The sequence below is a fragment of the Burkholderia sp. BCC1988 genome, from assembly GCF_905339895.1.
In the GTDB taxonomy this organism is placed as follows: Bacteria; Pseudomonadota; Gammaproteobacteria; order Burkholderiales; family Burkholderiaceae; genus Burkholderia.
On record NZ_CAJPHA010000009.1, the window covers coordinates 1 to 56277 of the forward strand.

Sequence of the window (56277 nt, forward strand, 5' to 3'; positions counted from 1 at the left end):
CGCGAAGCGCGGGCTGGCGTCGCTGTGCATCGGCGGCGGGATGGGCGTCGCGCTCGCGGTCGAACGTCCGTAACCGGTCGTTCGTCACTGCCAAACCAATCCGGGCGCCGGCCGATTGCGGCTTCGGCCGGTGCCACGTGAAGTCAGAGGGGCCTCCGGCGGCTCTCGAAACCAAAAAATGGAGTGAGATTTATGTCTCAGCGAATTGCGTACGTAACGGGCGGGATGGGCGGCATCGGCACCAGCATCTGCCAGCGTCTGTCGAAAGACGGCTTCAAGGTGGTCGCGGGTTGCGGCCCGAACTCGCCGCGTCGGGTGAAGTGGCTCGAGGACCAGAAGGCGCTCGGCTACGATTTCATCGCGTCGGAAGGCAACGTCGGCGACTGGGACTCGACCAAGGCGGCGTTCGACAAGGTCAAGGCCGAAGTCGGCGAGATCGACGTGCTGGTCAACAACGCGGGCATCACGCGCGACGTCGTGTTCCGCAAGATGACGCATGAAGACTGGACGGCCGTGATCGACACCAACCTGACGAGCCTGTTCAACGTGACGAAGCAGGTGATCGACGGGATGGTCGAGCGCGGCTGGGGCCGGATCATCAACATCTCGTCGGTGAACGGCCAGAAGGGGCAATTCGGCCAGACGAACTACTCGACCGCGAAGGCCGGCATCCACGGTTTCACGATGTCGCTCGCGCAGGAAGTCGCGACGAAGGGCGTGACGGTCAACACCGTGTCGCCCGGCTACATCGGCACCGACATGGTGAAGGCGATCCGTCCGGACGTGCTCGAGAAGATCGTCGCGACGATTCCGGTGCGGCGTCTCGGTGCGCCGGAGGAAATCGGCTCGATCGTCGCGTGGCTCGCGTCGAACGATTCCGGCTTCTCGACCGGCGCCGACTTCTCGCTGAACGGCGGCCTGCACATGGGCTGAACGTCCGGGCTGCGCAGGCCGGACCGGCCGTGCAGCCTGGCGTTTCCGAAGGCCCCCGCCTCCCGAATCCGGGAGGCGGGGATTTGTCACTTGCGCTACGCTGCACCCAAAGGCGTTACATGACTACTACAAAGAAAACGGCCGAGCGGCTCATCAAGAAGTACCCGAACCGCCGGCTCTACGATACCGAGACGAGCACGTACATCACGCTGACCGACGTCAAGCAACTCGTGCTGGAACAGGAGGACTTCAAGGTCGTCGACGCGAAATCGAACGAAGACCTGACGCGCAGCATCCTGCTGCAGATCATCCTCGAGGAAGAGAGCGGCGGCGTGCCGATGTTCTCGTCGTCGATGTTGTCGCAGATCATCCGTTTCTACGGTCATGCGATGCAGGGCATGATGGGCACGTACCTGGAAAAGAACATCCAGGCGTTTATCGACATCCAGAACAAGCTCGCGGATCAATCGAAGAACCTGTACGAAGGCAACGCGATGAATCCGGAAGTCTGGTCGCAGTTCATGAACATGCAGGCGCCGATGATGCAAGGGATGATGACGAGCTACATCGAGCAGTCGAAGAACATGTTCGTGCAGATGCAGGAGCAGATGCAGAATCAGGCGAAGTCGATGTTCAGCACGTTCCCGTTCAAGCAACCGGGCACGCCGGAGCCGGAGAAGAAGTAACGATGTCGCGGCAGGCCGGCCGCGGCGGCGCGAGCCGTCGGGCGTCGGTGCCGCGACGTGCGGCGGGTGCGATGCGGCCGGTCGCGTGCCCGGGCACGACGATGATTGGCGGCTCGCTGCCGCGAGATGTCGCCGACGGTCGTCCCTGATCGTCGGCACCGAATGCCCGTGCCCCTGGGTGGGGGCGGGCATGACCGTCGTCCGGTCGATCGAATTCCAGGCAAGCAGCGAAATACAAGCGGAGCATGTCGCGCCTGATGGCGCGCGTGCGTGCGCGGGCGCGGGCGGCCGCCGTTGTGTCGGACGGCGCGACGACGCGCCGCCTCAATGCCGGCATGGCGCGCCGGCTTCGCTCAAAGCGCGCGATCGAAATCCTGTTGATCGTCCGCCGGCGGCAGGTCGAGCACGAGCTTCACCGCGCAGTAGTTCGCCTTCAGCGAAAACACGCGGCCGATCACGAGGAACGTTTGCTGCGAGTTCTCGATCTCGACGAAATCGCCAGGCTGCGGCACGTGGGCGCCCTGGTCATAGGAAAAGCTGGTGCTGGTCTGCTCGCCGATGGTTTCGGCGGCGTGCTCGGTGAATTCGATCGTGATGTGGGTGGTCATGCGAACCCCGTCGTGCGTGGAGTGAAGCGGTTGGAGGTTCCGATTCTCGCATAATGGCGGGTCGCGTCCGGGGCGATTGTCGTGCGCCGGCGGTTGCGGATCGTGCTGACCCGCCGGGCAGCGGCTCACCGGAATGCGCACTCGTCGAGGATTTCTCATGAGCGCTGCAGTGAGTCTCCCGTTGGAGATGCGTGGCAGTGCGATGGCAGCGGCTCGGGCGAAGCCGGGCGCGGCGCGGAACGAAGCGAGGCGGCGGTTATTTCTCTGCAATCGTGCCGAAGGCCATGTCCAGCACCCATTGGATGCTGTTCTCGATACGCCAATGCACTCTGCATCGGGAGGCAGGCTACGACAAGTAGTAACGCCGCTCGGTCGTTTTGGTATCGCCGATTTCGCGAGTGGCCTCGACCATCACGATCGAACGCTTCCCGATCAAACCGCTACGACTTGACTGAAGTTTGGCTGAGAAACGCAGCTTGGCGTCGCTTTCAAGCGCCCCGACGGTGTTCCATTGAGAAATGAGCGCCGGGATTTATGCGTGAGCATCATGAGTTGCATCCGCAAAGAGGAAGTCCATGCTCCTCGGGACTTTCACACCGTTTGCTTGAGCACGAACGCCGTACGGGTGTATGAACTCATCCAGATCGATGTCGGCGCGCAGGCTCGATAGCTGGTTACGCGCCGAACGGAATAGCACTTCAGCATCTGGCGCTGTTATGCCAATCGACGCTAAAACAATATGTCATCCTTAACAACCTACCGTTTTCAGGACGTATTTGATTGCGTTGCCCACATCCGCCAGCCTCGCTCACGCCAACTGCATCGGCACTGGCCAGTCGTCCGGCCGGAGCAGGGCATCCGTACCACCGTCGAGCCAGATCACCGAGCCGCACATGAATCGGGACTCCGTTCCGAGCAAGAACGCGATGAGCGAGGCGACTTCTTCAGGTGTTCCCGGGCGGCCAACGGGAATCGGGAAGGCGTCGAGCTGACGTGCGATGTCGGGATCGGTACGACCTTCAGTCGTGAGTGCCGTCTCGATCAATCCCGGTGCAATCGCGTTTAATCGTATTCCGCTTCCGATCCAGTCCTTCCCTGGCGCCAAACGCCTGATAAGTCGGGCAATCGCGGCCTTTGTCGCGGGATAGGTCAATACTGGTCCGAACGTGTCGGCCATCGTGCAGGCGAGCGTTTCATCCCCGGACAGACACGCGGCGGCCAGTGCTTCGGGCCACCCAGGTTGGGCCGTAGACGAGTTGGAACTGATGACGACGACGGATGCATTTTCTGATGCGGCGAGAGCCGGCCTCAGTCCGGACAGCAGAACGGCCGTGCCGAAGTAATTGATTGCGGCGACTTCCGCGCCACGACGATGCGGGAAGCCGCCGACCCCGGCACAGGTCACGAGGCCATCCAGGCGACCGTCCGAAAGCGCGTTGATGCGTTCGATCGCGAACTGCCGATCCGGCTCGGAGCCCAGGTCGCAGACAACATCGGCCTCGTGACGGTCGACGCTGATGACTCGATGCCCTTCACTCGCCAGGCGCGCCTGCGTTGCCGCTCCGATGCCGGAAGCGGTTCCCGTCACTGCAATCGTACCCATCTGCTTACTCCTTCGATGTGTGTCCATCTTTACTCAGGAACGTGCGGTGGAGGTCTGCAACTCCAGCGAACATGACTGGCCGACATCCAGCACGCGCATGGCTCTGCCAGCACCGACCCACAGTGCACAGCAAATGCCGAGATCGACGATCTCGGCATCTTCGAATGCCACGCGCAGACGCATCCAAAAATCATCATCCGCGCTCAGTGCGAGGTGATCCAATGCAAAGCGTTCGGCAAACTCGATGGCCAATCGCTCGCGCTCGCTGTATCCGGGCCAGGTTCGCCATTCGACGACGTGTTCATACAGCGCGTCGTCGACACCATTGGCTTGTCCTTGGGCGTCGCGCGTGTTGCGGCACAACTGACACTCGTTGGCCTCCGCGATCCTCATGCGTGCCGCTTCGCGTACTCGCATCGGTAACCGGCTCTTTCCATACACTGCGTGGCTGAGGGCGTTCAGGCCGGCGGCCAGTTCAGGTTGTAGTTCCATCCAGCTCTGGGGATCGTCAACGACGTCGATACGCGGCATTTCAGACTCCGTCCGGCGAGGTCAGGTCAATGCGGACAGGCTGCCTCAATGACGATCGCAAAGCTTCACTCAAATGGACTACTTCGGCGATATCGCGCTGGAGTGTTCGCAGACGGCGGAAACGGAAGCCACGCTTCCATGGTCGCGGTACTGGCGGCCTGGCTCAGGTAGATTGTTTGTCGATCGCGTCCGAGTTGCACGAAGACGCGAAGCCATTCGATTTCGGTCAGGCAGCGATTCCCCAATTCGAAGCGGGCGAAAGTGGATGTGCGGCCGATCGGCGCCGACTTTCCATCTGCAAGGAGCCCCCAAGATTGGTGCTGTCGACGCGACGGTGATGCCGTCGATGACGAGCTGGGGGGAGCTGCCTCCGCGCCGGTAGCGACGCAGGCCGTGCCGGGGTTGAGCCCAGCTCGGCTCGGCTCGACGGATCCGACCCTCCGCCCGTAGCGCGGACCTGTTCGGCATGTGGCAATCCCGGGCTACGCGAAGGAACACCCCGCGAGGCCCTTGGCGCTGGTACCGGGACGGAGTCCAACGCCCATCCGCCCCAAACTGAAAGGGACGCATCAAGCGCGACATCGGGGGCGGCCGCCCGCCGGCCAGCTCATTCGAGCCGGCGCCAGCACCGCCACCAACCGCCGTTTTTGCCTCGCTGACCCATAAATAGCTGTAAACTCACGCTTTTGCCGCCACGCCCCCACATTCCAGATGTCCCAGTCCCCCAAAGTAGGCTTCGTATCGCTCGGGTGCCCGAAAGCCCTCGTCGACTCCGAACAAATCATCACGCAGCTGCGTGCCGAAGGTTATGAAATCTCCGGCACCTACGACGGCGCCGACCTCGTCGTCGTGAACACCTGCGGCTTCATCGACGAAGCCGTGCAGGAGAGCCTCGACGCGATCGGCGAAGCGCTGACCGAGAACGGCAAGGTGATCGTCACCGGCTGCCTCGGCGCGAAGTCGAGCGCGAGCGGCTCGAACCTGATCGAGGAAGTCCACCCGAAGGTGCTCGCCGTCACCGGCCCGCACGCGGTGGGCGAAGTGATGCAGGCCGTGCATTCGCACCTGCCGAAGCCGCACGACCCGTTCACCGACCTGGTGCCGGCGGCCGGCATCAAGCTCACGCCGCGTCACTACGCATACCTGAAGATTTCCGAAGGCTGCAACCACCGTTGCACGTTCTGCATCATCCCGTCGATGCGCGGCGACCTCGTGTCGCGCCCGGTCGCCGAAGTGATGCTGGAAGCCGAGAACCTCTTCAAGTCCGGCGTGAAGGAACTGCTCGTGATCTCGCAGGACACGAGCGCATACGGCGTCGACGTGAAGTACCGCACCGGCTTCTGGAACGGCAAGCCGATCAAGACGCGCATGACCGACCTGGTCGCCGCGCTCGGCGAACTCGCCGCGCAGTACGGCGCATGGGTGCGCCTGCACTACGTGTATCCGTATCCGAGCGTCGACGAAGTCATTCCGCTGATGGCCGAAGGCCCGTTCAAGGGCCATGTGCTGCCGTATCTCGACGTGCCGTTCCAGCACGCGCATCCGGACGTGCTGAAGCGCATGAAGCGCCCGGCGAACGCCGAGAAGGTGCTCGAGCGCGTGCAGAAGTGGCGCGAGATCTGCCCGGACCTGACGATTCGCAGCACGTTCATCGCCGGCTTCCCCGGCGAGACGGAAGAACAGTTCGAAACGCTGCTCGACTTCATCCGCGAGGCGGAGCTCGATCGCGTCGGCTGCTTTGCGTATTCGCCGGTCGAAGGCGCGACCGCGAACGAACTCGACGGCGCGCTGCCGGACGAGGTGCGCGAAGAGCGCCGTGCGCGCTTCATGGAAGTCGCCGAGGAAGTGTCGGCGCGGCGCATCCAGCGCAAGGTCGGCAAGACCCTCAAGGTGCTGATCGACGAAGTCGGCGAGGAAGGCGGCATCGGCCGCACGGCGGCCGATGCGCCGGAGATCGACGGCGTCGTCTACGTCGAGCCGGCGACCAAGGCGTCGAAGCGCTACAAGGTCGGCGATTTCGTGTCGGTGAAGATCACGGGCGCGGACGGCCACGACCTGTGGGGCGAGGTTTAAGCGATGACCGCCGCACTGCCGCAGATCCTCGCGCTCGGCGAGGCGATGATCGAATTCAACCAGTCGCAGCCGGGCCGGCCGGAGTTCCTGCAAGGCTTCGGCGGCGACACGTCGAACTTCTGCATCGCCGCGGCGCGCCAGGGCGCGTCGACGGGCTTCGTGTCGGCGATCGGCGACGATCCGTTCGGCCGCCTGCTGACCGAGATGTGGGCGGCGGAGCACGTCGATACGACGTACGTACGGATCGACCGCACGGCGCCGACCGGCGTGTATTTCGTCACGCACGGTGCTGACGGCCACCAGTTCGACTATCTGCGCGCGGGTTCCGCGGCGAGCCGCTACGCGGTGGCCGATCTGCCGCTCGATGCGCTGGCCGCGGCGCGGGCCGTGCACCTGTCGGGCATCAGCCTCGCGATCGGCACGGCCGCGTGCGACGCCGCGTTCGCGGCGATCGACCACGCGCGCAGCAACGGCGCGCAGGTCAGCTTCGACACGAACCTGCGCCTGAAGCTGTGGCCGCTGCCACGCGCCCGCGCGGTGATGCGCGAAGCGCTGCGCCAGACGGACATCTGCCTGCCGAGCTGGGACGACGTCACGGCGCTCACCGGTGCGAACGACCGCGACGCGATCGTCGATGCGATGCTCGAGCACGGGCCGCGGGTCGTCGCGCTGAAACTCGGCAAGGAAGGCGCGTATGTCGCGACGCCGAACGAACGGCGCGTGGTGCCGGGCTTCGCGGTCGCGGCCGTCGACGCGACGGGCGCGGGCGACTGCTTCGGCGGTGCGTTCGTTGCGCGGATCGTCGCAGGCGACGATCCATTCGCGGCCGCGCGTTATGCGAACGCGGCGGCGGCACTGTCGACGACTGGCTACGGCGCGGTCGCGCCGATTCCGCGCCGCGACGCGGTGGAACGCCTGATGCAGGGCTGACGCGGCTCTCGCACGCCGGCTACCTGTTCACTCGAACGCCCGGATGACGGGCGACGTGAACGGCTGGCGAGCGGTGTGCGTACCGCGCTCGGCGCCTGCGCATCGGCGGTCGCCACGTGCGCGTGGCGATCGATGTGCAGCGGCGACGCGCAGCATGTCGCCGCGATTTTCGAGCGAATCTGAAGCAAGGAGCAACACAAGGTGGGTCGATATTCGCAATGGCAACGGGCGCTGGTGATTGCCGGCGCGCTGGCGGCGGGCCTCACGATGCCGGGCGTGGTCGCGGCACAGGCTGCCGCGTCGGGCGCGCAGCAGGATGAAGCGGCACCCGCACGGCCGCTGCGGCCGAATCCGGAATTCGCCCGCCTGCCGCGTTACGAAGGCACGCTCGGCGATCGGCCGATCGTCGTGCATCTCGGCCCGAAGACGGACGAGGAAGGCGTGCACGGCGAATACCAGTTCGCGGACACGGGCGAGGTGGTGCTGCTCGCCGGCGATCGCGACGGCGACACGCTCGAGATCGAGGAATCGAACGACGGCACGAACATCACGGGCGTGTGGATCGGCCGCTTCGACGCGACGGGCGAGCTGAAGGCCGACCGGATGAACTCGGACGAATCGGATCCGCAACCCGTCGTGCTGCGCCTGGCGCCGGGCAAGCGCGCGGCGCTGCAGGTACGCGACGGCCGCGTGCAGGAAATCGAGACGGTCGGGAACGTGGTCAATCTGCGCACCGACGACTGAGCGCGCGCTGGCTCGGCGCATGCGGCGCGCATTGTACCGGGCCAACCGCGCCGATTTTGGCTAACCTAGCCACCTATTCATTCCGCAACCGAACGGCCTTTCTCCGGGCCTCCTGCCATGACTGCATCCACTCCGAAGCGCGCACTCCAGACCCGCATCGTTCAACCCGACGACAACATCCCGGATGGCTTCCGTTCGTTCGTGCCGCCGGTCGAGCGTGCATCGACGGTCGTGTTCCCCGATCTCGCGACGATGCGCGCGCTGGTCTGGCACGACGACAACCAGTGGCGCTACGGGCTGCATGCGACCCCGACGTCGCTCGCGCTCGCGCAGCGGCTCGCCGAGATCGAAGGCGGCTCGCATGCGCTGCTGCAGCCGTCGGGTCTGGCGGCGATCATGAACGTCTATTTCGGGATTGTGAAGGCGGGCGACGACGTGTTGATCCCGCACAACGTCTACGGGCCGAACGCCGATCTCGGCACCTGGCTCGCGAAGGATTTCGGCATCACCGCGCGCTTCTACGATCCGCTCGTCGGCGCCGGCATCGCCGACCTGATCCAGCCGAACACGCGGCTGATCTGGATCGAGGCGCCGGGCTCGGTGACGATGGAAGTGCCCGACGTGCGTGCGATCACGGCGGTCGCGCAGGCGCGCGGCATCGTCACCGCGATCGACAACACGTATTCGGCCGGGCTCGCGTTCAAGCCGTTCGAGCATGGCGTCGACATCTCGGTGCAGGCGCTGACCAAGTATCAATCGGGCGGCAGCGACGTGCTGATGGGCGCGACGATCACCGCGAGCGCGGCGCTGCAGGCGCAACTGAAGCTCGCCCGGATGCGCTGCGGGATCGGCGTGTCGGTCGACGACTGCTCGCTCGTGCTGCGCAGCCTGCCGAGCATGCAGGTGCGCTTCGATGCGCACAGCAAGAGCGCGCTCGCGCTCGCGCAATGGCTGAAGGCGCGTCCGGAGATCGCGGCCGTGCTGCATCCGCAACTGCCGGACTGTCCGGGGCACGCATCGTTCATGCGCGACTTCACCGGCGCGGGCGGGCTGTTCTCGGTGGTGTTCGACGAGCGCTACAGTGCCGAGCAGATCGATCGTTTCGTCGAGGCGCTCGAGCTGTTCGCGATCGGCTGGAGCTGGGGCGGCGCGTGCAGCCTCGCGATGCCTTACGACGTGGCGTCGATGCGCCCGGACTGGCCGCATCGCGGCACGCTGGTACGCTTCTACGTCGGTCTCGAAGACGAAGCCGACCTGCGCGCGGATATCGAGCGCGCGATGCAATCCACGCTCGGCTGAGCACCGAACCCCGAGCGGAACAACAGAACGCCCGCGCGATGCAACATCGCGCGGGCGTTTTTCATGGGCGGCTTGCGCGGATCGGAAATCAGAACAGCCGCAGCAGCCCGTCGAGGCCGACGTGGTCGAATGCGACGGTGGCCGCATCGCGCACGACGGGCTTCGCGTGGAACGCGACCGACAGCCCGGCTTCCGCCATCATCTTCAGGTCGTTCGAGCCGTCGCCCATCGCGATCGCGCGGCTCGGCTCGATGCCGAGCGATGCGCAGGTGTCGCGCAGCAGGCGCGCCTTGACGTCGGCGTTGACGATCTCGCCGAGCACCTTGCCGGTCAGCTTGCCGTCGACGATCTCGAGCGTGTTCGCGTGCGCGAAGTCGAGGCCGAGGCGCGCCTTCAGGCGCTCGGTGAAGAACGTGAAGCCGCCCGACACGAGCAGCGTCTTCAGGCCCGCGGCCTTCACGCCGGCGAGCATCGTCTCCGCGCCGGGCGACAGCTGCAGCCGTTCCTCGTACACGCGCTCGAGCGCCTGCGCGTCGAGCCCCGCGAGCAGCGCGACGCGGCGCGTGAGGCTTTCGTTGAAATCGCGGATCTCGCCGCGCATCGCCGCCTCGGTGATCTCGGCGACCTGCGTCTTCAGCCCGCAGAAATCGGCGATCTCGTCGATGCATTCGATCGTGATCAGCGTCGAGTCCATGTCCATCACGACGAGCCCGAAATCGCTCAGCGCGCGGCCGGCTTCGACGAAGCCGAAGTCGAGCGCATGCGTGCCGCAGTACGCGTCGATGTCGAGACGCTGCGCGGGGTTGGCGTTTTCGATGCGCAGCGCGTGATCGTCGGTCTGCACGATGCGGGTGCCGCGCGACAGCGCGAGCAGCGGTTTGTGATGCGCGTCCGACAACGGCGCGAGACTCTGGATGACGAGGTTGTGGGTCATGACGGAATGTTTGGAAGCGAATGAAACGCGTGCGCGGCCGGCATGCGGCCGCCTGCGAACGCGGGCCCCGTCCGGCGTCGGGCCGTTGCGTCGCGAACGCGCCATTGTAGCCGGTTGGTATCCGATCGCGACCGGATCGACGCCGGGAGCCGGCGCGGGCGCCGTGCCGGGCGCCGCACGCACGGCGATTCGGCGGACGGTGCGGGTTATTCGGGTGATTCGTGCGATTGCCGGTCGCGATCCCAGTAAGGCGGATCGCCGAAGTGTTCGGCCAGGAACGCGATGAACGCGAGCGTCTTCAGAGGCACGTGCGCGCGGCTCGGATAGACGGCCCAGATCGCGACGTCGTTCGCGAACGGGTAGTCGTCGAGCACGGTGACGAGCGCGCCGCTCGCGAGCAGCGGGCCGACGTCCCAGGTCGACTTGATCGCGATGCCGAAGCCGTCGACGAGCGCTTCGCGGATCGCCTCGCCGTTGCTCGCGACGAGCCGGCCGCCGACCCGCACGGTGAGCGGGCCTTGTGGCGTGACGAACGACCAGTCGCGCTGGTCGCCGAGGATCACGCATTCGTGCTGCGCGAGGTCGGCCGGATGGCGCGGCGTGCCGTGTTCGGCGAGATACGCGGGCGAGCAGCACAGCACGCGCCGGTTCGCGGCGAGCCTGCGTGCGACCAGCGTCGAATCCTTCAGCGCGCCGAGGCGGATCGCGACGTCGTAGCCGTCGTCGACGAGGTCGACGATCTCGTCGGACAGCCGCAGGTCGAGCGACACGGACGGGTAGCGGCGCAGGAACGCGGGAATCACGGGCGCGACGTGCTGGCGGCCGAACGACGACGACATCGACACTTTCAGCCGCCCGTACGGCTCGCTGCGGCCGTGGCCGACCGAGGCGCGCGCGGCGTCGGCGGCCGACAACAGCGCCTCGGCGCGGGCCATGAAGACTTCGCCGTCCTGCGTCAGGCTGATGCGCCGCGTGGTGCGATGCAGCAACCGCGCGCCGAGCTGGCGCTCCAGCTGCGCGATGCGCGCGCTCGCGACCGCGGCCGATACGCCGAACTCGCGCCCGGCCGCGCTCACGTTCGCGAGCAGCGCGGCGCGCACGAACAGGCCGACGTCGAGCAGGTCGAGCGGCTTGTCGGGGGCTGGAATCGGATCGGACGTCATTATTCTGAAATTCCTGAAAATGTTTCAGGAAATATAGCGGTTTTCTCGAAGGATCGGGGCGCCTACGATGGCATGCATGGGGCTGCGCCGCGGCCCGCCCGATTTCCCTGAAGGAGTTTCGTGATGAAAGCTGTTGGACTGACCCGTTACCTGCCGATCGACGATCCGCAGGCGCTCGTCGACGTGGAACTGCCGCAACCGGTGCCGGGCCCGCGCGACCTGCTCGTGAAGGTCGAGGCGATCTCCGTGAACCCGGTCGACACCAAGGTGCGCGCGCCGAAACCGCAGGTCGAGGAGACGCCGCGCGTGCTCGGCTGGGATGCGGCCGGCACGGTCGTCGCGGTCGGTGCCGAGGTCACGCTGTTCCGGCCGGGCGACGAGGTGTTCTACGCGGGCAGCATCACGCGGCCCGGCGCGAACAGCGAATTCCACGCGGTCGACGAGCGGATCGCCGCGCTCAAGCCGCGCTCGCTCGATTTCGCGGCATCGGCCGCGTTGCCGCTCACCGCGCTGACCGCCTGGGAGGCGCTGTTCGACCGGCTGCGCGTGTCGCCGCAGGGCGCCGACGCGGGCAAGTCGGTGCTGATCATCGGCGGCGCGGGCGGGGTGGGTTCGATCGCGATCCAGCTCGCGAAGACGCTCGCCGGGCTGCGCGTGATCGCGACCGCGTCGCGGCCGGCGTCGGCCGAATGGGTGCGCTCGCTCGGCGCGGACGACGTGGTCGATCATTTCGGCGACCTGCCCGCGCAACTGCGTGAAATCGGCCACCCGAGCGTCGACTACGTGCTGATCTTCAACGACACGGACCGTCATTTCCCTGCCGCGGCGGAAGTAATTCGCCCGCAGGGCGGCATTTGCACGATCGTCGAGAACGAGAAGCCGATTCCGGTCGAGCAACTGAAGGCGAAGAGCGCCGCGTTTCACTGGGAATTCATGTTCACGCGTGCGATGTTCGAGACGCCGGACATGATCGAGCAGCACAAGATCCTGAGCGAGGTGGCGCGGCTCGTCGACGGCGGCACGCTGCGCACGACGCTCGGCGAACAGCTCGGCACGATCAACGCCGCCAACGTGCGGCGCGCGCATCAGCTGCTCGAAGCCGGGCGCGCGATCGGCAAGCTGGTGCTGAGCGGCTTCTGAGTGCCGCAGACGCGTCGCTTCGCGCCAGGCGCCGATGGGCATCCCCCAAGTGGACTTCCTTCGGGGCGGAAAACCTGGGTCTGCCCGGCGTGTTCCCGAGCGCCGGCGTCGCGCGTTCGGGATGCCGCGTCGCGAACGCAAGCGGGGTAACACCCGATGCGTTTGCGGCGCATTGCATGCCGCTTGGCGGTAGACTGGCAACGCATCATGCATCGAAAACCGCGCGGCACGCGCGTGCCGCCGCATTACAAGGAGGTCAGCATGAGCCAACGCAGCTTGTCAGTCGCCGCATCGTGGTCTGCCGTGTTCGCGGCGGCGTGCGTCAGCGCGAGCGTATTCGCGGCGCCGCCGGTCAAGGGCAGCCTGAAGGGTGGCGGGACAGGGCAGCTCGAATACACCGTCAAGGTCGATTCGAAGACCTTCGGCAATACGCAGGAGACCCGCAAGATCCGCTCGGGCGAAACGGACGACTTCAACTGGAAGTCGGTGCCGCCGGGCGGCGCGGTCGCGATGCCGGACGGTTGCCCGAACGCCGACAACCTGCCGCGCGACGCGAACGGCGCGATGGTGCGCCAGACCCAGGTGCGGCTCGCGCCGTCGGTCGACGCGAAGGGGATCGCGAACGTGCAGATGAGCTTCCAGGCCGCCGCGCCGAAAGGCACGCGCAACGTGAGCGCGGGCGGCAAGTCGCTGCAGTGCCCGGATGTCGTGTCGGTGAGCCAGGTCAAGTGGGTGTCGATCTCGACCAATGGCGGCTCGAAGTCCGTCTCGATGAGCGACGGCACGAAGGTGACGGTGTCGATCAAGCGCTGAGCGGTGCGCGCGGGCCGGCGAGACGTCCGGTGCGTGCGCAACCAACCGCGATGCGTATCCGGTGATCCGGGCAGGGCCGCGCGTGACGGTTTCGTGGCGCGCGGCTTCGCGTATTTCCGTTGTTTGAGGTTTGATGTGCGTCGTGTCCGGCGCGCACCGACAGCGCGGCCATTCGCCCCGCGGCGCGCGTGACGTGATGCGGATGTCGCGCTATCCTCCCGGGCTTCTCCCTCTCCCCGTACGACATCCCGATGAAACATTGCATGCGCGCGCTGCTGTCGGCCGCTGCGTTCGTCGCCACCCATGCGCAGGCGGCCGACGATTGCAGCTTCGCGAAGAAAGTCGAGCTGCCGTCGCGACAGCAGGTCGCCGTCGTGTCGAGCGGCGCACTCGAACCGTGCTCGACCGGCAGCTATGCGGTGCGCGTGTATTCGACTGCGCATGCCGCGCCCGGCTTCGATACGGACGACTACGTAACCGGCGTGCTGCATGCGCGTGACGGCACCGTCGCCGACGCCTTCACGGCCGACCTCGGTGCGCGTGCGCCGCAGGCGCTCATCGTCACGACGCGCTCGGCCGGCAGCGGCGGTTATGTCGGCGCGCAGGCCTATGTGACGACACCGCGCGCGGTGCGGCTCGTCGCGTCGGTCGACGGGCTGACGCCCGATGCCGATGTCACGGCCGCGTTGCGCCAGGCCCTCGGCAGACGCCGTAGCGCCCGCTGACCGCACGCCGAGCAAACGCCGCGTGGGGCGTGGCGCCGCGCGTCAATGCGCGCGTTCCTCGAGCCGCGATGCGAGAAAGCGGTGATCGGCGGAGAACAGCCGGCGATACGTCATCAGCACCGCGCCGACCGTGCCGAGCGCGGACGCCGCGGCGATCAGGAACATGATCACGATCTGGTAGCGCACGGCCTGCAGCGGCGACTGGCCGGCCAGCACCTGGCCGGTCATCATCCCCGGCAGGCTCACGACGCCGACGACGGCCATCTGGTTGAGCGTCGGCAGCATGCCCGCACGCACGGCCTGGCGCGCGGCGTCCTGCGCGGCTTCCCAGCGCGTCGCGCCGAGCGCGAGCGCGGTCTCGACGCGGTCGCGCCGTGCCGTCAGTTCCTCCATCATCCGTTCGACGCCGAGCGACACGCCCGTGAGCGTATTGCCGAGGATCATCCCGAGGATCGGGATCGCATACTGCGGCGTGTACCACGGATGAATGCGGATCACGACGAACAGCCCGATCGCCGCGACGAACCAACTGCTGAACCAGATGGACGCGATGCTGTCGACGCGCTGTCCGCGATACGTGCGCTTGCCGCGGCCGGCGCCCGCGAAGCCCGCGATCAGCGTCATCAACGCGGTCAGCGGCAGCACGACGGTCCAGTGCGGATGGCCGAACACCCAGCCGAGCACGTAGCCGATCGCGAGCAGCTGCACGACGGTGCGCACGGCGGCGAGCGCGAGCTTGCGCCCGAGGCCGAGCGACAGCGCCGCGGAGATCGCGCCGTTGACCGCGACGAGCGCGGCGGCGATGCCGACGTCGACGAGACTCAGATCCTGCAGTGCCGGGCTCATCGTGCCGCCTCCGTCGTGCTCGCGGCGTGCAGCACGCCGGCCTGCATCACGAGCCGCATCGTGCTGATCCGTGCGGCCTGCGCCGGATCGTGCGAGATCCACATATAGGCGCGCGCATCGGCCGCCGCGTCGAACCAGGCGCCGACGAGCGCTTCGATCGCGCGCGTGGAGTCGGGGTCGAGCGCGGACGTCGGCTCGTCGAGCAGCAGCACGTCGGGGTCGAGTTGCAGCACGCGCAGCAGCGCGGCGATCTGCGCTTCGCCGCCCGACAGTTCGCTCGCGCGCTTGTCGAGAAAATCGGCGCCGCGACCGGCGCGGGCCGCGAGCGCTTCGGCGCGCGCACGGTCGAACGTCGCGTCGCGATAGATCGCGAGCGAGTACGGATAGCGCAATTGCGCCTCGACGGTGCCGTCCATCTGCGCGGGTCGCTGGCGCACGTAGGCGACGCTGCGCCGGTAGCGCGGAATTGCATTGCGCCTGATCCGCTTGCCGCGCCACAGGATCTGACCGCCGTCGAGTGGATCGAGCAGCGCGAGCGCGCGCAGCAGCACGCTCTTGCCGGAACCCGATGGTCCGGTGATAGCAATTCGCGATCCCGCGGCGAGGCTGAAGTCGGTCGGCGCCAGCAAAGTCTTGCCGCTGCTGGCGTCGCGGCGCGTGATGTGCTGCGCATCGATGAGACCGGTCGGCGCTGTCATGTCGAAAATGAAAAAAAGCGTTAATGGCGCCGAGGCGTCGTCGGAGCGTGCGTCATAATACAGATTGAAAAGCCGCCAGTGTCGTGCTTCGTTCATTCACGCACGTGGCCCGACATGGCGTGCACACTCTGCATAACAACAACGGAATCGCCATGACGCTAGCCCGAGCCATCGGCAAATCGGCTGCATGGATCGTCTGCATCGTCGCACTGATCATCGCGGCCGCCGGCATTTTTATCGTCACGTTCGACTGGAACCGCGCGAAACCGTGGGTCAACGAACATGTGAGTACCGCGCTTGGCCGTTCGTTTGCGATCAACGGCGATCTCAAGGTCGGCTGGCGTCGCCCCGACGGCGAGACCGGCTGGCGCGCATGGGTACCCTGGCCGAGCTTCTCGGCCACGCAACTCGAGATCGGCAATCCGGACTGGGCGAAGGGGCCCAGGTTCGTCACGGTCGATGCCGCGCATTTCGATCTCGCCATCCTGCCGCTCCTCGCGCACGAAATCGTCATTCCGTCGATCGATGTCGTCAATCCCGCAGTCGACCTCGAGCGGCTCGCCGACGGCCGCAATACGTGGACCTTCCAGTTCAAGCAATCCGCGCAGCCGTCGCCGTGGAAGGTGCGGCTCGACAGTTTCGGGTTCGCGAAGGGCATCGTCACGTATCGCGATGCGATCACGAAGGCCGATCTCACGGTCGCGATCGATACGCTCGGCCAGCCGATTCCGCTCGGCGACGTGCTGAAGGAACAGGAACAGAGGTCGCGTGCGGCATCGGCCCAGCGCGTCGGCAAGCACGGCGCCGCGCAATTGAGCGCGAAGGCGAATGCAGAAGCCGCATCGGGTGCGTCGGCGCCGCAGGCGGCGAGCGGGGCGTCTGCCGTTGCGGCGTCGGGAGTGTCCGGCGCCGCTCCGGCTACTTCGGTTTCCTCTGCATCGACGGCCGCGCCGGCATCCGGCGCGAGCGGTGCGTCAGGTGCATCCGGTGCGTCGGCGGCCGCCGCGCCCGCGAAGCCGTCCGGCCCGACCTATGCGTTCGGGCTCAAGGTCGACGGCCGCTACAAGAACGTGCCGATCAGCGGCACCGGCAAGGTGGGCGGCGTGCTGGCGATCGAGAAGTCGACGCAGCCGTTCCCGCTGCAGGCCGACGTGAAGGCCGGCGACACGCGGCTCGCGATCGTCGGCACGCTGACCGACCCGATGCATCTCGCGGCGCTCGACCTGCGGTTATGGCTGCAGGGCACGTCGATGTCGCACCTCTACCAGATTACCGGCATCACGCTGCCCGACACGCCGCCGTATGCGACCGAAGGGCGGCTGATCGGCAACATCAAGCAGGGCGCCAGCACGTTCCGCTACGAGGACTTCAACGGCCGCGTGGGCGGCAGCGATCTGCGCGGCACGCTCACCTGGGCGCAGCGCGAGCCGCGGCCGAAGCTGTCGGGCGAGCTCGAGTCGAAACTGCTGCAGTTCTCCGACCTCGCGCCGGTGATCGGCGCCGACACGGCCGCGAGCAAGGCGAAGCGCGGCGACACGACGCGCCAGCCGCCGGACCGCGTGCTGCCGGTTTCGAGGTTCCGCACCGAGCGCTGGAGCGCGATCGACGCGGACGTGAAGTTCACCGGCCGCAAGCTGATCAAGAGCCCGCAGCTGCCGATTACCGACCTGTACACGCACGTTCTGCTGCAGGACGGCGTGCTGACGCTCGAGCCGCTGAAGTTCGGCGTCGCGGGCGGCACGCTCGCGACCACCGCGCACCTGGACGGCAGCCGCACGCCGCTCAAGGGCCGCTTCACGCTGTCCGCGCGTCACCTGAGGCTCAAGCAGCTGTTCCCGACGCAGAAGGTGATGCAGACCGCGCTCGGCGAGATCAACGGCGACGCGTCGCTGTCGGCGACCGGCAACTCGCCGGCCGCGCTCGCGGGTACCTCGACCGGCGAAGTGAAGGCGCTCATCACGGATGGCCGCATCAGCCTGCTGCTGATGGAGGCGGCGGGGCTGAACGTCGCGAACGTCGTCTACGAGAAGCTGTTCGGCACCCGCGACGTGAACATCAACTGCGCGGCGATCGACTTCGTCGCGACCGACGGGATGCTCGACCCGAGGGTTTTCGCGCTCGATACGGACGATGCGCTGATCAACGTCGACGGCCCGGTCAACTTGCGCGACGAATCGATCGACCTCAAGATCCACCCGCACACGAAGGGTTTCCGGGTCTTCTCGCTGCGCTCGCCGCTGTATGCGAAGGGCACGTTCAAGAACCCGAAGGTCGGCGTCGACGCGGGCGCGCTCGCGCTGCGCGCCGGCGCGATGGTCGGGCTCGGCCTGATCAACCCGTTCGCGGCGCTGATTCCGCTGATCGCGCCGAGCAACAACCGCGACGTGCCGTGCGCGGAGCTGTTCGGGCAAATGAAGGAGAAGGCGGCGCAGAAGCGCGCGGCGAAGGAAGGCAAGTAGGGGCCCCGAAGGGAGGGCCGGCGCCGCGCGCGGCGGCCCGGCTGGCGGGGCCGGAACAGTGCGGTCGGCAGTTTCTCCGACACCTGCTAAAATACACGGTTTTCCGTCGATTTCTCTCTTACGGGACCTGCCGTGCTTTCTACTGCCAACATCACGATGCAATTCGGGCCGAAGCCCTTGTTCGAGAATATCTCGGTCAAATTCGGCGAGGGCAACCGCTATGGTCTGATCGGCGCGAACGGCTGCGGCAAGTCGACCTTCATGAAGATCCTGGGCGGCGACCTCGAGCCGAGCGCCGGCAACGTCGCGCTGGAGCCGAACGTGCGCCTGGGCAAGCTGCGCCAGGACCAGTTCGCGTACGAAGACGTGCGCGTGCTCGACGTCGTGATGATGGGCCACACCGAAATGTGGGCCGCGATGACCGAGCGCGACGCGATCTACGCGAACCCGGAAGCCACCGACGACGACTACATGCACGCGGCCGAGCTCGAAGGCAAGTTCGCCGAATACGGCGGCTACGACGCCGAGGCGCGCGCGGGCGCGCTGCTGCTCGGCATCGGCATCGAGGAGAAGTTCCACAACGGCACGATGGCCGACGTCGCGCCGGGCTGGAAGCTGCGCGTGCTGCTCGCGCAGGCGCTGTTCTCGAAGCCGGACGTGCTGCTGCTCGACGAACCGACCAACAACCTGGACATCAACTCGATCCGTTGGCTCGAGCACACGCTCAACGAGTACAACTCGACGATGATCATCATCTCGCACGATCGTCACTTCCTGAACTCGGTGTGCACGCACATGGCCGACATGGACTACGGCACGCTGAAGGTCTGGCCGGGCAACTACGACGACTACATGCTCGCATCGGCACAGGCGCGCGAGCGCCAGGCCGCGGCGAACGCGCGCGCGAAGGAACGCGTGGCCGAGCTGCAGGACTTCGTGCGCCGCTTCTCGGCGAACAAGTCGAAGGCCCGCCAGGCAACGAGCCGCGCGAAGCAGATCGACAAGATCAAGATCGAGGAATTCAAGCCGTCGTCGCGTCAGAACCCGTTCATCCGCTTCGAGTTCGAGAAGAAGCTGCACAACGTCGCGGTGGTCGCCGAAGACATCACGAAGAAGTACGAGCGCACGATCTTCCAGAACTTCAACCTGTCGGTGCAGCCGGGCGAGCGCATCGCGATCATCGGCGAGAACGGCGCGGGCAAGACGACGCTGCTGCGTTCGCTGCTCGGCGCGCTGCAGCTCGATCACGGCACGGTGAAGTGGTCGGAGAACGCGAACGTCGGCTACATGCCGCAGGATACGTACGAGGAGTTCCCGAACGACATCACGCTGATGGACTGGATCGACCAGTACCGCAAGGACGGCGACGACGAAACGATGGTGCGCGGCACGCTGGGCCGCCTGCTGTTCTCGTCGGACGACATCAAGAAGTCGGTGAAGGTGCTGTCGGGCGGCGAGAAGGGCCGCATGATCTGGGGCAAGCTGATGCTCGGCCGCCACAACGTGCTGCTGATGGACGAGCCGACCAACCACATGGACATGGAGTCGATCGAGTCGCTGCAGATCGCGCTCGAGCAGTTCGAAGGCACGCTGATCTTCGTGTCGCACGACCGCGAATTCGTGAGCGGGCTGGCGAACCGGATCATCGAAGTGCGCACGGACGGCACGCTGTTCGACTTCGGCGGGAATTACGAGGAGTTCCTGACGAGTCAGGGGCAGGAGTAATTGCCCGGGCGGCCATGCCCGACCTGATGTACCGGAAGCCCGCCAGGCGCAAGCCTGGCGGGTTTTTTCGTATCCGGGCAGATGTTCGCCGTTACCGGATCGGCACGACGGCCATTGAAGGGAAAATGTCAGGTCGGGTGCAGCACCTTCGATGACGATTCGTCGCGGCGGCGCCGTTTCCGGCCGGCAGCCGCGGCGACCGCAACCGGCGCATCACCTCGCGCGCCGCCCGCCACCCGCCGCCCGCCGCGTCAATCCGCGAGCCGCTTGTCGGCAAGCGCCTTGCAGCAGTCTTCGTACACCCATTGCACGAGTTTCGCCCGGTAATCGAGATCGTCGGTATCGACGATTTCCTCGACCGCGTCGCGCGCCCACGACGCGTCGACGAAGTCGGCGTGCCGCTTGGCGATGTCCTGCGCCAGCGCGGCCAGCTTCGCGATCGCGAGCCAGTCGGCCTGCCGGTGATGGCGGTCGAGCCAGCGGTGCGCGGCCTGCACCTGGAACGATGCGTCCGGCCAGGTTTCGTTCAGGTAAAACGCGCCGAGATTGCCGCAGGTGAGCCAGCACAGCAGCTCCAGGCGATCTTGCGAGCCGAGGATATGGGATGCGTCGGTCATGGCAGCGCTCACGAAGGCATCGATTCCGGGTGGCGCGGCCTGCAGCGGCCGGCGCCGATACTAAAAACATAGCACGATGCGGGCCACGTCGTGCGGCCTCGTGGCATGCCGGCGTGGCGCGGATGCCGCAGCCGCGGGCGTCCGGTATCCGGCACCCGCTCGCCGGCGCCCGTGCGGACCGTTCGGCGGCGCTCGCGGTCTGGTCCGGCGTCATCGCCGGGCGGCGCCACACTCGTTAGAATGGCCGTTTTCCGGGAGACAGGAAGCGATGAAAATCTACAACCAGTTCTACATCGACGGTGCATGGCGCAAGCCGGCCGGAACGGGCACGATCGACGTGATCGACTCGGGCACCGAAGCCGTGATCGGCCGGATTCCGGAGGGCACGGCCTCGGACGCGCAGGACGCGATCCGCGCGGCGCGCGCGGCGTTCGACGCGTGGGCCGCGACGCCGGCCGCGACGCGCGCGGGCTACCTGCGCAAGATCGTCGAGCGTCTGCAGGCGCGCAGCGAGGAACTCGCGCAGTCGATCACCGGCGAAGTCGGGATGCCGATCAAGCTGTCGCGTGCGATTCAGGTCGGCGGCCCGATCTACAACTGGAAGGCATACGCGAAGCTCGCCGAATCGTTCGAATTCGAGGCGACGGTCGGCAACTCGCTGGTGGTGCGCGAGCCGGTCGGCGTCGTCGCGGCGATCACGCCGTGGAACTACCCGCTCAACCAGGTCACGCTGAAGGTCGCGCCGGCGCTCGCGGCCGGCTGCACGGTCGTCCTGAAGCCATCCGAAGTCGCGCCGCTCAACGCGTTCATGCTCGCGGAGGCGATTCACGAAGCGGGCCTGCCGCCGGGCGTGTTCAACCTCGTATGCGGTTACGGCCCGGTCGTCGGCGAGGTGCTGGCGACCGATCCGGACGTCGACATGGTGTCGTTCACGGGTTCGACGCGCGCCGGCAAGCGCGTGGCCGAACTCGCGGCCGCGGGCGTGAAGCGCGTCGCGCTCGAACTGGGCGGCAAGTCGGCGTCGGTGATTCTCGACGATGCCGATTTCGCGACGGCGGTGAAGGGCACGGTCAACGCGTGCTACCTGAACGCGGGCCAGACCTGTTCGGCGCACACGCGGATGCTGGTGCCGGAAGCGCGCTACGACGAGGCGCGCGCGCTCGCGAAGGCGGCGGCCGAAGCGTATGTCGCGGGCGACCCGCGCCAGGAAACGACGCGCCTCGGCGCACTCGCATCGGCCGCGCAGCAGCAGCGCGTGCAGGCCTACATCCAGCGCGGGATCGACGACGGCGCGGAACTCGTGACGGGCGGCACGGGCCTGCCGGAAGGGCTCGCGAAGGGCTTCTTCGTGAAGCCGACGGTGTTCGGCCGCGTCGATCCGAAATCGACGATCGCGCAGGAAGAAATCTTCGGGCCGGTGCTGTCGATCATCACGTATCGCGACGAAGACGAAGCCGTGCGCATCGCGAACGATTCGCCTTATGGGCTCGGCGGCGCGGTGTGGGCGGGCAGCGACGAACGCGCGATGCGCGTCGCGCGCCGCATCCGCACGGGGCAGGTCGACATCAACGGCGGCATGTGGAACAGCGCCGCGCCGTTCGGCGGCTACAAGCAGTCGGGGCACGGCCGCGAGAACGGCGTGTACGGGCTCGAAGAGTATCTCGAATACAAGTCGATGCAGCTCAAGCCGGCGAATCCGGCCTGAGCGTCTCACCGCGCCTGACCCGAAACGGCACGCTCGCGTGCCGTTTTTTTATTGACGGCCGTCAAGATGCGCGTCGGTGGATCGTCGATCATCGCGTTTCCGATTTCCGATGTTTCGACGAGGTTCAGATGACCGCACGCACTTCCTTCCCGCCGCTCACGATTCGCGGCCGCGCGTTGCTGCCCGTGGTGCAGGGCGGCATGGGCGTCGGCATCTCCGCGCACCGCCTCGCGGGCAGCGTCGCGCGCGAAGGCGCGCTCGGCACGATCGCGAGCATCGACCTGCGTCACCACCACGCGGACCTGCTCGCGCGCTGTCGTGCGAATCCCGACCGCGCGACGCTCGAGGCCGCGAACCTCGACGCGCTCGCGCGCGAGATTCGCCTCGCGAAGACCTACGGCGAAGGCCGCGGGATGATCGCGGTCAACGTGATGAAGGCGGTGCGCGCGCATGCGGACTACGTGCGCGTCGCGTGCGACGAAGGCGCGGACGCGATCGTGATGGGCGCGGGCCTGCCGCTCGATCTGCCCGATCTCACGCAGGGACGCGACATCGCGCTGATCCCGATCCTGTCGGACAGCCGCGGGATCGCGCTGGTGCTGAAGAAGTGGATGAAGAAGGGGCGCTTGCCGGATGCGATCGTGATCGAGCATCCCGCACATGCGGGCGGCCACCTCGGGGTCACGCAGATCGACGACATGCACGATGCGCGCTTCGATTTCGCGCGCGTGCTCGACGAGGCCGCGCAGGTGATGGCGTCGCTCGGCCTCGCGCGCGACACGATCCCGCTGATCGTCGCGGGCGGGATCAACAGTCACGACACGGTGCGTGCGGCGCTCGCGGCCGGCGCGAACGGCGTGCAGGTCGGAACGCCGTTCGCGGTGACGGAGGAAGGTGACGCGCATCCGAACTTCAAGCGCGTACTGGCCGACGCACTGCCCGACGACATCGTCGAATTCGTCAGCGTGACGGGGCTGCCGGCGCGCGCGGTGAAGACACCGTGGCTCGATCGTTACCTGCGCAACGAAACGCGCATTCGCGACAAGCTCGGCGCGTTCAGGCAGCGCTGCCCGACCGCGCTCGAGTGCCTGAGCGTCTGCGGGCTGCGCGACGGCATCGAAAAGTTCGGCCATTTCTGCATCGACACGCGTCTCGCGGCCGCGTTGCGGGGCGACGTCGCGAACGGCCTGTTCTTCCGCGGCCGCGAAGCGCTGCCGTTCGGCAACGCGATCCGCAGCGTGCGCGATCTGCTCGACCTGCTGCTGACGGGCCGTGCCGCGGCGACTGCGACAAACCGTCCGAGGTTTACGCTGGCTTGACGGATATCAAAACGACGAAAAGACCCTACGAGGAAAATGGAATGCATTCTTCAGGGGTCTTTACCATGCATAAAACGATTCGAACATGTGTCACCGCTGCCGCTGTCGCGACGAGTCTGGTCACGATGCCCACGCTGTCGCACGCGGCGTCGCCGGGCGACGGGATCAACCAGGGTGACGTACTGGTCCGCCTGCGCGCGATCAGCATCCAGCCGAACGAGCGCGCGAGCGACACGCTCGGCGCGATCAATACCGGCGTGAACAACGCGATCGTGCCGGAGCTCGACTTCACCTACATGATCCGCGACTACCTCGGCGTGGAGCTGATCCTCGGCACGTCGCGGCACCAGATGACGTCGAGCCTCGGCAATCTCGGCGGCGTGGGCGTGCTGCCGCCGACGCTGCTGCTGCAGTACCACTTCAACCATGCCGGCAAGGTGCGTCCGTACGTCGGCGCGGGCCTGAACTACACGTACTTCTACAACAACGGGCTCAACGTCGGCGGGGAAGGCGTGTCGATCAACAAGAGCAGCTTCGGTCCGGCGCTGCAGTTCGGCGTCGACGTGCAGTTGACGAAGAAGGTGTTCATGAACGTCGACGTGAAGAAGATCTGGATGAGCACCGATGCGACGCTCGGCGACAAGGGCATCGGCACGCTGCACATCGATCCGCTGATCGTCGGCGTGGGCGTCGGGATGAAGTTCTAACGGTTCGCGGACAAGAACAGAGTTGGGGTTGGCGGCATGGCAGTCGGCATGCCGCTCTTTTTTTGTGCGGCCGGTTTACAGCTTGTCGTACTGGAAGCGCATCGCGGTGCCTTCGCGCGTAATGCGTTCCCACACCGCCCGCTTCTCGTCGTCGCTCAGGAACACCCAGTTCGACACTTCGCCGGCCGTGCGGCCGCAGCCCTTGCAGACTTCGTCGAAGAGGGTCGAGCACACGCCGATGCAGGGGCTGTCGGGCAGGTCGTGGAGATTGGAGGCCATCGGGAGGGTTCGCGCAGTGAAATCGTCAGGGCGTCATTTTAATGCATCGGAACGGGGCGGCCGGCGGACGCCGCTAGCGTGCCGTACGGTCGCGTTGCCGTGACGGTGCGGCCGGTCGGCCGAACGGTTGGACGATGGCCGGATCGCCGTCGGCGACGGCTGGCCCGCCGTGCCGGACAGGGCCGGGCACGGCGCGCGGCGCGTGGCGCACCGTGTCGCGATTTCCCCGGTGAAACGGCCGCATGCACCGCGCGTCGCGCGGGCCGCTTGTACTGCATGCGGCACGCGGTTTCGCCACCGCTTTCTTTTCCCGATGGACAGACGCCGATTACCCGATAGAATTCCCCCGGAACGCCCCGCTGCGCGGGCCGCCCGAGCGGCCGGCGGCGGGAATCTGTTCCGTTTGCGCGACACGGGCATGATTTTTTTGTGACGGAGCGCGAATGGTGGTAGCGTTCGGGGTTTTCGAGGGGCGGCGTGCCGGAACGCGCCGCCATGACGAGGCAGACGGCAGCCGGACAAGCGGTCCGGCCGGAGGGAGAACGGGATGAAAGCAAACGTAGTGGGCCGGTTCGCAGCGCTCGCGCTGTGCGTGGGTGCATCGGCGGCGGCGGCGAAGGATACGCAGCTCAATGTCTATAACTGGTCGGACTACATTGCGAAGGACACGATCCCGAACTTCGAGAAGCAGGCGGGCATCAAGGTCCGCTACGACAATTACGACAGCGACGACACGCTGCAGGCGAAGCTGCTGACGGGCAGCTCGGGCTACGACATCGTCGTGCCGACCAGCAACTACGCGGGCAAGCAGATCGCCGCCGGCATCTTCACGCCGCTCGACAAGTCGAAGCTGCCGAACCTCAAGTACCTCGATCCGCAACTGATGGCGCTCGTCGCCGGCGCGGACCCGGGCAACAAGTACTCGGTGCCCTGGGCGTACGGCACGACCGGTCTCGCATACAACCTGACGAAGGCGCAGCAGGCGCTCGGCAAGGTCCCGCTCGACAACTGGGACATCCTGTTCAAGCCGGAAAACATCTCGAAGCTGAAGACCTGCGGCGTGTCGGTGCTCGACGCGCCGGACCAGATGTTCGCGGCGGCGCTGCACTACATCGGCAAGGATCCGATGAGCACGAACCCGGCCGACTACAAGGCCGCGATGGAGGTGCTGAAGAAGATCCGCCCGTACATCACGCAGTTCAACTCGTCGGGCTACATCAACGATCTGGTCGGCGGCGACATCTGCTTCGCGTTCGGCTGGTCGGGCGACGTCGTGATCGCGAAGCATCGCGCGATCGAGGCGAAGAAGCCGTACAAGGTCGAGTACTACATTCCGAAGGGCGGCGCGCCGGTGTGGTTCGACGTGATGGCGATCCCGAAGGACGCGAAGAACAAGGACGCCGCGCTGCAGTGGATCAACTACATCGAGGATCCGAAGGTGCACGCGGCGATCACGAACGCCGTGTACTACCCGAGCGCGAACGCCGAGTCGCGCAAGTACGTGCGGCCCGACGTCGCGAGCGATCCGGCCGTCTATCCGCCGGCCGACGTCGTGAAGACGCTGTTCCTGCTCAAGCCGCTGCCGCCTGAAATCCAGCGTCTGCAGACGCGTCTGTGGACCGAGCTGAAATCGGGCCGCTGAAGCGAGCCGGAGTCAGCCAGCAGTCATGAAGCCCCTGGTGTCCCCGGGGGCTTTGTTCGTCAAACGCAGGAGAGAAGCAGCACATCATGAATAGCCAGTCGGGTGCGCCGGTCGCGGGCGCACCGTCCTTCGTTCCTTCGTCCGGCGCCGATACGCGCGCCGAGAATTTTGTCCAGATCGTCGACGTCGTCAAGAAATTCGGCGACACCGAAGTGGTTCGCAACGTGAACCTGACGGTGCGCCAGGGCGAGCTGTTCGCGCTGCTCGGCAGCTCGGGTTCCGGAAAGTCGACGCTGCTGCGCATGCTGGCGGGCCTCGAGACGGTCACGTCGGGCAAGATCCTGATCGACGGCGAGGACCTCGCACAGATGCCGCCGTACAAGCGGCCCGTGAACATGATGTTCCAGTCGTATGCGCTGTTCCCGCACATGTCGGTCGAATCGAACGTCGCCTACGGCCTGAAGCAGGAAGGCACGCCGAAGGCGGAGCTGAAGGAGCGCGTCGCCGCGGCGCTCGAGCTCGTGCAGATGAGCAAGTACGCGAAGCGCAAGCCGCACCAGCTGTCGGGCGGCCAGCAGCAGCGCGTCGCGCTCGCGCGTTCGCTCGTCAAGCGCCCGAAGGTGCTGCTGCTCGACGAGCCGATGTCGGCGCTCGACAAGCAGATCCGCCAGCGCACGCAGATCGAGCTCGTCAACATCCTGAACAAGGTCGGCGTCACCTGCATCATGGTCACGCACGACCAGGAAGAGGCGATGACGATGGCGAACCGGCTCGCCGTGATGAGCGAAGGGCAGATCGTGCAGATCGGCTCGCCGAACGAAGTCTACGAATATCCGAACAGCCGCTTCTCGGCCGAGTTCATCGGCTCGACCAACCTGTTCGAAGGCGTCACCGTCGAGGACGAGCCCGATTACGTGTACATCGAATCGCCGGAGCTGCCGAGCCGGCTGTACGTGAGCCACGGGATCACGGGCCCGCTCGGGATGCCGGTCACGGTGTCGGTACGCCCCGAGCGGATCGCGCTCACCCGCAAGCCGCCCGAAGGCGCGTTCAACTGGGCGCACGGGAAGATCACCAACGTCGCGTACATGGGCGGCTATTCGCTGTATCACGTGAAGCTCGACGCGGGCAAGACGGTGATCGCGAACGTGTCGAGCCTCGCGATCTCCGAGCTCGACACGCCGGCGCTCGGCGACGAGATCTACGTGCGCTGGAGCGCGACCGCCGGCGTGGTGCTGACGTCATGAGCACGCTCAAGTCCCTGCTCGCATGGCCGGTGCGGCGCTTCAACCTGACCGGCGGCTCGGCGGTCGTCGCGGGGCCGTACACGTGGCTCGTGCTGTTCTTCCTGGTGCCGTTCGTGCTGGTCGTGAAGATCAGCTTCGCGGAGCTGCAGCTCGGCATCCCGCCGTATACGGAACTCGCGTCCTATGCGGACGGCGTGGTGCACATCGCGCTGAACCTGTCGCACTACGCGTTCCTGCTCACCGACAGCCTGTATTTCGCGACCTACGTGAATTCGGTGGTGGTCGCGGCGATCACGACGCTGCTGTGCCTGCTGATCGGTTATCCGATGGCGTACTACATCGCGCGTTCGAACCCGGCGACCCGCAACCTGCTGATGATGGGCGTGATGCTGCCGTTCTGGACGTCGTTCCTGATCCGCGTGTACGCGTGGATCGGGATCCTGAAGAACAACGGGCTCCTGAACAACTTCCTGATGTGGATCGGCCTGACCCATACGCCGATCGAGCTGTACCGCACGAACTACGCGGTGTACATCGGGATGGTGTATTCGTACCTGCCGTTCCTCGTGATGCCGCTGTACGCGCATCTCGTGAAGATGGACCTGCGCCTGCTCGAAGCCGCGTACGATCTCGGCGCGAAGCCGTGGAAGGCGTTCGTGCAGATCACGCTGCCGCTGTCGAAGAACGGGATCATCGCGGGCTGCCTGCTGGTGTTCATTCCGGCGGTCGGCGAGTACGTGATTCCGGAACTGCTCGGCGGCGCGAACACGCTGATGATCGGCCGCGTGATGTGGAATGAGTTCTTCAACAACGCAGACTGGCCGATGGCGTCGGCCGTGACCTGCGCGATGGTGCTGCTGCTGCTCGTGCCGATGGCGATGTTCCAGCACTTCCAGGCGAAGGAGCAGGAGGGCCGCCGTCGATGAAGCCGAATCGTTACCTGCAGTTCGCGGCGCTGTTCGCCGGCTTCGCGTTCCTGTACATCCCGATCATCAGTCTGATCGTCTATTCGTTCAACGAGTCGAAGCTCGTCACCGTGTGGTCGGGCTTCTCGTTCCGCTGGTACTCGGCGCTCGCGGAGGACGACGAGCTGCTGACGGCCGCGTGGCTGTCGCTGAAGATCGGCGTGCTGACCGCGTTCGCGTCGGTGTTCATCGGCACGTGGGCCGGCTTCGTGCTCGCGCGGATGGGGCGCTTTCGCGGCTTTGCGCTGTTCAGCGGAATGATCAACGCGCCGCTGGTGATCCCCGAGGTGATCCAGGGGATCTCGCTACTGCTGCTGTTCATCGAGCTCGCGAAGTGGATCGGCTGGCCCGCCGAGCGCGGCGTGTTCACGATCTGGCTGGGCCACGTGATGCTGTGCATCTCGTACGTCGCGATCATCGTGCAGTCGCGCGTGCGCGAGTTGAACCCGTCGCTCGAGGAAGCGGCGCTCGATCTCGGCGCGACGCCGCTGAAGGTGTTCTTCACGATCACGCTGCCGCTGATCTCGCAGGCGCTGATCGCGGGCTGGCTGCTGTCGTTCACGCTGTCGATCGACGACCTCGTGCTGTCGGCGTTCCTGTCGGGCCCCGGCTCGACGACGCTGCCGCTCGTCGTGTTCTCGCGCGTGCGCCTCGGCCTGAACCCGGAGATGAATGCGCTCGCGACGCTGTTCATCGTCGCGGTGACGGCGGGTGTCGTGATCGCGAACTTCGTGATGCTGCGCCAGGAACGCAAGCGGATGGCCGCGTTCGCCGCCTGACGCGCTCGCGCACAGGTTGCCGACGCAACGAACGACGCCCGGTGCCGACGACGAGTCGGCCCGGGCGTTTTGTTTGGCATGCGAGCCGCGTGCGGCTTATGCGCCGAACGCCGCCTTCGCGAGCAACCCGATCGCGACGCACACGAGCACCGCAGCGAAGCCGGCCTGCACGTGCCGCGCGGACAGGTGCCGGGACGCGCTGCGGCCGATCGCCATCCCGATTGCCGTCGCGACCGTGAACCACAGCATCATGTCGAGCGGCGCGCGCGTGCCCGACACGAGCGTCGCGAACACGCCGCCGGTGCCGACCAGTGCGATCACCATCAGCGACGTCGCGACCACGCCGTGCATCGACACGTTCGTGAACTTGCGCAGCATCGGCACGATCACGAAACCGCCGCCGACACCGAGCAAGCCCGTCATCAGCCCCGTCACCGCGCCGGTCGACGCGAGCGCGAGCCCGACCGGCCACGACCAGACGAGCCGGCCCGTGTCGGGATTCACGCGGCCGACGCACAGCGGCGACGCGTCCGCGTCGCCGGGCGCATGACGCAGCGCCTGCCGCAGCAGGCGGCCCGCGACGACCAGCATCGTCAGCGCGAACAGCGCCAGCAGCACGCGTTGCGGCAGCACGTGCGCGAGCTTCACGCCGAGCGTCGTGAGCGGCACGCCGGCGACGGCCATCAGCAACGCCGCGCGATAGCGCACGAGCCCGCGGCGAAACCCTTCGAGCGCGCCGAGCGCGGCGCTGCCCGCGACCGCGACGAGCGCGACGGGCGTGGCCTGCTGCATCGGCCAGCCCATCCCGACGACGAGCGCGGGCACCGCGAGAATGCCGCCGCCCGCGCCGGTGAGGCCGAGCACGGCGCCGACGAGACTGCCGAGTACGAGGGAAATCAGCATGGTGTCATCGGATTCCGGTCAACGTGCGATCGCGGGCTTCGCGAGCCATTCGCGGCCCTTGAGCATCGCCTTCCAGTAGAGCGGCGGCAGCACGCGCTCCTTGAGCAGCCACGCGAGCCGCGACGGGCGCCGGCCGTCGATCAGCCACGCGGGGAAGGTCGGGGCGACCTTGCCGCCGTACAGGAATTCCGCGAGCACGATCTTGCCGCGCTCGACGGTGAGCGGGCACGAGCCGTAGCCGTCGTACGCGGCGTCGCCGCGCGCGCGGCCCAGCGACGCGAGCACGTTGTGCGCGACCACGGGCGCCTGCTTGCGGGCCGCGGCGGCGGTTTTCGCATTGGTCGTGTTGGTGACGTCGCCGAGCGCGAAGATGTCCGCGAACTGCTTGTGCCGCAGCGTCGCCGGATCGACGTCGATCCAGCCGGCCGCGTCGGCGAGCGGGCTCGCGCGCACGAAATCGGGCGCCTTCTGCGGCGGCACGACGTGGATCATGTCGAACGGGCGCTCGACGGTTTCCGTGCCGCCGTCGGGCAGCGCGCGCCGGAACGTCGCGCGCCGCGCCGGCCCGTCGATCGCGACGAGGTTGTGGCCGAACGACAGCGCGATGTCGTAGCGTTTCACGTACTCCATCAGCGCGGGCACGTAATCGGCGACCCCGAACAGCGCGCCGCCCGCGTTCAGGAACTCGACGTTCGCGGCACCGAGGCGGCCCGCGCGCCGCCAGTGATCGCACGACAGGTACATCGCCTTTTGCGGGGCGCCCGCGCACTTGATCGGCATCGGCGGCTGCGTGAACAGCGCATTGCCGCCGCGGAACGCCTGCACCAGTTCCCACGTGTACGGCGCGAGATCGTAGCGATAGTTCGACGTGACGCCGTTGCGGCCGAGCGTTTGAGCGAGGCCGTCGATCGCGTGCCAGTCGAGCTTGAGGCCCGGGCACACGACCAGCTTGAGGTAGCCGATGCGCCGGCAGCCGTCGAGCACCACCGTGTGCGTGTCGGGCTCGAAGCCGGCGACGGCGGCCCGGATCCATTTCACGCCGCGCGGCAGCAGGTCGACGATCGGGCGCGCGGTCGTGTCGGGCCGGAATACCCCCGCGCCGACCATCGTCCAGCCCGGCTGGTAGTAGTGCGTATCGGCCGGGTCGATCACCGCGATATCGAGCGATGCGTCGCGTGCCAGCAGGCTCGACGCGACCGCGACGCCGGCCGCACCCGCGCCGACGATCACGATGTCGTGCCGCGCGTCGACGGCCGGCGCGGCCTGGCGGCCGTCTTGCGCGAGATCTCGCATGAGACGCGGTGCGAGCGCGCCGAGGTCGTAGCCGGCCGTGGCGGCGATCGCGACGATGTCGCCGGCAGGACGCCGGCCTGCCTGCGACAGCGCCCACAGCGTCGCCGAACGCGTGCCGCTGCGGCAGTACGCGAGTACCGGGCCGGCGAGCGACGCGACGAGCGTGCCGAACTGCGCGGCCTGGTCGTCGGTGACCTTGCCGGTGTCGACGGGCAGGTAGTGCACGGCGATGCCGAGCGGCGCGGCGGCGGCGCGGATCTCGGCGACGGTCGGCTGGTCGGCGCCTTCCCCGTCCGGGCGGTTGCAGACGATCGTGCGGATGCTGGCCGCGTGCAGGGCGGGCAGGTCGGTCGCGGCGATCTGGGGCGAGACCGACAGCAGGTCGGTCAGCGGGCGGATGGTCATGTCGGGGTTCTCCGGTCGGGGCGGCGGCTCAGATCGCGTCGAGCGGGATCTTCAGGTAGCGCACGCCATTGTTTTCGGGCTCGGGCAGGTGGCCGGCCCGCATGTTGACCTGCACCGACGGCAGCATCAGCACGGGCATGTCGAGCGTCGCGTCGCGCGCGGTGCGCATGGCGACGAAATCGTCCTCGGTCACGCCGTCCTTCACGTGCACGTTCGCGCGACGCTGTTCGGCCACCGTCGTCACGAACTGCACGTCGCGGCCGCCCGGCTGGTAGTCGTGGCACAGATACAGGCGCGTGTCGGGCGGCAGGGCGAGCACGCGCGCGATCGAACGGTACAGCGTGCGCGCGTCGCCGCCCGGGAAGTCGCAGCGGGCGGTGCCGTAGTCGGGCATGAACAGCGTGTCGCCGACGAACGCCGCGCGCTGCGTCGCGTCGTCGACGCAGTAGGTCAGGCACGCCGGCGTATGGCCCGGCGTGTGCAGCGCGCGGATCGTCAGCGCGCCGAGCGCGAGCGTGTCGCCGTCGTCGAGCAGGCGGTCGAACTGGCGGCCGTCCTGCGCGAAGCCGGGACCGGCGTTGAACAGCGTGCCGAATACGTGCTGCACGCGGCGCACGTGCGAGCCGATCGCGATCTGTCCGCCGACATGCGCCTTCAGGTACGGCGCGGCCGACAGATGGTCGGCATGCACGTGCGTTTCCAGCAGCCAGTGGACGGTCGCGCCGAGTGCGGCGACGCGCGCGATCAGCCGGTCGGCGCTGGCAGTGTGCGTGCGGCCGGATTTCGGGTCGTAGTCGAGCACGCTGTCGATCAGCGCGCATGCGCGGCTTTCGGTGTCGAGCAGCAGATAGCTGACGGTGTGGGTCGCCTGGTCGAAAAAGCCTTCGACCGACAGCTGGGGGGCATGGCTCACGGGATGTCCTCGATCGGGTTCTGCGTCTGCAATCGGACATCCCATGTTCAAGAAGCATGCCAATTCGCGCCGCGCTGCCGGATGATGTGGCAGGTGATTGATTCGGCTCGGATTCTTGGCGTGGCCGCGGTGTGTCGCAGGCACCGGCGACGGGGTGCCGTCGACGTCGACTGCCATATCTGGCAGTGTCGTGGCAGAATTGGCAGTCCGCCTGGCAGTCCATCCCCTCATCCGTTTCCGAGCCTCCCGATGAATCCGCACGACACCATTCCGATCGTTCCCGCGCCGTCGCGCGAGGTCATGCCCGACGTGCGCGCGCTCGTCGCGTATCTGGAACAGGATCCGCAACCGATGATCGTCGTCGATCCCGACTACCGCATCCTCGCCGCGAACGATGCGTACCGGCGCCAGTTCGGCGTGGCGGGCGTCGAGCACGTCGGCCGGCACTGCTTCCAGGTTTCGCATCATTACGACGTGCCGTGCGACCAGGCGGGCGAGCATTGCCCGATGAAGCAGGCGCGCGAGTCGCGCAGCCTGAACCGCGTGCTGCACATACACCATACGCCGCGCGGCCCCGAGCACGTCGACGTGGAGTTGCGGCCGATCTTCGATGCGCGCGGCGACGTGATCGCCTACGTCGAGCGGCTGACGACGGTGCGCAGCGCGTCGGCGCAGCCGAGTGCGGAAGGGCTCGTCGGCGGCGCCGACGCATTCAATGCGGCGCTCGGCGCGCTGCAGCGCGTCGCGCCGTCGATGTTGCCCGTGCTGCTGCTCGGCGAATCGGGTACCGGCAAGGAACTGTTCGCGCGGGCGCTGCACGAGGCGAGCGAGCGTGCGATGGGGCCGTTCGTGGTGGTCGACTGTTCGGGCATCGCCGAGACGTTGTTCGAGAGCGAACTGTTCGGCTACGAGAAGGGCGCGTTTACCGGTGCGAACCAGCGCAAGCCGGGCCTCGTCGAGACCGCACAGGGCGGCACGCTGTTTCTCGACGAGATCGGCGACGTGCCGCTGCCGATGCAGGTGAAGCTGCTGCGACTGATCGAGTCGGGGACGTTCCGGCGCGTCGGCGGCGTCGAGGCGCTGCGCGCGGATTTCCGGCTCGTCGCGGCGACCCACAAGCCGCTGCGCGAGATGATCGACGACGGCCGGTTCCGCCAGGACCTGTACTACCGGATCAACGCGTTCCCGATTCCGCTGCCCGCGCTGCGCGAGCGGCGTGGCGACGTCGCGCTGCTGGCCGAATCGATCCTGCGGCGCATCGCGAATGCGCGCGCCGGCGCGGGCGACGCGAGCGCGCGGCCGTTCGCGGCCCGGCCGTTCGTGCTGACCGAGCGTGCGCGCGCGTGCCTCGACGCGTATGCATGGCCGGGCAACATCCGCGAGCTGCGCAACGTGCTCGAGCGCGCGTGCCTGTTCGCGGACGACGGCACGATTCGCGTCGAGCATCTGCCGGCTGAGCTGGTCGCGGCGTCGGCGACGCCACCGGCGCGTGCGGCGGACGCGCGCGGCGTGTCGGACGCGGAGCTCGTGCGGCTTGCGGGCACGTTCGATGGCACGCGCAAGCAACTGGCCGAGCACGTCGGACTGAGCGAGCGCACGCTGTACCGGCGGATGAAGGCGCTCGGGCTCGGGGTGCGCGGCCGGTAAGCGGGCGCGTCGTGCTCGCTGCCGTCGACCGGTCGCATCAAACGGCAAGCTGATGGACGGCGGCGCGGCGCCGGTGCCGAATGCGGACCCGAACGCCCGGCCCGTGTTCCCTCGCGACATGACGAAGCGCGGGCGCGCGATCGGCCTGCACGACGATCGCCGATTGCCCGGCCGGTCGGGCGAGTTGGCAGTCGGCTGTCATGATTGACGATAAAAAATGACTGTTCTGCACAAAATAATTATCGTTTTACGATAAACATCTGGCTTACAATCGATGCGTGTTCACACCCTATGGAGGAGGTCGCATGCATTCCGATCGCATTGCCCGTATCAGTCAGCGCATGGCTACCGTCACGCTGTGGTTCATCGTCGGCATGCTGGTGCTCAACGCCGCGTGCTGGGCGTTCCCGTCGTTGAGCGCGGCCACCGGGCCCGGCCTCGTATTCGGCCTCACCGATTCGGTGGTCACGAACCTGGGCGTCGATGTCGGCGCGTTCCCGTGGTGGCAGAAGGCCGTCGGCATCCTGCTGTCGAGCGTCCCGCTCGTTGCGCTCGCGGGCGGCCTGCGCCACTTGCGCGAGCTGTTCCGGACCTACGCGCGGCGCGACTATTTCTCGGCGCAGGCGGCCGGCCATCTCGGCAAGACGGGGCGCGCGATCGGTCTGTGGGTGCTGTTGAGCCTGCTGTGCGAACCGCTGCTGAGCGTGTGGGCGACGTTTCGCGAACCGGTCGGCCATCGCGTCGTCAGCATCGGCTTCAGCCTGCCGTACGTCGTCGCGCTGTTCACTGCGGCCTGTATCGCGGTGATCGCGCACATCCTGCGGCAGGCGAGCGCGCTCGATGCCGAACACCGGCAGTTCGTCTGAGGCGTGCGATGTCGATCGTGGTCAAACTCGATGTGATGCTCGCGACCCGCAAGGTCCGCTCGAAGGATCTCGCGGCGGCCGTCGGGATCACCGAACCGAACCTGTCGCTGCTCAAGCAAGGCAAGGTCAAGGGCATCCGCTTCGCGACGCTGGAGGCGATCTGCCGGTATCTCGACTGTCAGCCGGGCGACCTGCTCGCGTTCAGCGATGACGGCGGCGGCGAGCCGGATTGACGTGCCGCAACGGCCGGTCGTCGATGCGGCGCGGCGGCATCGGCCGGGCATCGTGGCAGTTGCAGGCGTGATCGCCGTGTTGCTGCATGCGATCGGTTGGTATGCGCTGCAGCGGATGCCGGCGGCGCGCGGGCCGGTTGCGGCCCGGGTCGATGCGTCGTCGGGCCGGATTGCATTGAGCGTCCGGTTGATTCCCGTGACGCCCGAACCCGCGCCCGCAACCGAGGTCGACCGGCGCACCGGTCCGACAGCAGCCATGCGAGAGACGCGCGAACCGAAAAGCCGTTCCGGCGCAGCGGCGACGCCACGCCGGGCGACACGTTCGCTTGCGGCCGCGCCCGCGCAGGCAACGACCGGAGGCGCGCCGGATTCGGCTGAAAGCAGCCCGGTGCGTGAGCCGACCCCCGAGGTCGACTGGGGGCGTGATCTGGCGACGATCGGCACGCGTCGAGCGACGGGGCGCAGCCCAGCGGCGGCCACGGTCGGTGCGCTGGGCGCATCGTCCGGCCTCCCGGCCGCGCGTCGCCATTTGGTCGACGAGACGCTGGCAAGCGGGGTGTCGGACGCACGGCGCGCCGACTGCCGGCGCGCTTACTCGAGTGCCGGTTTGCTCGCACTCCCGATGCTCGCGCTGGATGCGGTTCGCGATACGGGCTGCAAGTGGTGAGGAAGCACGCGGCTCGGCGCTGCCGGTGAGACGTGATCGCGCGGCGCGTTCGACGCGCGACGGGAGACGAGCCGGCTCGCCTGACGACGTGTCCGGGCGGCGCGCAACGGCCACGCACCACCCGGGCTGCCGGGGCGTTGGACCCTCAACGCGCCGGCGCAAGCTGCGCCATCGCCTCGCGCATGAAGCCGAGCAGCGTGTCGTCGACCCATGCGTCCTTCGTCAGCGCCGGCTCGGTCATCATCGCGTTGCGGAATTTCGCGTGCGTGGCCGGGTCGTCGCCCGCGTAGCTGCGGAACAGGTCGAGCCAGCGTTGCGCGAGCGCGCGGCCTTCCGGCGAATCGGGCTGCGCGCCCGCATCGATCGCGTCGCGCACGTCGCCCATCAGTTGCGGCCATTCCATCGAGCGTTCACCGAAGTGCGCCCGCATGAAGCGGATCTCGTCCGGCGCGAGATACTTCTCGAAGATCCGCATCTTCGTTTCCGCGGACGCGCGCAGCACATAGTCGCGCAGCACGGTCGAGATGCCGAGTTTCGACTGCATCGACGGTTCGCGCTCGTGCATCAGGTTGAGCTTCGCCAGCAGCCGCGGATCGTTGTTCGTGTCGCGCACGAGCAGCGCCATCCAGCGGCCGGCTAGCGCGCGTGCGCGCTCGTCCTCGGGCGGCACGCCCGCGTCGTGCAGCGCACGCACGTCGGCGACGAGCGCCGTCCATTCCGCGTCGCCGGCCTGGCTCTTGCGATACATCGGCAGGCGCGCGAGTTCATCCTCGGAAAAGTATTTGTCGTACACGGTCATCAACTCCAGTGTGGTGAGCCAATCGGCCAGCTCCGGCTCCGTGCCCGCGGCGAGCTGCGCGTGCAGGTGCACGAGCCGCTCGCGCAGCTGCGCGGTCTGCGCGAGCTGGTGGTCGAGCGACGCGATCTGCCTCGCGACGAGCGCGACGAGCGGGGTGCCGGGCCGGTTCAGGTAGTCGCCGATTTCGGCGAGCGACAGTCCGAAGCGACGCAGGGCCTGGATCTGGTGGAGCCGGGCGATGTCGTCGCGGTCGTACAGCCGGTAGCCGTTGTCGGCACGCGCCGAAGGCGTCAGGAGGCCGATCGCGTGATAGTGATGAAGCGTGCGGACGGTCAGGCCGCTGCGTTTCGCCAGTTCTCCCACTTTCAGCCGCATGATGTCCTCCGTTCGGTGCGCACACTGGAGTCTCGAACGTTACGCTACGTGAGGGTCAAGCGGAAGATCGCGGATCGGCGCGCGGGGGTGATCCCGCGCGCCCGATGCAAACGGCGCGCTCTTGCGGTTATTGCGGTGACGGCGGCGCGTCGGGCGTGACCGCGCGCGCGTGGGCGGTGGGGGCGATTCGAGCCGCGTTGCCGATGTCGCCGGCCGGGTCGGCCTTTCCGGCCTTTTCGGCCTTTTCGGCTTTTTCAGCCTTGCCGGCTTTGCCGGTCGGGTCGACCGGCGGCGTGCCCATCGCCTGATAGAGCCGCGCGGTATCCGCGAAGCGTGCGCCGGTCGCGCGGATCTCGTCGAGCCGCGCGTTGCGGTACTGCAGCTCGCTTGCTCGCGCGGCCGACGGCGGCAGCGCGCCGAGCCGAACGCGGGCGGCCGCGTCGTCGTACGCGCCGCGCGCGGACAGCGCGGCCCGCGACGACGCATCGAGCGCCTGAGCGTCGTGCTCGAGCGCGGCGAGCGAATCCGCGACGTTCTGGAAGGCAGCGAGCACGGTCTGCTTGTACTGGTCGACCGCGGCCTCGTAGGTCGCCTTCGCCGCACGGCGCTGCGCGAGCAGCGCGCCGCCGTGGAACAGCGGCTGGCTCAGCGACGCACCGACGTTCCAGATCGAACCGGCGCCCGACAGCATCGCCGGCCAGCTGAAACCGCCTTTGCCCATCGCGGCCGACAGCGACAGCTGCGGGAACAGCTGCGCGGTCGCGAGGCCGACTTCGGCGGCGGCCGCCTTCAGCCCCGCGTCGGCGGCCTGGATGTCGGGGCGGCTTTGCAGCAGATCCGACGGCACGACCACCGGCACTTGCGCGGGCAGGTGCAGGTCGGCGAGCGTGAGATCGGCGGGCGGCCGGTCGGGCGTGCGGCCGATCAGCACGGCCAGCGCATGGCGCGCCGAGTCGCGCTGCTGGCGCAGCGCGGGCAGGCTCGCGGCGAAGGTGTCCGCGCTTTGCTGCGCGTTCAGCGCGTCGCTGCGCGACGCCGAGCCGAGCGCGTAGCGGCGTTGCGCGTCGTGCGCCTGGTCGTTCGCGAGCGCGACGAGCCGTTCGGTCGTGGCGATCTGCGCGTCGAGCACCGACACCGTGATCGACGCGGTGACGATGTTCGCGGCGAGTGCCCGGCGTGCCGATTCGAGCTGGAACGCGCTGACGTCGACGCGTTTCGCAAGCGCCCGGTTCGCGAAGCGCGATACGCCGAACAGGTCGACCGTATAGCTCGCCTGCAGTTGCCCGACGAACGTGTCGTACAGCAACGTCGGCGCGCCGAGCGCGGGGATCGGCACGCCGAGCGCACGCTGGCGCGTGGCCTGGCCGCCGGCGTCGATCGACGGCAGCATCGAGCTGCCGATCTGCCCGCGCAACTGCTCGCGCGCGGCATCCAGCGAGTGCGCGGCGGCGCTGAGCGTCGGGCTGTTGCGCAGCCCTTCGTCGACGAGTGCGTTCAGCGCATCCGAGCGGTACTGCGTCCACCAGTCGGGCACGGGCTGCGCGCCGACGTCGAACTGCTGCGCGACGCCTTGCGCGGCGACGGTCTGCGGCACTTGCGGCGCGGCGCCGTAATGCGCGGGCGACGGCATCGCGGGCGGCTCGCCGCTCGGCGCGAACCATGCGCAGCCGGCGAGCGGGCCGGCGAGGCTCGCGGCCGCGAGCATCCGCGCGGCGTTCGTTTTCAGGTTCATCGACAGTTCCATGGTCAGGCTCCCGACGGCGCGGCAGGCGTGCCGCCGTCGTGCGGCGGGGCGTCGCGCGGGTCGCGTTCGTCGCGCTTCACGCGGAACCACGCGGCGTACAGCGCGGGCAGGTAGAACAGCGTCAGCACGGTCGCGCTCGTGATGCCGCCCATCAGCGCGGTCGCCATCGGCCCGAAGAAGTTCGAGCGCAACAGCGGGATCAGCGCGAGCACGGCGGCCGCGGCCGTCAGCGTGATCGGGCGGAAGCGCCGCACGGTCGCGCCGACGATCGCGTCGAAGCGTCCGTGGCCGGCCGCGATGTCCTGCTCGATCTGGTCGACGAGAATCACCGAGTTGCGCATGATGATCCCGAACATCGCGATCACGCCGAGCATCGCGACGAAGCCGAACGGCTGGCCGAACAGCAGCAGGGTGCCGACCACGCCGATCAGGCCGAGCGGGGCGGTCAGCACGACCATCAGCACGCGGGAGAAACTCTGCAGCTGGATCATCAGCAGCGTGAACACGGCGATCGCCATCAGCGGCATCTGCGCGTTGATCGACGTTTGCGCCTTCGCACTTTCCTCGACCGACCCGCCGATGTTGATCTGGTAGCCGACCGGCAGTTGCGCGCGCAACGCATTCAGCTTGCCGTCGATCGCATGCGTGACGTCGATGCCCTGTGCGCCGGCGCGGACGTCGGACTGCACGGTGATGGTCGGCTGGCGGTCGCGTTCCCACACGACGCCGTATTCGAGCGTCGGCGTGAAGCGGCCGAGCGAACCGAGCGGCACGGGGCCGTTCGGCGTCGGCATCGCGAGGCCCGCGAGCTGCGCGGGATCGACGCGATCGGCGCGCGGCGCACGCAGGTCGACCGCGATCAGCTTGTCGCGTTCGCGGTATTGCGTGACGGTCGTGCCGGACAGCGTCATCGCGAGGAAGCTCGACACGTCCTGCGACGTGACGTTCAGCTCGCGCGCCTTCTTCTGGTCGAGCTCGAAGCGCACCGAACGTTCGGCCGGCTCGTCCCAGTCGAACTGCACGTTCACCGTGCGCGCGTCGCCGCGCATCGTCGCCGCGACCTTCTCGGCGATCGCGCGCACCGTCGCGATGTCGTCGCCGCTCACGCGGAATTGCACGGGGTAACCGACGGGCGGCCCGTTCTCGAGCCGCGACAGGCGCCAGCGCACGGCCGGGAAGCGGTCGCGCAGCGTGGTCTCGAGCCAGGCGGCGAGCTTCTCGCGATCCTCGACGGATTTCGCGGTGACGACGAACTGCGCGAAGTTCGGCAACTGCAACTGCTGGTCGAGCGGCAGGTAGAAGCGCGGCGCGCCGCTGCCGACGAAGTTCACCGAATGGTCGATCTCGGGCCGCTTGTCGAGCACCTTCTCGAGGCGTTCGGTTTCGCGCAGCGTCGCCGCGAACGACGCGCCTTCGGGCAGCCGCAGGTCGATCAGCAGCTCGGGGCGATCGGAGCTCGGGAAGAACTGCTGCGGCACGAGCGAGAAGCCCGCCAGCGCGACCACGAACAGGGCGCCGGTGATCAGCAGCACGACGAAGCGCCGCTCGATGCACCAGTCGATCCAGCCGCGCAAGCGCGTGTAGAAGCGCGTGTCGTAGATGTCGTGCTCGTGATCGTCCGGCAGGTGCGCTTCGTGCGCGTGCTTCTTGCGTTCGGGCAGCAGGTGGAAGCCTAGCAGCGGGATCAGCACGACGGCCGCGAACCACGACGCGATCAGCGCGATCGCCGACACCTCGAAGATCGAGCGCGTGTACTCGCCGGTACTCGATTTCGCGAGCGCGATCGGCAGGAAGCCCGACACGGTGACGAGCGTGCCCGTCAGCATCGGGAACGCGGTGCTCGTGTACGCGAACGCGGCGGCGCGCGCGCGGCTGTAGCCCTGCTCGAGCTTCACGGCCATCATCTCGACCGCGATGATCGCGTCGTCGACGAGCAGCCCGAGCGCGAGCACGAGCGTGCCGAGCGACACCTTGTGCAGCCCGATGTCGAACAGGTACATGAACAGGGCCGTGACGGCGAGCACGACCGGAATCGAGATCACGACGACCATCCCGGTGCGCAGGCCGAGCGACACGAGGCTCACGACCAGCACGATCGCGACCGCTTCGGCGACGGCTTCGAGGAAGTCGTCGACCGAATGCGCGACCGCATGCGGCATGCTCGACACCAGCGTCAGCTTGAGGCCGGCCGGCAGCCGCGCCTGCAGATCCTTCGATTCGGCGTCGAGCGCCTTGCCGAGCCGGATCACGTCGCCGCCCGGCTGCATCGTCACGCCGATGCCGAGCACGGCGTGACCGTTCGCACGCATCTGCGTGACGGCCGGATCGTCGTAGCCGCGCTTCACGGTGGCGAGATCGCCGAGCCGGAACGTGCGGCCGTTGATGCGGATCAGCGTGTCGGCGATCGTGGCGACGTTGTCGAACTGGCCGCTCGGCCGCACGAATACGCGGTCGTCGGCGGTCGTCAGCACGCCGGCCGACGAGATGTCGTTCTGCGCGTTGATCGCCTGCCCGAGTTGCTGAGGGGAGATGCCGAGGCGCGTGAGCTGCGCATTGTTCACTTCGATGAAGATGCGCTGGTCGGGATCGCCGAAATAGTCGACCTTGCCGACGCCGGGCACGCGCAGCAGCACGGTGCGCAACTGGTCCGCATAGTCGTGGAGCTGCGCGGGCGTGAAGCCGTCGCCTTCGAGCGTCCAGATGTTGGTGTAGACGTCGCCGAACTCGTCGTTGAAGAACGGGCCCTGCACGCCGGGCGGCAGCGTATGGCCGATGTCGCCGACCTTCTTGCGGATCTGGTACCAGGTCTCGGGCACGTCCTGCACGGGCGCCGAGTCCTTCATCGTGAAGAAAATCAGCGATTCGCCGGGCCGCGAATAGCTGCGCAGGAAGTCGATGGCCGGCGTTTCCTGCAGCTTGCGGCCGATCCGGTCGGTCACCTGTTCCTGCACCTGCCGCGCGCTCGCGCCGGGCCAGAACGTGCGGATCACCATCACGCGGAACGTGAACGGCGGGTCTTCGGATTGCGCGAGCCGCGTGTACGCGAGGATGCCCGCGAGCGTCGCGAGCGCGATCAGGTAGACGACCAGCGCCTGGTGGCGCAGCGCCCATGCCGACAGGTTGAAGCGGCCTTCTTCGCGGGGGCTGCTCATGACGCGAAGTCCTCCGCGTGCAGCGGGGCGACCGGCCGCACCTTCTCGCCCGCGCTGACCGTATGCACGCCTTGCAGCACGACGCGCTCGCCCGGCTGCAGCCCGCTCGACACGGTGACGGTGCGTTCGTTGAAGCGCGCGACGTCGACGCGGCGCAGCTCGAGCGTGTCGTCCTTCGCGCGCACGACCCACAGCGCGGGATGCGGGCCGTCGTGGAACAGCGCGGTCGCGGGCAGTGTGATGCTCGGCGCGTTGCCGGCAACCGGCGCGCCGTCGAACGCGACGTTCGCGGTCATCCCGAGACGCACGGCCGGATCGGGTGCGGCGAGCGTGAGCTTCACACGCCAGGTGCGGCTTTGCGGATCGGCGGCCGGCGCGATTTCGCGCACCTTCGCGGCGAACTGGCGGCCCGGCAGCGACGGCAGCGTGACGCTCGCCGCGTGACCGGGCGCGAGCGATGCGAGCGCGGCCTCGGGCACGTCGCTGACGACGTCGACGTCGCCCGACCACGCGAGCTGGTAGACGGCCTGGCCGGCCGATACGTTCTGGCCGGTGTCGGCCTGCTCGGCGGTGATGGTGCCGGCGTGATCGGCGACGAGCGTCGCATAGCGGAGCTGGTTCTTCGCGAGCGCGAGCTGCTGCTGCGCCTGATCGCGCTGCGCGAGCGCGGACGTGTAGCTGTTCTCGGTCTGCTCCAGCTGCGCCGTTGCGATCAGGTTCTCGCGCGCCTGCGCGCGATCGCGATCGCGCTGCTGCTTCGCGAACGCGAGGCTGTGCGACGCGGCATCGAATTGCGCCTGCGCGCTCGCGGCGTTCTTCTCGACGTCGGACGGATCGAGCAGCGCGACGACCTGGCCGGCCTTGACGGTATCGCCGAGCCGCACCTTGCGCTCGATGATCTTGCCCGCGATGCGGAACGACAGCGGCGTCGCGTAACGTGGCTGGATCTCGCCGGGCAGCGTGGCGGCGGCCGCGGCGCCGTCGGCGCGCGCGGGCAGCGCGACGACCGGGCGCGGCGCGGGCGGCGCGGCTTCCTTCGGATGACAGGCGGCGAGGACGAGCGCGGTGCCGACCAGCAGCACGGCGCGGGAACCGGAGCGATTCACGAAACCCCCAGATGAGGTGAGAGCGGAACGAGGCCGGCAAGCGCGGTGGGCGCTTGCCCCGAGTGGCGCCAGTCGGGCGCACACGAACACAGCCGAACGAGGTCGTTCGGAAACTGCGGTGGATTCTAATACACACCTGTATCTGAGTGCAAAGATGAATCTGAAAGGAAGTTGGTGCTAGACTGCGCGCCATGAAACCTCAGCGCTTAACTCGCGAGCAGAGCAGGGACCAGACGCGCGAACGTCTGCTGGCTGCCGCGCACCGGATTTTTATGAAGAAAGGCTTTGTCGCGGCGAGCGTCGAGGACATCGCCGCGGCGGCCGGCTACACGCGCGGCGCGTTCTACTCGAACTTCCGCAGCAAGTCGGAACTGCTGCTCGAATTGCTCGAGCGCGACCACGATTCGGTGCGGGCCGATTTCGAGGCGATCTTCGAGATAGGCGGGGCGCGCGAGCAGATGGAGTCGATGGCGCTCGCGTACTACCGGACGCTGTTTCGCGACGACGAATATTCGCTGCTGTGGGGCGAGGCGAAGCTGCAGGCGGCGCGCGACGCGAAGTTCCGCGTGCGCTTCAACCAGTTCCTGCACGGCAAGCGGCTGCAGATGGCCGAATTCATCCAGCGCTTCGCCGAGCGCGCGGGCACGCCGCTGCTGCTGCCGGCCGACACGCTCGCGTTCGGATTGATGTGCCTGTGCGACGGCGTGCAGTCGTACTACACGGCCGACCCGCAGCACGTGTCGGCCGACGTGGCCGAATCGGTGCTCGCGGGGTTCTTCGCACGGGTCGTGCTGGGGCGCGCGCCGGACTGAACGGCCGGGCGCCGATGCGGGCGGCCAGACGGTTGGCCGGCCGGCGTGGCGATCAATAAGACCGCGACGCCACATCGGGCGTCGCGCACCGGCGCCGTCACCGCTCGCCGGTCATCCGCCGGTATGCGTCGAGCAGCGACGTCTTGTAGACGACCCCCGCGAGCGTCGGCTCGGCTTCGCTTTCGATCACCGGCAGCCGTTCGCCCTGGAACGCCATGAAGCGTTCGAGCGCGGTCGCGAGCGGCATGTCGGGCGTGAGCAGCGGAAACGGCGTATGCGTGTAGTGCGCGGCCGTCTTGTCGGTCGTGTCGCGCTTGTCGAGCAGGTCGGACGTGATGTCCTTCAGCGCGACCGCGCCGCGGAAGCGCCCGGCGTCGTCGGTCACGTACAGATACTTCACCGGATATTCGAGAAACACGCGCGTCATGTCGGCGACGCTCGCGGTGAGCGGCACGATCGTCTGCGCGGGCTGGATCAGCTCGCGCATCTGGGTGGTGCGCAGCCGCAGCCGTTCCTGTGCGTCCTGGTGATGGTGCAGCGTGATCTCGTACATCGACGTCGTGCCGGTCGCGCGCGCGACGAAATACGCGAACACGCACGACACCAGCAGCGGCAGCACGACCTGGTAGCTCAGCGTCATCTCGAAGATCATCAGGATCGCCATCAGCGGCGCCTGCGTGGCGCCGGCCAGGAACGCGCCCATCCCGACCATCGCATACGCGAAGTACGCGGACGTGTGGCCGGGCCACAGCGCGTGCATCGCGAGCCCGAACAGCGAACCGAACACGGCGCCGACGAACAGCGTCGGCGTAAACACGCCGCCGACCGCGCCGGAGCCTGCGGTCGCGGCGGTCGCGATCACCTTGAACACCAGCACCGCGACCAGCGCCTGCCAGGTCCACGGCGCATGCAGGATGTGGTTCACGACGCTGTAGCCGTTGCCCCACACGTCCGGAATCCACACCGAGATCACGCCGACCACGAGGCCGCCGAGCGCGAGCCGCACCGGCAGCGGCACGGGCAGCCGCTTGAACTGGTTCTTGGACGCATCGAGCAGGTGCAGGAACTGCGGCGCGAGCACGCCGCACAGCGCGCCGAGCACGACGAACAGCAGCACTTCGGCGCCCGTCACGGCCGGGAACACCGGCATCTCGTACGGCGGCCGGTAGCCGGCGAATTCCCGCATCACGATGTTCGCGACGACGGACGCGACGACCATCGGCCCGAAGCTCTCCATCGCGATCGTGCCGAGCACGATTTCGGAGACGAAGAACGCGCCGGCGATCGGCGCGTTGTACGCGGACGTGATCCCAGCCGCGGCGCCGCACGCGACGAGCAGGCGCAGGCGCGGCGGGTCGAAGTGCACGAAGCGGCCGACCAGCGACGCGGCGAGCGCCGCGAGCTGCACCATCGGGCCTTCGCGGCCGATCGAGCCGCCGCTGCCGATCGTCAGCAGCGACGACACGCTGCGCCACAGGCTCTGCCGCACCGGCACGACGCCGTCGCCGAGCGCGACGGCTTCCATGTAGTCGATGTTGCCGGATTTTCGGTCGCCGCGCGTCGCGAGCAACAGCACGCAGCCGGCGAGGAAGCCGCCCGCGGCCGGCATCCAGAAGCGCACGTACCAAGGCAGGCTTTTCGCCATCTCCACGAAGCTGCCGCTGTGCCCCGAGATCAGGCGCTGCATCAGGTCGATGCCTTCGCGGAACGCCATGGTGGCGAAGGCGCCGCCGACGCCGACGACGGCCGACCAGATCAGCATCGTATGGGCGTCCGACAGGCGGAACAGCGTCTGGGCGCGAGTGCGCAGCTTCAGCAGGAACGAGAGCACGGCTGAAAGAGGGTGATGAAGAGGACGAAGGAAAACGACGCGAAGCATAGCACTGCGCCGCGCCCGCGGGACCTTCCCGTCGGGCGCGGCGCGTGTCGCGGCGTGGCTGCGCGGCTCAGCCAAGCCAGTGCTGTACCGCCCAGGTGATCGCGTAGCCGCCGGCGATCAGCCACACGTACAGGATCAGGCCGGTGGTCAGCGCGCGCGGGCCGGCCTCGCGGATCTGCGACACGCGGGTCTCGATGCCGAGCGCGGTCATCGCCATCGTCAGCGCGAAGGTGTCGAGCAGGTTCAGCGTGTGCGTGACGTCGGCGGGCAGCACGTTCAGCGAATTGACGATCACGAAGCCGAGGAAACCGAGCGCGAACCACGGCACCGCCACCTTGCGCTTGCCTTGCGCGCCTTGAGCGGTCGCATCGGCCGAGCGCGCGGAGCGGGCGAGCCACCAGCCGAGCGTGAGCAGCACCGGCACCAGAAGCATCACGCGGGTCATCTTCACGATGGTCGCGACGCGCGTGACCTCCGGACTGATGTCGCTCGCCGCGCCGACCACCTGCGCGACCTCGTGGATCGTGCCGCCGAAGAACAGGCCGAGGCCGGTCGGGTCGAGGTTAAGCAGGCCGGCGTGATACGCGAACGGATACAGGAACATCGACAGCGTGCCGAACAGCACCACGCTGCCCACGGCCATCGCGCTCTGGTGCGGCTTCGACTGCAGCGTCGACTCGAACGCGAGCACGGCGGCCGCACCGCAGATCGCGCTGCCGGCGGCGGTCAGGAGCGCCGCGTCGCGATCGAGCTTCATCACCTTCATGCCGACCCAGGTGCCGATCGCAAGCGTGCTGACGACGATCAGCACCGACACCGTCAGGCCCGGCAGGCCGACCTGCGCGATTTCCTGCAGGCTCACGCGCAGGCCGAAGAACGCGACCGCGATGCGCAGCAGCTTGCGCGCGGAAAAGTTGACGCCGGCCGCCCAGCTCGCGGGCATGCCGTCGCGCAGCGCGTTGCCGTACAGCGCACCGGCGACGATGCCGACGATCAGCGGCGACAGGCCGAGCCCGGCGACTGCCGGCAGCTGCGACAGGCTGGTGACGGCGGCGGCGAACAGCGCGACGAACAGCACGCCGTTCAACTGGCCGCGCAGCGACGGCGCGGCGTGGGCGAGGTGGGGAGTCGGAGCAGTGGACATGGGGCACCGTGATCAAGCAGGTTGCGATGGTCTAATCCTAATTTGGTTATATCGATATGAAAAATTGTGATTTGTGACGTAAACTATCCGGGAAGCCGATAATTCATCCTCATGACCCCGGATCAACTGATAACGTTCGCGGCCGTCGCCGAACACCTGAACATCAGCCGCGCTGCCGTGGCGCTGCATCTGTCGCAGCCGGCCGTGTCGGGCCAGCTGCGCCTGCTGCAGGACGAGTTCGGCGAGCCGCTGTACCAGCGTGACGGCCGCGGCATCCGCCTGACGCCGGTCGGCGAGCAGCTCGCGCAGTACGCGAAGGCCCAGCGCGACACGTTCGCGCAGGCGCGCGCGTTTCGCGACGCGGTGCGCGGGCTCGACGCCGGCACGCTGCGGATCGGCGCGAGCACGACGCCGGCCAGCTACCTGCTGCCTTACCTGATCGCGGCGTTCCAGCCGCGCGTGCCGCGGGTGGCGATCCACACGATGAGCGGCAATACGGCCGACGTGGTCGCCGCGCTGGCATCGCTCGACATTGCAATGATCGAAGGGCCGCCCGGCGAGGCGCTGCCGCCCGGCACCGCCGTGCACGCATGGCACGAGGACGAGATCGTCGCGGTCGTGCCGGCCGGGCATGCGCTCGCCGCGCCCGAGTACGCAGCCGGCGTCACGCTCGAGGCACTCGCCGCGCATCCGCTCGTGCTGCGCGAGGAGGGCTCCGGCGTGCGGCAACTCGTGGAACGCGCGTTCGCGCACGGCGGCGCGCCGATGCGTGTCGCGTTCGAGATCGCCGGTGTCGAGGCCGTGAAGGAGGCCGTGCGCGCGGGGATGGGCGTCGGCTTCGTGTCCGCGATGTCGCTGCGTCACGAGGGGGCGGCGCTCGTGCCGCGCTCGCTCGCCCCCGCGCCGCTCACGCGTCATTTCTCGATCCTGGTGCCGCACGGCGCGGCGCCGTCGCGCGTGGCCGCCCAGTTCCTCGAAACGAGCCTCGCGCACGACGCCGGGTAGGCGCCCGAAGCCGGTCCTGGAGCGCCGGATGCCCGTGCGCCCGCGCACGCTCGTGCGGCGGCCGTCCTTAGGGATTTCCTCTATGGCGTGCGTCCGGGGCGAAGCGCACCATCCGTCTCAAGCAAATGGAACCGGTTCCATTTCGGAGAAAAAAGGGCAGACATGGCAGACATCGTGATCGTGGCGAGCGCATTCGGGATGGACCGCGTGCGTCAGGAGGGCCACCGTGCATTCATCGCGACCGCGGCGGCATCCGGTGCGACCGGCTTCGAGGTGCGGCGCGAACTGTTCGCATCGGACGACGACGCGACGCCCGGCGCGCTGGCCGAGCTCGGCACGGCGCTCGCTGCGCACGGGCTGTGGTCGGTCTATTCGACGCCGGCCACGCTGTACACGGAAACCGGCGCGCTCGACGTCGACGCGCTGCGCGACACGCTCGTCGAAGCCGACGCGCTCGGCGCGCGCTTCGTCAAGTTCCAGCTCGGCGGCTTCGCCGGCGACGCGCACGCGGCCGAGATCGTCGCGCTGTCGCGCGGCGCGCGTGCCCGCGTGGTGGTCGAGAACGGCCAGTTGCCGGTGGGCGGCGCGCTCGTGCAATTCAGCGGGCTGTTCGCGGCGCTGGCCGAGGCGGGCGCGCCCGACGCGCTCGGCATGACGTTCGACATCGGCAACTGGCAATGGCCGGGCGAAGCGCCGCTCGCGTGCGCGCACGCACTCGCGCCGCATGTGGAATACATTCATTGCAAGGCAGTCGCTGGCGAGGGCGCGCGCCGTTTCGCGGTGGCGCCGGCGCCGGGCGACACGCTCGTGACTGGCGTGCTCGCGGCCCTGCCGCAAGCGGCGCCGCGCGGCATCGAATTCCCGTTCGATGCGGCCGACCTGGCGGGCGATGCCGGCCGGCGCGTCGCGTGGCTCGCCGCCGCGTGACGCTCGAAGGATACGGAGGAATGCACTCATGAAGGCAGCACTCGATGTCGTGACCTACGGCGAGGCGATGGCGATGTTCGTCGCCGCCGAGCCCGGCCACCTCGCGCACGCCGCGCAATTCACGAAACGGATCGCGGGCGCGGACCTGAACGTCGCGATCGGCCTGTCGCGGCTCGGCTTCCGGGTCGGCTGGATGAGCCGGGTGGGCCGCGATTCGTTCGGCGGCTACGTGCTCGACACGCTCGCGCGCGAAGGCATCGACGCGTCGTGCGTGATCGTCGATCCGCGCTATCCGACCGGCTTCCAGCTGAAGTCGCGCAACGACGACGGCAGCGACCCGACCGTCGAATATTTCCGCAAGGGCTCGGCCGCGAGCCACCTGTCGTGCGACGACTACGTGGCCGACTACGTGCTCGGCGCACGGCACCTGCATTTGACGGGCGTCGCACCCGCGATCTCCGCGACGTCGTGCGAGCTTGCGTTCCGGTTGGCGCGCGAGATGCGTGCGGCCGGCAAGACGATCTCGTTCGATCCGAACCTGCGCCCGACGCTGTGGCCGTCCGCCGACGTGATGGCGAAGACGCTGAACGCGCTCGCGTCGCTCGCCGACTGGGTGCTGCCGGGCTTGGCCGAAGGGCAGCAGCTCACCGGGCACGACACGCCGGCCGACATCGCGGGCTTCTACCTGGCACAGGGCGCGCGCGGCGTGGTGATCAAGCTGGGCGCCGACGGCGCGTACTTCCGCACGGCCGACGGCCGCGAGGGCACGGTGGCGGGCGAGCGTGTCGCGAACGTGGTCGACACGGTCGGCGCCGGCGACGGCTTCGCGGTCGGCGTGGTCAGCGCGCTGCTGGAAGGCCGCTCCGTCGAGCAGGCGGTCGCGCGCGGCAATCGCATCGGGGCGCTCGCGATCCAGGTGATCGGCGATTCGGAAGGCTTGCCGACCCGCGCGGCGCTCGATCGGCTCGAAAACGTCAGCAATCGCGCCGATCGCCTAGAGGAAACCGTCACCGCGCAATGAGAGGCCGGACACGGCACAATCCGCGGACCCAATTCGTGCTTCGTGCACGGTTTTGCATGAGGCCGGAGCAGGCGCCATCGCGCCGACGCCGGTCGATTCCCGAAAGGACGGGAGCGGAGCCGGGCGCTTGACCCGCCCACTCCGATCACCCAAGGAGACACTCTGATGGCAGCCAATCTCGCAGCACGACGCTGGTGGACGATCATGCCGATCGTGTTCATCACCTACAGCCTTGCTTACCTCGACCGCGCGAACTACGGGTTCGCTGCAGCCGCCGGCATCAACCAGGACCTCGGGATCAGCAAGGGCCTGTCGTCGCTGATCGGCGCGCTGTTCTTCCTCGGCTACTTCTTCTTCCAGATTCCGGGCGCGATCTATGCGGAGCGCCGCAGCGTCAAGAAGCTCGTGTTCGCCAGCCTCGTGCTGTGGGGCGCGTGCGCGGCGCTCACGGGGGTGGTCACCAACATTCCGTCGCTGATGGCGATCCGCTTCGTGCTCGGCGTGGTCGAGGCGGCGGTGATGCCGGCGATGCTGATCTACATCAGCAACTGGTTCACGAAGAACGAGCGCTCGCGCGCGAACACGTTCCTGATCCTCGGCAACCCGGTCACGGTGCTGTGGATGTCGATCGTGTCGGGCTATCTCGTGCACGAATTCGGCTGGCGCCACATGTTCATCGCCGAAGGCGTGCCTGCCATCATCTGGGCCGTATGCTGGTGGTTCCTCGTGCAGGACAAGCCGGCCGATTCGCCGTGGCTCACCGCGCAGGAAAAGCGCGACCTCGACGCCGCGCTCGCGGCCGAACAGGCGGCGATCAAGCCCGTGCGCAACTACGGCGAGGCGTTCCGCTCGCCGGCCGTGATCAAGCTGTGCGCGCAGTATTTCTGCTGGAGCATCGGCGTGTACGGCTTCGTGCTGTGGCTGCCGTCGATCGTCAAGAACGGCTCCGAGCTCGGGATGGTCGCGACCGGCTGGCTGTCGGCGCTGCCGTACCTCGCGGCGACGATCGCGATGCTGGTCGCGTCGTGGGCGTCCGACAAGGTCGGCTCGCGCCGCGGCTTCGTGTGGCCGTTCCTGCTGGTCGGCGCGGCCGCGTTCGCCGCGTCGTATGCGCTCGGCTCGTCGCATTTCTGGATCTCGTATGCGCTGCTGGTCGTCGCGGGCGCAGCGATGTACGCGCCGTACGGCCCGTTCTTCGCGATCGTGCCGGAACTGCTGCCGAGGAACGTCGCCGGCGGCGCGATGGCGCTGATCAACAGCATGGGCGCGCTCGGCTCGTTCGTCGGCTCGTATTTCGTCGGCTACCTGAACGGGGCGACCGGGTCGCCCGTCGCATCGTATGCGTTCATGAGCGTCGCGCTCGTCGCCGCGGTGATCCTCACGCTGTCCGTCAAACCCCAGGCGCGCGATGCGCACCCGCTCGCGACGCCGCTGCAAGGAAAATGAAAACGATGAAGCCTCGTATCGTCGCGTACAAGCCGCTGCCCGATGACGTGCTCGCGTACCTGCGCGAGCATGCGGAGCTCGTGCAGGCCGACGGCGCCGACGCGCTCGCCGATGCGCTCGGCGACGCGGACGGCGCGATCGGCGCGAGCCTGAAGGTCACGCCGCAGATGCTCGATCGCGCGCCGCGGCTGAAGGCCTGGTCGACGATCTCGGTCGGCTACGACAACTTCGACGTCGCGGATCTCACGCGGCGCGGGATCGTGCTCGCGCATACGCCCGACGTGCTGACCGAATCGACCGCCGATACCGTGTTCTCGTTGATCCTCGCGTCCGCGCGGCGGGTGGTCGAACTGGCGGAGTGGGTGAAGGCCGGTCACTGGCAGCGCAGCATCGGCCCCGATCTGTACGGCACCGACGTGCAGGGCAAGACGCTCGGCATCGTCGGGCTCGGGCGGATCGGCGGCGCGGTCGCGCGCCGCGCGGCGCTCGGCTTCCGGATGCAGGTGCTGTACACGAACCGTGCCGCGCACGCCGAAGCCGAGACGCAGTACGGCGCCCGCCGCGTGACGCTCGACGAGCTGCTCGCGCAGTCGGACTTCGTGTGCCTGCAGGTGCCGCTGTCGCCGCAAACGCATCACCTGATCGGCGCGGCCGAATTCGCGAAGATGAACCGCGGCGCGATCCTGATCAACGCGTCGCGCGGGCCGGTGGTCGACGAGGCCGCGCTGATCGACGCGCTGCGGGCCGGCACGATCCGCGGCGCGGGGCTCGACGTCTTCGAGAAGGAGCCGCTGGCGGCGGACTCGCCGCTGCTGCGGATGAGCAATGTCGTCGCGCTGCCGCATATCGGCTCGGCGACCCACGAGACGCGCCATGCGATGGCGCGCTGCGCCGCGGAAAACCTGGTCGGAGCGCTGGCCGGCACGCTGCGCACGAATCTCGTCAATCCGGACGCGCTCGCGCGCGTCTGAGCGCCGGCGGCCGGCCGGCGGGCCGCCGCTGCCGTTAGAGTCGATGGTCTTGGTGCGGGAGGGCAGGCTGCGTTATGATCGCCCGCTCGTCGCGCATCGACGACCCGGCCACGCGGCCGGCGGCGTCCGGCGACGGGCATCCGTGCCAGCCCGGTGCGGCCGATCGCCGTGCGTGTCGGGCGAGCGGAGCGGGCGCGAACGCGCCGGCTTCGCTTGACCGCGAAGCAGGGGAGCGGCGGCGTGCGCCGGGGGGCGTTCGTATCCAACAACAAAGGTCCGTCCGCACACGAAGCGGCGCGGATCGTACGTCGCGAGGCACGACTTGAGCGATTCGCAACCTTCCACGCAGCGTCCGGCGACGATCAGCGACGTCGCACGCGAAGCCGGCACGGGCAAGACCAGCGTTTCGCGCTATCTGAACGGCGAGACGCACGTGCTGTCCGCCGATCTGCGCCAGCGGATCGAGACGGCGATCGCGCGCCTGAACTACCGGCCGAACCAGATGGCGCGCGGGCTGAAGCGCGGCCGCAACCGGCTGCTCGGCATGCTCGCGGCCGACCTGACCAATCCCTATACCGTCGAAGTGCTGCTGGGCGTCGAGGCCGCGTGCCACGCGCTCGGCTACATGCCGCTCATCTGCCACGCGGCCAATGAAGTCGAGATGGAGCGGCGCTTCCTGCAGCTGCTCACGACCTACCGGGTCGAAGGGCTGATCGTCAATGCGCTCGGCGCCGAGGAAGACGTGCTGCGCCCGCTGCGCGGCGGCGGCATCCCGGCCGTGCTCGTCGACCGGACGGTCGAGGGCTTCGAGGCGGACCTGATCGGGCTCGACAACACCGATGCGATCGAGACGGCGCTCGCGCACCTGATCGCGCGCGGCTTCGATGCGATTCATTTCGTCGTGCAGCCGTTCGAGCGCGTCAGCTCGCGGCGCCTGCGCGAGGCCGCGTTCCGCGCGGCGCTCGAGGCGCGCGGGCTGCCGGTGCCGCCGACGGTCGTGCTCGACCTGAACGAGCCGGCCGCGGCCGCCGTGGCGCTCGCCGACCTCGACGCGCGCGTCGACGCGGCCACGCAGCGCGGCGTGCGGGCGGCGCTGTTCGCCGCGAACGCGCCGGTCGCGCTCGCGATCGCGCGCCACCTGCGCGCCCGCTTCGGCGCCGCATGGCAGGAAAAGGCCGCGCTGCTGTCGATCGACGATCCGGAGTGGGCCGAGCTGATCGGCATCACGACGATCCGTCAGCCGACCTACGAGATCGGCTACAAGGCCGTCGAATTCGTGCACGAGCGCATCGACGGCGCGGTCGGCGACGTGCGCGTCGCGATGCTGCCGGGCGAGCTGATTGCGCGCGCGTCGACCGCAAGCTGAGTATCATGCGGGGCACGCGGCGCGTCAGGTGCGCTGCCCCGAACAAGGAAATTCATGACTGTCGCTCCCGTCACGCTGGCGGTGCTGATCGCCGCCACGCTGATCATCGCGCTACTGCCGTTCGTTCTCTTCCGTACCCTGCGCAAGCCGCTTGCGCTCGACCGCCGCGACACGATCGTCGGCGTCGCCGTCTTCACGCTGTTCGCGATGATCGTCGAACGCGCATTCCATGGCCTCGTGCTGAGCCAGACGCCCGCCGGCGGCTGGCTCACGCAGCCGCTCGCATTCGTTGCGTACAGCGCGCTCGCGACTGCCGTGTTCGAGGAAGTCGGCCGTTATCTCGGGTTCCGGTTCCTGAACCGCCGCTACGGCGCGTCGGCCGGCGACGGGCGCGGCATCGGCTACGGGATCGGCCATGCCGGTGCCGAAGCCTGGTTCGTCGGCGTGCTCGTCTGGGGCCAGTGGTCGTATCTCGCGTGGCTCGCGAGCCGCGGGCAGCTCGAGACGCAGCTCGCGGACCTGCCGGGCGATACCGTCGTGCGGCTGCACGTGATGCTGGCGACGCTGTCGGCACAGTCGATCTTGCTGTTGCTGATCGAGCGCTGCGCGGCGTTCGCGGTGCAGCTCGCGCTGTCGGTGCTGGTCTGGCGCGGCGTGCGTGCCGGCCGCGCGGGCGTACTGCCGCTCGCGATCGTGCTGCATGCGCTGGCGGCCGCACCGGCGTTGCTGTACCAGGTGCGCGTGCTGCCGGCCGGATCGCTCGAGGCCGTGTATTTCGTGCTGGCCGCGATCCTGGTCGCCGTGCTGGTGAAGGCGTGCCGGTCGCCGCGCGCGGCGGCCTGACGGGAGAGGCGGAATGGACGACTATCTGATCGAATGCGCAAGTGCCGAATTCGACGCGCTCGCGCGAGTGATCTGCGATCTCTTTCCGGAGCAGACGCGTTTTGCCGAAAGCAGCGACGAACGCGGGCGCTTCCTGTCCGTGCAGTGGCTCGCGATGCGTTTCGGTTCGACGCCGAAACGGATGACGCTCGATATCCGCATCGCGCCGGCCGCGCTGGCGCGCTATCTGGCGCTCAGGCCGATGCAGCGCGCCCGCAGCCACGCGGTGCTGCATGCGTACACGGAAGCGATGCTGGGCTCGCTCGAGGAGCGGCACGCGGCGGGTGAAGCCGTCGAGCGCACCGCGGAACTCGAACTCGACGAAGACTTTGCGTGAGCGGCGACGCGGGCGCGCGCCGGCACGATGCCGGCGCGGCGCGTGTCACGCGACGCGCGCTTACGCGTCGCGATAAACCTGCGCGAAGCGCTGCGCCTGCACGACGCCATAGTCGCCGGGTGCATATTGCATGACCCAGTCGCCGGCCATGCCGCGCAGCGTGTCGCCGTTTTCCGAGCGGGCGATCGTGAACGGCTCGTCCATGCGGCGGGCGAGCACGACGGCCGGCCGGTTCCGGTAGGCGCCCGGCGCGCCGTGCGCGAGCGCCGGATCGGCGGGCAGGTACTTCGCGTCGAAGCGCGCGCGCGACACGACCCAACGGTCGCCGGTCGAGCCGGTGATCAGCGCGTCGCCCGCGACATAGCGGTTCGGGCCTTCGAGGCTCATCAGTTCGCCGTCGGCATCCGCGAATGCGACCGTGACGGTTTCATCCTTCACGACGCGACGGGCCTGCGGGTCGGTACGCAGATCGATGTGCTTGAGTTCGAGCATGGCAGGGGGGAAGTGCGGGAAAAGCCGGGAGCTTATCCCGAATCCGGCGCGCCGTGTGACGCGCCGGATTCCCGCGGGATGCGCGACGCCGTTCGGCCCGCACGGGCAGTGCGGCGCCGACGGGGCGGACGTCAGGGTTGCGCGGGCGCGCTGGCGGCCGGCGCTGCTGCTGCCTTGCCTTCCTTGCTCGCGGCCTTGCCCTTGCCGCGGTGTTCGCCGCCGTGGTGCAGCCAGCTGCGGAACGTCGTGTCGGCGAGCGCCTTCTGGTCGGCCGGGAAGCGCTCGTAGAGCGGCGCGAATGCGTCGGCGAGCTTTTTCGCGCCGTCCGCGTTCGCCTGCGCGAGTTCCGCGTACTGCTTCATGTCGTCGACCGCGGACACGTCATGGCTTTCCATCCGGGCGCGATAGAGGCGGCCCATCGTGTCGCCGTTCTCGCGCATCGTGTCGGCGAACGTTTTCCATTGCGGTTCCTGCGCCGACGTGATCTTCAACTGGTCGTGCAGGTACTTGATGCGCTGCTCGATGCGCGCTTCGCGGCGTGCGGCACGCTGTTCGGCGCTAGGGGCAGACGCGGCCGTTGCCGCTGCCGGTGCGGGCGTTTGCGGTTGCGGCGGGGTTTGCGCGAATGCGCTGGCCGCAACGGCGAGCGTAGCGAGGGTGAGCAAGATTTTCTTCATGGTTGGCTCTCCGGGGTGGTGTCGTGCGAGCGGGCGCGGCGGCCA

Annotated in this window: 51 protein-coding genes; 31 read left to right on the forward strand and 20 right to left on the reverse strand. The window is 68.1% G+C overall.

Annotated features, from left to right (window positions below):
- The first annotated feature begins 192 nt into the window (after positions 1–192).
- Together U4012_RS14515 and phaR are read left to right on the forward strand one after the other, a co-directional pair.
- Positions 193–933, forward strand: a complete 741-nt coding sequence (locus U4012_RS14515; RefSeq protein ID WP_044848894.1) for a 3-ketoacyl-ACP reductase — start codon at positions 193–195, stop codon at positions 931–933.
- Positions 934–1052: 119 nt separating this feature from the next.
- Positions 1053–1619 (forward strand): polyhydroxyalkanoate synthesis repressor PhaR, encoded by a 567-nt coding sequence (gene phaR, locus U4012_RS14520; RefSeq protein ID WP_006478701.1) that lies wholly within the window; start codon positions 1053–1055, stop codon positions 1617–1619.
- A gap of 353 nt (positions 1620–1972) precedes the next feature.
- Here the strand turns inward: phaR and U4012_RS14525 are convergent, their stop codons facing one another.
- The 3 genes from U4012_RS14525 to U4012_RS14535 form a co-directional block, all read right to left on the reverse strand.
- Entirely contained in the window at positions 1973–2227 is a 255-nt protein-coding gene (locus U4012_RS14525) for a hypothetical protein (RefSeq protein WP_044848895.1), read from the reverse strand.
- 808 nt (positions 2228–3035) lie between these two features.
- A complete protein-coding gene (locus tag U4012_RS14530) occupies positions 3036–3830 on the reverse strand; it encodes an SDR family oxidoreductase (protein ID WP_321799437.1) in 795 nt (264 codons plus the stop codon).
- Between the two features lie 33 nt (positions 3831–3863).
- On the reverse strand, positions 3864–4361 hold the full coding sequence (locus tag U4012_RS14535; RefSeq protein ID WP_044848900.1) for a carboxymuconolactone decarboxylase family protein: 498 nt from the start codon (positions 4359–4361) through the stop codon (positions 3864–3866).
- A 711-nt stretch (positions 4362–5072) separates the two neighbouring features.
- Between U4012_RS14535 and rimO the strand changes: the two genes are divergently transcribed.
- From rimO to U4012_RS14555, 4 genes are all read left to right on the forward strand, one after another.
- Complete coding sequence (rimO, locus tag U4012_RS14540; RefSeq protein ID WP_044848901.1) at positions 5073–6434, forward strand: 30S ribosomal protein S12 methylthiotransferase RimO; 1362 nt, start codon at positions 5073–5075, stop codon at positions 6432–6434.
- 3 nt (positions 6435–6437) lie between these two features.
- Positions 6438–7364 carry a sugar kinase gene (locus U4012_RS14545; protein ID WP_321799440.1) on the forward strand — a complete coding sequence of 309 codons (927 nt, stop codon included), beginning with the start codon at positions 6438–6440 and terminating at the stop codon, positions 7362–7364.
- Positions 7365–7565: 201 nt separating this feature from the next.
- Positions 7566–8108 carry a hypothetical protein gene (locus U4012_RS14550; protein ID WP_321799442.1) on the forward strand — a complete coding sequence of 181 codons (543 nt, stop codon included), beginning with the start codon at positions 7566–7568 and terminating at the stop codon, positions 8106–8108.
- Between the two features lie 117 nt (positions 8109–8225).
- Complete coding sequence (locus tag U4012_RS14555) at positions 8226–9407, forward strand: cystathionine beta-lyase (protein WP_321799444.1); 1182 nt, start codon at positions 8226–8228, stop codon at positions 9405–9407.
- 88 nt (positions 9408–9495) lie between these two features.
- Here U4012_RS14555 and serB read toward each other — a convergent pair whose 3' ends face one another.
- Positions 9496–10341, reverse strand: a complete 846-nt coding sequence (serB, locus tag U4012_RS14560) for a phosphoserine phosphatase SerB (RefSeq protein WP_044848905.1) — start codon at positions 10339–10341, stop codon at positions 9496–9498.
- 206 nt (positions 10342–10547) lie between these two features.
- Positions 10548–11504, reverse strand: a complete 957-nt coding sequence (locus U4012_RS14565; RefSeq protein WP_321799446.1) for a LysR family transcriptional regulator — start codon at positions 11502–11504, stop codon at positions 10548–10550.
- A gap of 123 nt (positions 11505–11627) precedes the next feature.
- On the opposite strand from U4012_RS14565, the gene U4012_RS14570 reads away from it, so the two are divergent.
- The 3 genes from U4012_RS14570 to U4012_RS14580 all read left to right on the forward strand — a co-directional run bounded on the left by U4012_RS14570 (position 11628) and on the right by U4012_RS14580 (position 14182).
- Positions 11628–12644 carry a zinc-binding alcohol dehydrogenase family protein gene (locus U4012_RS14570; protein WP_124485414.1) on the forward strand — a complete coding sequence of 339 codons (1017 nt, stop codon included), beginning with the start codon at positions 11628–11630 and terminating at the stop codon, positions 12642–12644.
- 261 nt (positions 12645–12905) lie between these two features.
- Positions 12906–13457, forward strand: coding sequence for a DUF6013 family protein (locus tag U4012_RS14575; RefSeq protein WP_124485415.1), 552 nt, complete (start codon positions 12906–12908; stop codon positions 13455–13457).
- 251 nt (positions 13458–13708) lie between these two features.
- Positions 13709–14182, forward strand: coding sequence for a PliI family lysozyme inhibitor of I-type lysozyme (locus U4012_RS14580; RefSeq protein WP_321799449.1), 474 nt, complete (start codon positions 13709–13711; stop codon positions 14180–14182).
- 42 nt (positions 14183–14224) lie between these two features.
- Here the strand turns inward: U4012_RS14580 and U4012_RS14585 are convergent, their stop codons facing one another.
- Both U4012_RS14585 and U4012_RS14590 read right to left on the reverse strand, forming a co-directional pair.
- Positions 14225–15028: an ABC transporter permease gene (locus U4012_RS14585; RefSeq protein WP_124485417.1), complete on the reverse strand. Its 804-nt coding sequence runs from the start codon at positions 15026–15028 to the stop codon at positions 14225–14227.
- Positions 15025–15726 carry an ATP-binding cassette domain-containing protein gene (locus U4012_RS14590; RefSeq protein WP_321799797.1) on the reverse strand — a complete coding sequence of 234 codons (702 nt, stop codon included), beginning with the start codon at positions 15724–15726 and terminating at the stop codon, positions 15025–15027. The genes U4012_RS14585 and U4012_RS14590 overlap by 4 nt, the downstream gene beginning before the upstream one ends.
- Positions 15727–15878: 152 nt before the next feature.
- On the opposite strand from U4012_RS14590, the gene U4012_RS14595 reads away from it, so the two are divergent.
- Together U4012_RS14595 and U4012_RS14600 are read left to right on the forward strand one after the other, a co-directional pair.
- Positions 15879–18185: an AsmA family protein gene (locus U4012_RS14595; RefSeq protein ID WP_321799452.1), complete on the forward strand. Its 2307-nt coding sequence runs from the start codon at positions 15879–15881 to the stop codon at positions 18183–18185.
- Positions 18186–18317: 132 nt separating this feature from the next.
- Entirely contained in the window at positions 18318–19910 is a 1593-nt protein-coding gene (locus U4012_RS14600; protein WP_044848912.1) for an ABC-F family ATPase, read from the forward strand.
- 251 nt (positions 19911–20161) lie between these two features.
- On the opposite strand, the gene U4012_RS14605 is transcribed toward U4012_RS14600, so the two are convergent.
- Positions 20162–20527: a hypothetical protein gene (locus U4012_RS14605; protein ID WP_044848913.1), complete on the reverse strand. Its 366-nt coding sequence runs from the start codon at positions 20525–20527 to the stop codon at positions 20162–20164.
- A 268-nt stretch (positions 20528–20795) separates the two neighbouring features.
- Between U4012_RS14605 and U4012_RS14610 the strand changes: the two genes are divergently transcribed.
- The 3 genes from U4012_RS14610 (at position 20796) to U4012_RS14620 (ending at position 24258) form a co-directional block, all read left to right on the forward strand.
- The gene (locus U4012_RS14610; RefSeq protein WP_321799454.1) at positions 20796–22232 is read left to right on the forward strand and encodes an aldehyde dehydrogenase family protein; all 1437 of its coding nucleotides are present in this window, start codon (positions 20796–20798) and stop codon (positions 22230–22232) included.
- 128 nt (positions 22233–22360) lie between these two features.
- Positions 22361–23551 (forward strand): nitronate monooxygenase family protein, encoded by a 1191-nt coding sequence (locus U4012_RS14615; protein ID WP_321799456.1) that lies wholly within the window; start codon positions 22361–22363, stop codon positions 23549–23551.
- 65 nt (positions 23552–23616) lie between these two features.
- Complete coding sequence (locus tag U4012_RS14620) at positions 23617–24258, forward strand: OmpW/AlkL family protein (RefSeq protein ID WP_321799458.1); 642 nt, start codon at positions 23617–23619, stop codon at positions 24256–24258.
- 75 nt (positions 24259–24333) lie between these two features.
- Here U4012_RS14620 and U4012_RS14625 read toward each other — a convergent pair whose 3' ends face one another.
- Entirely contained in the window at positions 24334–24537 is a 204-nt protein-coding gene (locus U4012_RS14625) for a DUF1289 domain-containing protein (RefSeq protein WP_027784516.1), read from the reverse strand.
- A gap of 547 nt (positions 24538–25084) precedes the next feature.
- Here U4012_RS14625 and U4012_RS14630 point away from each other — a divergent pair.
- From U4012_RS14630 to U4012_RS14645, 4 genes are all read left to right on the forward strand, one after another.
- Positions 25085–26179 (forward strand): polyamine ABC transporter substrate-binding protein, encoded by a 1095-nt coding sequence (locus U4012_RS14630; protein WP_044848266.1) that lies wholly within the window; start codon positions 25085–25087, stop codon positions 26177–26179.
- A gap of 86 nt (positions 26180–26265) precedes the next feature.
- Complete coding sequence (locus tag U4012_RS14635) at positions 26266–27426, forward strand: ABC transporter ATP-binding protein (RefSeq protein ID WP_044848265.1); 1161 nt, start codon at positions 26266–26268, stop codon at positions 27424–27426.
- Positions 27423–28352, forward strand: coding sequence for an ABC transporter permease subunit (locus U4012_RS14640; protein ID WP_044848264.1), 930 nt, complete (start codon positions 27423–27425; stop codon positions 28350–28352). The genes U4012_RS14635 and U4012_RS14640 overlap by 4 nt, the downstream gene beginning before the upstream one ends.
- A complete protein-coding gene (locus tag U4012_RS14645) occupies positions 28349–29170 on the forward strand; it encodes an ABC transporter permease subunit (protein ID WP_124485424.1) in 822 nt (273 codons plus the stop codon). The genes U4012_RS14640 and U4012_RS14645 overlap by 4 nt, the downstream gene beginning before the upstream one ends.
- Before the next feature lie 96 nt (positions 29171–29266).
- On the opposite strand, the gene U4012_RS14650 is transcribed toward U4012_RS14645, so the two are convergent.
- The 3 genes from U4012_RS14650 to U4012_RS14660 are packed head-to-tail and all read right to left on the reverse strand — an operon-like array spanning position 29267 to position 32684.
- Complete coding sequence (locus tag U4012_RS14650; protein WP_321799463.1) at positions 29267–30073, reverse strand: sulfite exporter TauE/SafE family protein; 807 nt, start codon at positions 30071–30073, stop codon at positions 29267–29269.
- A gap of 18 nt (positions 30074–30091) precedes the next feature.
- Entirely contained in the window at positions 30092–31771 is a 1680-nt protein-coding gene (locus U4012_RS14655) for a TIGR01244 family sulfur transferase (RefSeq protein WP_321799465.1), read from the reverse strand.
- Between the two features lie 28 nt (positions 31772–31799).
- A complete protein-coding gene (locus tag U4012_RS14660; RefSeq protein WP_321799467.1) occupies positions 31800–32684 on the reverse strand; it encodes an MBL fold metallo-hydrolase in 885 nt (294 codons plus the stop codon).
- Between the two features lie 249 nt (positions 32685–32933).
- Here U4012_RS14660 and U4012_RS14665 point away from each other — a divergent pair, with 249 nt between their 5' ends.
- From U4012_RS14665 to U4012_RS14680, 4 genes are all read left to right on the forward strand, one after another.
- Positions 32934–34331, forward strand: coding sequence for a sigma-54 interaction domain-containing protein (locus U4012_RS14665; protein WP_321799469.1), 1398 nt, complete (start codon positions 32934–32936; stop codon positions 34329–34331).
- A 305-nt stretch (positions 34332–34636) separates the two neighbouring features.
- Positions 34637–35197 (forward strand): DUF2975 domain-containing protein, encoded by a 561-nt coding sequence (locus U4012_RS14670; protein ID WP_321799471.1) that lies wholly within the window; start codon positions 34637–34639, stop codon positions 35195–35197.
- An 8-nt stretch (positions 35198–35205) separates the two neighbouring features.
- Positions 35206–35430, forward strand: coding sequence for a helix-turn-helix domain-containing protein (locus tag U4012_RS14675; RefSeq protein WP_124485430.1), 225 nt, complete (start codon positions 35206–35208; stop codon positions 35428–35430).
- Positions 35405–36097, forward strand: a complete 693-nt coding sequence (locus U4012_RS14680; RefSeq protein WP_321799474.1) for a hypothetical protein — start codon at positions 35405–35407, stop codon at positions 36095–36097. Before U4012_RS14675 ends, U4012_RS14680 begins: the two co-directional genes overlap by 26 nt.
- A gap of 145 nt (positions 36098–36242) precedes the next feature.
- On the opposite strand, the gene U4012_RS14685 is transcribed toward U4012_RS14680, so the two are convergent.
- The 4 genes from U4012_RS14685 to U4012_RS14700 all read right to left on the reverse strand — a co-directional run bounded on the left by U4012_RS14685 (position 36243) and on the right by U4012_RS14700 (position 43273).
- Entirely contained in the window at positions 36243–37271 is a 1029-nt protein-coding gene (locus U4012_RS14685; protein ID WP_321799476.1) for a MerR family transcriptional regulator, read from the reverse strand.
- 127 nt (positions 37272–37398) lie between these two features.
- On the reverse strand, positions 37399–39015 hold the full coding sequence (locus U4012_RS14690; RefSeq protein ID WP_321799479.1) for an efflux transporter outer membrane subunit: 1617 nt from the start codon (positions 39013–39015) through the stop codon (positions 37399–37401).
- 2 nt (positions 39016–39017) lie between these two features.
- Positions 39018–42167 carry an efflux RND transporter permease subunit gene (locus tag U4012_RS14695; RefSeq protein ID WP_044848256.1) on the reverse strand — a complete coding sequence of 1050 codons (3150 nt, stop codon included), beginning with the start codon at positions 42165–42167 and terminating at the stop codon, positions 39018–39020.
- On the reverse strand, positions 42164–43273 hold the full coding sequence (locus U4012_RS14700) for an efflux RND transporter periplasmic adaptor subunit (protein WP_321799482.1): 1110 nt from the start codon (positions 43271–43273) through the stop codon (positions 42164–42166). Before U4012_RS14700 ends, U4012_RS14695 begins: the two co-directional genes overlap by 4 nt.
- 191 nt (positions 43274–43464) lie before the next feature.
- Here U4012_RS14700 and U4012_RS14705 point away from each other — a divergent pair, with 191 nt between their 5' ends.
- The gene (locus tag U4012_RS14705; protein WP_321799484.1) at positions 43465–44085 is read left to right on the forward strand and encodes a TetR/AcrR family transcriptional regulator; all 621 of its coding nucleotides are present in this window, start codon (positions 43465–43467) and stop codon (positions 44083–44085) included.
- 97 nt (positions 44086–44182) lie between these two features.
- Here U4012_RS14705 and U4012_RS14710 read toward each other — a convergent pair whose 3' ends face one another.
- Positions 44183–45916 (reverse strand): ClcB-like voltage-gated chloride channel protein, encoded by a 1734-nt coding sequence (locus tag U4012_RS14710; RefSeq protein ID WP_221621948.1) that lies wholly within the window; start codon positions 45914–45916, stop codon positions 44183–44185.
- Positions 45917–46031: 115 nt separating this feature from the next.
- Complete coding sequence (locus U4012_RS14715; RefSeq protein ID WP_321799489.1) at positions 46032–47108, reverse strand: YeiH family protein; 1077 nt, start codon at positions 47106–47108, stop codon at positions 46032–46034.
- A gap of 111 nt (positions 47109–47219) precedes the next feature.
- On the opposite strand from U4012_RS14715, the gene U4012_RS14720 reads away from it, so the two are divergent.
- The 8 genes from U4012_RS14720 to U4012_RS14755 all read left to right on the forward strand — a co-directional run bounded on the left by U4012_RS14720 (position 47220) and on the right by U4012_RS14755 (position 55063).
- On the forward strand, positions 47220–48113 hold the full coding sequence (locus U4012_RS14720; protein ID WP_321799491.1) for a LysR family transcriptional regulator: 894 nt from the start codon (positions 47220–47222) through the stop codon (positions 48111–48113).
- Positions 48114–48275: 162 nt separating this feature from the next.
- Positions 48276–49040, forward strand: a complete 765-nt coding sequence (locus U4012_RS14725; RefSeq protein ID WP_321799493.1) for a sugar phosphate isomerase/epimerase — start codon at positions 48276–48278, stop codon at positions 49038–49040.
- 28 nt (positions 49041–49068) lie between these two features.
- A complete protein-coding gene (locus U4012_RS14730) occupies positions 49069–50061 on the forward strand; it encodes a sugar kinase (protein ID WP_321799495.1) in 993 nt (330 codons plus the stop codon).
- A gap of 165 nt (positions 50062–50226) precedes the next feature.
- On the forward strand, positions 50227–51507 hold the full coding sequence (locus U4012_RS14735; RefSeq protein WP_044848248.1) for an MFS transporter: 1281 nt from the start codon (positions 50227–50229) through the stop codon (positions 51505–51507).
- A 5-nt stretch (positions 51508–51512) separates the two neighbouring features.
- A complete protein-coding gene (locus tag U4012_RS14740) occupies positions 51513–52478 on the forward strand; it encodes an NAD(P)-dependent oxidoreductase (protein ID WP_321799498.1) in 966 nt (321 codons plus the stop codon).
- Between the two features lie 322 nt (positions 52479–52800).
- Positions 52801–53844, forward strand: a complete 1044-nt coding sequence (locus U4012_RS14745) for a LacI family DNA-binding transcriptional regulator (protein WP_124485442.1) — start codon at positions 52801–52803, stop codon at positions 53842–53844.
- A 54-nt stretch (positions 53845–53898) separates the two neighbouring features.
- On the forward strand, positions 53899–54687 hold the full coding sequence (locus U4012_RS14750; RefSeq protein ID WP_321799501.1) for a YhfC family intramembrane metalloprotease: 789 nt from the start codon (positions 53899–53901) through the stop codon (positions 54685–54687).
- A 13-nt stretch (positions 54688–54700) separates the two neighbouring features.
- Entirely contained in the window at positions 54701–55063 is a 363-nt protein-coding gene (locus U4012_RS14755; protein ID WP_321799503.1) for a DUF3022 domain-containing protein, read from the forward strand.
- Positions 55064–55123: 60 nt separating this feature from the next.
- Here the strand turns inward: U4012_RS14755 and U4012_RS14760 are convergent, their stop codons facing one another.
- Together U4012_RS14760 and U4012_RS14765 are read right to left on the reverse strand one after the other, a co-directional pair.
- Entirely contained in the window at positions 55124–55555 is a 432-nt protein-coding gene (locus U4012_RS14760; RefSeq protein ID WP_321799505.1) for a PGDYG domain-containing protein, read from the reverse strand.
- Positions 55556–55686: 131 nt separating this feature from the next.
- On the reverse strand, positions 55687–56232 hold the full coding sequence (locus U4012_RS14765; RefSeq protein ID WP_321799507.1) for a Spy/CpxP family protein refolding chaperone: 546 nt from the start codon (positions 56230–56232) through the stop codon (positions 55687–55689).
- Positions 56233–56277: the final 45 nt, after the last annotated feature.

Excerpts from the sequence above, each read along its gene's own strand:
- U4012_RS14555 (WP_321799444.1), top strand. The coding sequence starts at position 8,226 with ATGACTGCATCCACTCCGAAGCGCGCACTCCAGACCCGCATCGTTCAA.
- U4012_RS14530 (WP_321799437.1), bottom strand. The coding sequence starts at position 3,830 with ATGGGTACGATTGCAGTGACGGGAACCGCTTCCGGCATCGGAGCGGCA.
- U4012_RS14685 (WP_321799476.1), bottom strand. The coding sequence starts at position 37,271 with ATGCGGCTGAAAGTGGGAGAACTGGCGAAACGCAGCGGCCTGACCGTC.
- U4012_RS14545 (WP_321799440.1), top strand. The coding sequence starts at position 6,438 with ATGACCGCCGCACTGCCGCAGATCCTCGCGCTCGGCGAGGCGATGATC.
- U4012_RS14580 (WP_321799449.1), top strand. The coding sequence starts at position 13,709 with ATGAAACATTGCATGCGCGCGCTGCTGTCGGCCGCTGCGTTCGTCGCC.
- U4012_RS14595 (WP_321799452.1), top strand. The coding sequence starts at position 15,879 with ATGACGCTAGCCCGAGCCATCGGCAAATCGGCTGCATGGATCGTCTGC.
- U4012_RS14515 (WP_044848894.1), top strand. The coding sequence starts at position 193 with ATGTCTCAGCGAATTGCGTACGTAACGGGCGGGATGGGCGGCATCGGC.
- U4012_RS14670 (WP_321799471.1), top strand. The coding sequence starts at position 34,637 with ATGCATTCCGATCGCATTGCCCGTATCAGTCAGCGCATGGCTACCGTC.
- U4012_RS14565 (WP_321799446.1), bottom strand. The coding sequence starts at position 11,504 with ATGACGTCCGATCCGATTCCAGCCCCCGACAAGCCGCTCGACCTGCTC.
- U4012_RS14750 (WP_321799501.1), top strand. The coding sequence starts at position 53,899 with ATGACTGTCGCTCCCGTCACGCTGGCGGTGCTGATCGCCGCCACGCTG.
- rimO (WP_044848901.1), top strand. The coding sequence starts at position 5,073 with ATGTCCCAGTCCCCCAAAGTAGGCTTCGTATCGCTCGGGTGCCCGAAA.
- U4012_RS14665 (WP_321799469.1), top strand. The coding sequence starts at position 32,934 with ATGAATCCGCACGACACCATTCCGATCGTTCCCGCGCCGTCGCGCGAG.
- U4012_RS14645 (WP_124485424.1), top strand. The coding sequence starts at position 28,349 with ATGAAGCCGAATCGTTACCTGCAGTTCGCGGCGCTGTTCGCCGGCTTC.
- U4012_RS14720 (WP_321799491.1), top strand. The coding sequence starts at position 47,220 with ATGACCCCGGATCAACTGATAACGTTCGCGGCCGTCGCCGAACACCTG.
- serB (WP_044848905.1), bottom strand. The coding sequence starts at position 10,341 with ATGACCCACAACCTCGTCATCCAGAGTCTCGCGCCGTTGTCGGACGCG.
- U4012_RS14675 (WP_124485430.1), top strand. The coding sequence starts at position 35,206 with ATGTCGATCGTGGTCAAACTCGATGTGATGCTCGCGACCCGCAAGGTC.
- U4012_RS14585 (WP_124485417.1), bottom strand. The coding sequence starts at position 15,028 with ATGAGCCCGGCACTGCAGGATCTGAGTCTCGTCGACGTCGGCATCGCC.
- U4012_RS14740 (WP_321799498.1), top strand. The coding sequence starts at position 51,513 with ATGAAGCCTCGTATCGTCGCGTACAAGCCGCTGCCCGATGACGTGCTC.
- U4012_RS14625 (WP_027784516.1), bottom strand. The coding sequence starts at position 24,537 with ATGGCCTCCAATCTCCACGACCTGCCCGACAGCCCCTGCATCGGCGTG.
- U4012_RS14735 (WP_044848248.1), top strand. The coding sequence starts at position 50,227 with ATGGCAGCCAATCTCGCAGCACGACGCTGGTGGACGATCATGCCGATC.
- U4012_RS14695 (WP_044848256.1), bottom strand. The coding sequence starts at position 42,167 with ATGAGCAGCCCCCGCGAAGAAGGCCGCTTCAACCTGTCGGCATGGGCG.
- U4012_RS14640 (WP_044848264.1), top strand. The coding sequence starts at position 27,423 with ATGAGCACGCTCAAGTCCCTGCTCGCATGGCCGGTGCGGCGCTTCAAC.
- U4012_RS14765 (WP_321799507.1), bottom strand. The coding sequence starts at position 56,232 with ATGAAGAAAATCTTGCTCACCCTCGCTACGCTCGCCGTTGCGGCCAGC.
- U4012_RS14705 (WP_321799484.1), top strand. The coding sequence starts at position 43,465 with ATGAAACCTCAGCGCTTAACTCGCGAGCAGAGCAGGGACCAGACGCGC.
- U4012_RS14590 (WP_321799797.1), bottom strand. The coding sequence starts at position 15,726 with ATGACAGCGCCGACCGGTCTCATCGATGCGCAGCACATCACGCGCCGC.
- U4012_RS14610 (WP_321799454.1), top strand. The coding sequence starts at position 20,796 with ATGAAAATCTACAACCAGTTCTACATCGACGGTGCATGGCGCAAGCCG.
- U4012_RS14730 (WP_321799495.1), top strand. The coding sequence starts at position 49,069 with ATGAAGGCAGCACTCGATGTCGTGACCTACGGCGAGGCGATGGCGATG.
- U4012_RS14615 (WP_321799456.1), top strand. The coding sequence starts at position 22,361 with ATGACCGCACGCACTTCCTTCCCGCCGCTCACGATTCGCGGCCGCGCG.
- U4012_RS14655 (WP_321799465.1), bottom strand. The coding sequence starts at position 31,771 with ATGACCATCCGCCCGCTGACCGACCTGCTGTCGGTCTCGCCCCAGATC.
- U4012_RS14715 (WP_321799489.1), bottom strand. The coding sequence starts at position 47,108 with ATGTCCACTGCTCCGACTCCCCACCTCGCCCACGCCGCGCCGTCGCTG.
- U4012_RS14605 (WP_044848913.1), bottom strand. The coding sequence starts at position 20,527 with ATGACCGACGCATCCCATATCCTCGGCTCGCAAGATCGCCTGGAGCTG.
- U4012_RS14630 (WP_044848266.1), top strand. The coding sequence starts at position 25,085 with ATGAAAGCAAACGTAGTGGGCCGGTTCGCAGCGCTCGCGCTGTGCGTG.
- U4012_RS14575 (WP_124485415.1), top strand. The coding sequence starts at position 12,906 with ATGAGCCAACGCAGCTTGTCAGTCGCCGCATCGTGGTCTGCCGTGTTC.
- U4012_RS14690 (WP_321799479.1), bottom strand. The coding sequence starts at position 39,015 with ATGGAACTGTCGATGAACCTGAAAACGAACGCCGCGCGGATGCTCGCG.
- U4012_RS14760 (WP_321799505.1), bottom strand. The coding sequence starts at position 55,555 with ATGCTCGAACTCAAGCACATCGATCTGCGTACCGACCCGCAGGCCCGT.
- U4012_RS14755 (WP_321799503.1), top strand. The coding sequence starts at position 54,701 with ATGGACGACTATCTGATCGAATGCGCAAGTGCCGAATTCGACGCGCTC.
- U4012_RS14570 (WP_124485414.1), top strand. The coding sequence starts at position 11,628 with ATGAAAGCTGTTGGACTGACCCGTTACCTGCCGATCGACGATCCGCAG.
- U4012_RS14620 (WP_321799458.1), top strand. The coding sequence starts at position 23,617 with ATGCATAAAACGATTCGAACATGTGTCACCGCTGCCGCTGTCGCGACG.
- U4012_RS14680 (WP_321799474.1), top strand. The coding sequence starts at position 35,405 with ATGACGGCGGCGGCGAGCCGGATTGACGTGCCGCAACGGCCGGTCGTC.
- U4012_RS14535 (WP_044848900.1), bottom strand. The coding sequence starts at position 4,361 with ATGCCGCGTATCGACGTCGTTGACGATCCCCAGAGCTGGATGGAACTA.
- U4012_RS14725 (WP_321799493.1), top strand. The coding sequence starts at position 48,276 with ATGGCAGACATCGTGATCGTGGCGAGCGCATTCGGGATGGACCGCGTG.
- U4012_RS14650 (WP_321799463.1), bottom strand. The coding sequence starts at position 30,073 with ATGCTGATTTCCCTCGTACTCGGCAGTCTCGTCGGCGCCGTGCTCGGC.
- U4012_RS14525 (WP_044848895.1), bottom strand. The coding sequence starts at position 2,227 with ATGACCACCCACATCACGATCGAATTCACCGAGCACGCCGCCGAAACC.
- U4012_RS14635 (WP_044848265.1), top strand. The coding sequence starts at position 26,266 with ATGAATAGCCAGTCGGGTGCGCCGGTCGCGGGCGCACCGTCCTTCGTT.
- phaR (WP_006478701.1), top strand. The coding sequence starts at position 1,053 with ATGACTACTACAAAGAAAACGGCCGAGCGGCTCATCAAGAAGTACCCG.